This is a genomic window from Stappia sp. MMSF_3263 (genome assembly GCF_030733745.1).
In the GTDB taxonomy this organism is placed as follows: domain Bacteria; phylum Pseudomonadota; class Alphaproteobacteria; order Rhizobiales; family Stappiaceae; genus Stappia.
In genome coordinates this window covers 1-57,671 of sequence record NZ_JASHIK010000008.1, presented here as the reverse complement: position 1 = coordinate 57,671, position 57,671 = coordinate 1, and the positions used below count along the sequence as shown (strand labels likewise).

42 protein-coding genes, 1 tRNA gene and 4 pseudogenes (1 of these 47 running past the window's edge) are annotated in these 57,671 nt (G+C 60.5%); 29 read left to right on the top strand and 18 right to left on the bottom strand.

The genetic code is table 11. The features are described from left to right. The 3 genes in view from RBB46_RS10755 to RBB46_RS10745 are tightly spaced (at most 56 nt apart) and all read left to right on the top strand, a layout consistent with a single transcriptional unit that may run on beyond the window. A protein-coding gene (locus RBB46_RS10755) for a TRAP transporter large permease (protein ID WP_306028981.1) crosses the window boundary here: on the top strand, positions 1-172 show its final stretch. The gene continues 1,109 nt to the left of window position 1, outside the view; the window shows 172 of its 1,281 coding nt (coding positions 1,110-1,281); the start codon falls outside the window, past its left edge; its stop codon occupies positions 170-172. Positions 173-215: 43 nt separating this feature from the next. Beyond that, the gene (locus RBB46_RS10750) at positions 216-893 is read left to right on the top strand and encodes a DUF2848 domain-containing protein (RefSeq protein WP_306028980.1); all 678 of its coding nucleotides are present in this window, start codon (positions 216-218) and stop codon (positions 891-893) included. 56 nt (positions 894-949) lie between these two features. Next, the gene (locus RBB46_RS10745) at positions 950-2,236 is read left to right on the top strand and encodes an amidase family protein (RefSeq protein ID WP_306028979.1); all 1,287 of its coding nucleotides are present in this window, start codon (positions 950-952) and stop codon (positions 2,234-2,236) included. Here RBB46_RS10745 and RBB46_RS10740 read toward each other — a convergent pair. The 3 genes from RBB46_RS10740 to RBB46_RS10730 all read right to left on the bottom strand — a co-directional run bounded on the left by RBB46_RS10740 (position 2,233) and on the right by RBB46_RS10730 (position 5,737). After that, positions 2,233-3,456 carry a mandelate racemase/muconate lactonizing enzyme family protein gene (locus RBB46_RS10740; protein ID WP_306028978.1) on the bottom strand — a complete coding sequence of 408 codons (1,224 nt, stop codon included), beginning with the start codon at positions 3,454-3,456 and terminating at the stop codon, positions 2,233-2,235. The two genes, RBB46_RS10745 and RBB46_RS10740, sit on opposite strands and share 4 nt — an antisense overlap. Before the next feature lie 129 nt (positions 3,457-3,585). Next, positions 3,586-4,872, bottom strand: coding sequence for a UDP-N-acetylglucosamine 1-carboxyvinyltransferase (locus RBB46_RS10735; RefSeq protein WP_306028977.1), 1,287 nt, complete (start codon positions 4,870-4,872; stop codon positions 3,586-3,588). Positions 4,873-4,975: 103 nt separating this feature from the next. Then, entirely contained in the window at positions 4,976-5,737 is a 762-nt protein-coding gene (locus tag RBB46_RS10730; protein ID WP_306028976.1) for a DeoR/GlpR family DNA-binding transcription regulator, read from the bottom strand. 225 nt (positions 5,738-5,962) lie between these two features. On the opposite strand from RBB46_RS10730, the gene RBB46_RS10725 reads away from it, so the two are divergent. The 5 genes from RBB46_RS10725 to RBB46_RS10705 all read left to right on the top strand — a co-directional run bounded on the left by RBB46_RS10725 (position 5,963) and on the right by RBB46_RS10705 (position 13,546). After that, positions 5,963-6,922, top strand: coding sequence for an ABC transporter substrate-binding protein (locus RBB46_RS10725; RefSeq protein ID WP_306028975.1), 960 nt, complete (start codon positions 5,963-5,965; stop codon positions 6,920-6,922). Between the two features lie 141 nt (positions 6,923-7,063). After that, on the top strand, positions 7,064-8,125 hold the full coding sequence (locus RBB46_RS10720; RefSeq protein WP_306028974.1) for a glycine betaine/L-proline ABC transporter ATP-binding protein: 1,062 nt from the start codon (positions 7,064-7,066) through the stop codon (positions 8,123-8,125). Positions 8,126-8,128: 3 nt separating this feature from the next. Continuing rightward, complete coding sequence (locus RBB46_RS10715) at positions 8,129-10,198, top strand: proline/glycine betaine ABC transporter permease (RefSeq protein ID WP_306028973.1); 2,070 nt, start codon at positions 8,129-8,131, stop codon at positions 10,196-10,198. Further along, the gene (locus RBB46_RS10710) at positions 10,195-11,097 is read left to right on the top strand and encodes a choline/ethanolamine kinase family protein (protein ID WP_306028972.1); all 903 of its coding nucleotides are present in this window, start codon (positions 10,195-10,197) and stop codon (positions 11,095-11,097) included. The genes RBB46_RS10715 and RBB46_RS10710 overlap by 4 nt, the downstream gene beginning before the upstream one ends. Before the next feature lie 4 nt (positions 11,098-11,101). Beyond that, on the top strand, positions 11,102-13,546 hold the full coding sequence (locus RBB46_RS10705; RefSeq protein ID WP_306028971.1) for an FAD-dependent oxidoreductase: 2,445 nt from the start codon (positions 11,102-11,104) through the stop codon (positions 13,544-13,546). 46 nt (positions 13,547-13,592) lie between these two features. On the opposite strand, the gene RBB46_RS10700 is transcribed toward RBB46_RS10705, so the two are convergent. Continuing rightward, entirely contained in the window at positions 13,593-15,302 is a 1,710-nt protein-coding gene (locus tag RBB46_RS10700; RefSeq protein WP_306028970.1) for a cyclic peptide export ABC transporter, read from the bottom strand. Between the two features lie 287 nt (positions 15,303-15,589). On the opposite strand from RBB46_RS10700, the gene RBB46_RS10695 reads away from it, so the two are divergent. Further along, positions 15,590-15,666: transfer RNA gene (locus tag RBB46_RS10695), tRNA-Met, on the top strand. On the opposite strand, the gene RBB46_RS10690 is transcribed toward RBB46_RS10695, so the two are convergent. From RBB46_RS10690 to RBB46_RS10680, 3 genes are all read right to left on the bottom strand, one after another. Then, the gene (locus RBB46_RS10690) at positions 15,623-17,248 is read right to left on the bottom strand and encodes a recombinase family protein (RefSeq protein ID WP_306029104.1); all 1,626 of its coding nucleotides are present in this window, start codon (positions 17,246-17,248) and stop codon (positions 15,623-15,625) included. The genes RBB46_RS10695 and RBB46_RS10690 overlap by 44 nt on opposite strands. Positions 17,249-17,270: 22 nt before the next feature. Next, positions 17,271-17,570, bottom strand: a complete 300-nt coding sequence (locus RBB46_RS10685; protein WP_306028969.1) for a hypothetical protein — start codon at positions 17,568-17,570, stop codon at positions 17,271-17,273. Positions 17,571-18,465: 895 nt separating this feature from the next. Next, complete coding sequence (locus RBB46_RS10680; RefSeq protein WP_306028968.1) at positions 18,466-19,191, bottom strand: hypothetical protein; 726 nt, start codon at positions 19,189-19,191, stop codon at positions 18,466-18,468. A gap of 90 nt (positions 19,192-19,281) precedes the next feature. On the opposite strand from RBB46_RS10680, the gene RBB46_RS10675 reads away from it, so the two are divergent. Continuing rightward, positions 19,282-19,569 (top strand): helix-turn-helix transcriptional regulator, encoded by a 288-nt coding sequence (locus tag RBB46_RS10675; protein ID WP_336623157.1) that lies wholly within the window; start codon positions 19,282-19,284, stop codon positions 19,567-19,569. Positions 19,570-19,975: 406 nt separating this feature from the next. On the opposite strand, the gene RBB46_RS10670 is transcribed toward RBB46_RS10675, so the two are convergent. Beyond that, positions 19,976-20,731 (bottom strand): trypsin-like peptidase domain-containing protein, encoded by a 756-nt coding sequence (locus tag RBB46_RS10670; protein WP_306028966.1) that lies wholly within the window; start codon positions 20,729-20,731, stop codon positions 19,976-19,978. Between the two features lie 468 nt (positions 20,732-21,199). Here RBB46_RS10670 and RBB46_RS10665 point away from each other — a divergent pair, with 468 nt between their 5' ends. After that, entirely contained in the window at positions 21,200-22,846 is a 1,647-nt protein-coding gene (locus tag RBB46_RS10665) for an ATP-dependent endonuclease (protein ID WP_306028965.1), read from the top strand. A 333-nt stretch (positions 22,847-23,179) separates the two neighbouring features. Here the strand turns inward: RBB46_RS10665 and RBB46_RS10660 are convergent, their stop codons facing one another. After that, positions 23,180-25,216, bottom strand: coding sequence for a DUF3363 domain-containing protein (locus RBB46_RS10660; RefSeq protein ID WP_306028964.1), 2,037 nt, complete (start codon positions 25,214-25,216; stop codon positions 23,180-23,182). 446 nt (positions 25,217-25,662) lie between these two features. Further along, positions 25,663-26,102 (bottom strand): annotated as a pseudogene (locus tag RBB46_RS10655) (lytic transglycosylase domain-containing protein); the annotation flags it as partial. A 98-nt stretch (positions 26,103-26,200) separates the two neighbouring features. Here RBB46_RS10655 and RBB46_RS10650 point away from each other — a divergent pair. Continuing rightward, positions 26,201-26,542, top strand: a pseudogene (locus RBB46_RS10650) (transposase); the annotation flags it as partial. Between the two features lie 34 nt (positions 26,543-26,576). On the opposite strand, the gene RBB46_RS10645 reads toward RBB46_RS10650, so the two are convergent. After that, positions 26,577-27,104 (bottom strand): antirestriction protein ArdA, encoded by a 528-nt coding sequence (locus RBB46_RS10645; protein ID WP_306028963.1) that lies wholly within the window; start codon positions 27,102-27,104, stop codon positions 26,577-26,579. A 410-nt stretch (positions 27,105-27,514) separates the two neighbouring features. Between RBB46_RS10645 and RBB46_RS10640 the strand changes: the two genes are divergently transcribed. From RBB46_RS10640 to fusA, 7 genes and pseudogenes are all read left to right on the top strand, one after another. Beyond that, positions 27,515-27,706, top strand: a complete 192-nt coding sequence (locus tag RBB46_RS10640; RefSeq protein WP_306028962.1) for a hypothetical protein — start codon at positions 27,515-27,517, stop codon at positions 27,704-27,706. A 2-nt stretch (positions 27,707-27,708) separates the two neighbouring features. Then, positions 27,709-28,887, top strand: a complete 1,179-nt coding sequence (locus RBB46_RS10635; RefSeq protein WP_306028961.1) for a DNA cytosine methyltransferase — start codon at positions 27,709-27,711, stop codon at positions 28,885-28,887. Positions 28,888-28,894: 7 nt separating this feature from the next. Beyond that, positions 28,895-29,944: a DNA cytosine methyltransferase gene (locus RBB46_RS10630; RefSeq protein WP_306028960.1), complete on the top strand. Its 1,050-nt coding sequence runs from the start codon at positions 28,895-28,897 to the stop codon at positions 29,942-29,944. Next, entirely contained in the window at positions 29,941-31,338 is a 1,398-nt protein-coding gene (locus RBB46_RS10625) for a restriction endonuclease (protein WP_306028959.1), read from the top strand. Before RBB46_RS10630 ends, RBB46_RS10625 begins: the two co-directional genes overlap by 4 nt. A 185-nt stretch (positions 31,339-31,523) precedes the next feature. Continuing rightward, positions 31,524-32,536: pseudogene (locus tag RBB46_RS10620) on the top strand (IS3 family transposase); the annotation flags it as partial. A gap of 602 nt (positions 32,537-33,138) precedes the next feature. Next, the gene (locus tag RBB46_RS10615; protein WP_306028958.1) at positions 33,139-34,191 is read left to right on the top strand and encodes a hypothetical protein; all 1,053 of its coding nucleotides are present in this window, start codon (positions 33,139-33,141) and stop codon (positions 34,189-34,191) included. Between the two features lie 194 nt (positions 34,192-34,385). Beyond that, positions 34,386-36,449, top strand: a complete 2,064-nt coding sequence (gene fusA / locus RBB46_RS10610) for an elongation factor G (RefSeq protein ID WP_306028957.1) — start codon at positions 34,386-34,388, stop codon at positions 36,447-36,449. A 445-nt stretch (positions 36,450-36,894) separates the two neighbouring features. Here fusA and RBB46_RS10605 read toward each other — a convergent pair. After that, positions 36,895-37,134 (bottom strand): annotated as a pseudogene (locus RBB46_RS10605) (transposase); the annotation flags it as partial. Positions 37,135-37,355: 221 nt separating this feature from the next. On the opposite strand from RBB46_RS10605, the gene RBB46_RS10600 reads away from it, so the two are divergent. From RBB46_RS10600 to RBB46_RS10590, 3 genes are all read left to right on the top strand, one after another. Further along, positions 37,356-38,159: an SH3 domain-containing protein gene (locus RBB46_RS10600; protein ID WP_306028956.1), complete on the top strand. Its 804-nt coding sequence runs from the start codon at positions 37,356-37,358 to the stop codon at positions 38,157-38,159. A gap of 84 nt (positions 38,160-38,243) precedes the next feature. Further along, the gene (locus RBB46_RS10595) at positions 38,244-41,459 is read left to right on the top strand and encodes a S41 family peptidase (protein WP_306028955.1); all 3,216 of its coding nucleotides are present in this window, start codon (positions 38,244-38,246) and stop codon (positions 41,457-41,459) included. A gap of 55 nt (positions 41,460-41,514) precedes the next feature. After that, positions 41,515-42,300 (top strand): CPBP family intramembrane glutamic endopeptidase, encoded by a 786-nt coding sequence (locus RBB46_RS10590; RefSeq protein ID WP_306028953.1) that lies wholly within the window; start codon positions 41,515-41,517, stop codon positions 42,298-42,300. Between the two features lie 645 nt (positions 42,301-42,945). Here the strand turns inward: RBB46_RS10590 and RBB46_RS10585 are convergent. From RBB46_RS10585 to serB, 3 genes are read right to left on the bottom strand one after another with little or no spacing between them, the layout of a single operon-like run. After that, complete coding sequence (locus tag RBB46_RS10585; RefSeq protein WP_306028952.1) at positions 42,946-45,096, bottom strand: hybrid sensor histidine kinase/response regulator; 2,151 nt, start codon at positions 45,094-45,096, stop codon at positions 42,946-42,948. Between the two features lie 9 nt (positions 45,097-45,105). Next, positions 45,106-46,116 (bottom strand): transporter substrate-binding domain-containing protein, encoded by a 1,011-nt coding sequence (locus RBB46_RS10580; RefSeq protein WP_306028951.1) that lies wholly within the window; start codon positions 46,114-46,116, stop codon positions 45,106-45,108. An 11-nt stretch (positions 46,117-46,127) separates the two neighbouring features. Next, complete coding sequence (gene serB, locus RBB46_RS10575) at positions 46,128-47,006, bottom strand: phosphoserine phosphatase SerB (RefSeq protein ID WP_306028950.1); 879 nt, start codon at positions 47,004-47,006, stop codon at positions 46,128-46,130. 454 nt (positions 47,007-47,460) lie between these two features. On the opposite strand from serB, the gene RBB46_RS10570 reads away from it, so the two are divergent. The 7 genes from RBB46_RS10570 to RBB46_RS10540 all read left to right on the top strand — a co-directional run bounded on the left by RBB46_RS10570 (position 47,461) and on the right by RBB46_RS10540 (position 55,349). Beyond that, positions 47,461-48,456: an amino acid ABC transporter substrate-binding protein gene (locus RBB46_RS10570; protein WP_306028949.1), complete on the top strand. Its 996-nt coding sequence runs from the start codon at positions 47,461-47,463 to the stop codon at positions 48,454-48,456. A gap of 79 nt (positions 48,457-48,535) precedes the next feature. Further along, complete coding sequence (locus RBB46_RS10565) at positions 48,536-49,708, top strand: amino acid ABC transporter permease (protein WP_306028948.1); 1,173 nt, start codon at positions 48,536-48,538, stop codon at positions 49,706-49,708. Positions 49,709-49,723: 15 nt separating this feature from the next. Continuing rightward, positions 49,724-50,827, top strand: coding sequence for an amino acid ABC transporter permease (locus RBB46_RS10560; protein WP_306028947.1), 1,104 nt, complete (start codon positions 49,724-49,726; stop codon positions 50,825-50,827). Positions 50,828-50,849: 22 nt separating this feature from the next. Next, entirely contained in the window at positions 50,850-51,620 is a 771-nt protein-coding gene (locus tag RBB46_RS10555; RefSeq protein ID WP_306028946.1) for an amino acid ABC transporter ATP-binding protein, read from the top strand. A 52-nt stretch (positions 51,621-51,672) separates the two neighbouring features. Further along, positions 51,673-53,304: a Na/Pi cotransporter family protein gene (locus RBB46_RS10550; protein ID WP_306028945.1), complete on the top strand. Its 1,632-nt coding sequence runs from the start codon at positions 51,673-51,675 to the stop codon at positions 53,302-53,304. Then, positions 53,301-54,674: an L-serine ammonia-lyase gene (locus RBB46_RS10545; RefSeq protein ID WP_306028944.1), complete on the top strand. Its 1,374-nt coding sequence runs from the start codon at positions 53,301-53,303 to the stop codon at positions 54,672-54,674. Before RBB46_RS10550 ends, RBB46_RS10545 begins: the two co-directional genes overlap by 4 nt. A gap of 30 nt (positions 54,675-54,704) precedes the next feature. Next, positions 54,705-55,349, top strand: a complete 645-nt coding sequence (locus RBB46_RS10540; protein ID WP_306028943.1) for a response regulator transcription factor — start codon at positions 54,705-54,707, stop codon at positions 55,347-55,349. 308 nt (positions 55,350-55,657) lie between these two features. Here RBB46_RS10540 and RBB46_RS10535 read toward each other — a convergent pair whose 3' ends face one another. The 3 genes from RBB46_RS10535 to RBB46_RS10525 all read right to left on the bottom strand — a co-directional run bounded on the left by RBB46_RS10535 (position 55,658) and on the right by RBB46_RS10525 (position 57,507). Beyond that, entirely contained in the window at positions 55,658-56,197 is a 540-nt protein-coding gene (locus RBB46_RS10535) for a TetR/AcrR family transcriptional regulator (protein WP_306028942.1), read from the bottom strand. An 89-nt stretch (positions 56,198-56,286) separates the two neighbouring features. After that, positions 56,287-56,601 (bottom strand): multidrug efflux SMR transporter, encoded by a 315-nt coding sequence (locus tag RBB46_RS10530; protein WP_306028941.1) that lies wholly within the window; start codon positions 56,599-56,601, stop codon positions 56,287-56,289. Positions 56,602-56,769: 168 nt separating this feature from the next. Continuing rightward, the gene (locus RBB46_RS10525; protein ID WP_306028940.1) at positions 56,770-57,507 is read right to left on the bottom strand and encodes an SDR family NAD(P)-dependent oxidoreductase; all 738 of its coding nucleotides are present in this window, start codon (positions 57,505-57,507) and stop codon (positions 56,770-56,772) included. Between the last annotated feature and the right edge of the window lie 164 nt (positions 57,508-57,671).

Sequence of the window (57,671 nt, the reverse complement as noted above, 5' to 3'; positions counted from 1 at the left end):
GATCACGCCGCCGGTCGGCCTCAATCTCTATGTCGTGCAGGGCGCGCGAAAGTCCGGGACGCTCGGCGAAGTCATGCTTGGCACCATACCCTACGTGCTGGTGATGCTTGCCATGGTCGCAGCCCTCGTCCTGCTGCCGGATATCGCCCTGTTCCTGCCTGACAGCTTCTGACGCCAGATATCTCCCAACTCCCCCTTCCCGAAAGAGGCTCGAAATGGATTTCATTCTGGATGACGCGCCGTTCAGCGCGCAGATTGCGGACCTGACGGTTGCCGGCTGGACGGGCCGGGATCCGGATGCGATCCGGCATCACATCGACGAACTGGCGGCCATCGGGGTCGCGCCGCCATCCGCCGTGCCGCTCTACTATCGGGTCTCTGCGGACCTGTTGACCCAGGCGAGCCAGGTCCAGGTCGTGGGAGACGGAACCTCGGGAGAGGTCGAGCCTTTCCTGCTGGCGAAAGATGGCGAGCTGTTCATCGGACTTGCCTCCGATCACACGGACCGCGATCTGGAAGCCCATTCCGTGGCTCTGTCCAAGCAGGCCTGCGCCAAGCCGGTTGCCTCGGTCCTGTGGCGATTTTCCGAAGTCGCGGACCGGCTCGACGCGCTTGAACTGCGCTCCTGGATCAAGGAGGATGCGGCGTCCGACTGGCTCATCTATCAGGAAGGTACGCTTGCTGCGATCCGCCCCTTGCAGGATCTTGTCGAGGGATCGGGGCTGGATGCCGCCCGGTCGGCCGGGATGACCTCTGCGATGCTTTGCGGAACACTCGGTGCGAAAGGGGGCGTGCGGCCGGCAGCCGCCTTCCGAATGGAGCTTCGGGATCCGGCGCGCGACCGCGCGATCGGACACAGCTACGAAATAATGACGTTGCCGATCATAGCCTGAGGCGTGGGCGGCGAAACGGCGACCTCTGTCGGCGTTTGCAAAGGTGGGGAAAGCGCATGGGTGAGATTGTCGAAAAGGCACGGGCCGCGATCGGCCGGGTCGAGGCGTTGGGCGATGCGGCCGACGTGCTTTTTACCGAGTTCACGCCCGAACGCATTCTCGCAGCCGCCGAAGAGGCGCAAGCGCGTGTCGAGACCGCTGCTCGCCCGCTGCCGCTTGCCGGCCTGCTTGTCTCGGTGAAGGACCTTTATGACGAGGCCGGCCAGCGCACGAGCGCCGCCTCGCGGATACTGCTCGATCGCGAACCGGCGAGCGCCGACTGTCCCGTCGTCGCCCGGATCAAGGCGGCCGGTGGCGTGCCTTTTGGTCGCACCACGATGAGCGAGCTTGCCTATTCCGGGGTTGGCCTCAATCCGCATTACGGTACGCCGTCGAATGCCTTCGAGGAAGGCGGCATCCCCGGGGGCTCGACGTCGGGCGGAGCCGTCACCGTGGCGCTCGGGCTCTGCGATCTGGCGCTGGGTACCGATACCGGCGGGTCGGTCCGCATTCCGGCGGCGATCAACGGCCTTTATGGTCACAAGCCCAGCCAGGACAAAGTACCGCTCGACGGCGTGCACCCGCTGGCGATGTCCTTCGATTCCTGCGGGCCGCTGGCGCGTGACTTCGCCACCATGCTCGCCGCCTACCAGGTGATGAGCGACGGCGATGCGCTGTCTGTCGAGGTGCCGGCCGGTCCGTTGCGCCTGGCCGTTCCGCAGGGTGCCTTCACCAACGATCTTGACGACTGGTCGCGGGGGCACTTTCTGGCGGCATGCGCGGATCTTGAAGCGAGCGGCCATGAGCTTGTTCCGCTGGACCTCGCATTCCTTCATGCGGCCCTCGGGCTGAACCGGATCCTTGTCTCGGCGGAAGCGCATGCGCTTTATCACGAGGAGCTCGATCGTCTCGCGACGATGGGTGATCCGCGTGTTCTGGCGCGTATCCGGTTCCGGGAGACGCTGAGCGACGAGGAGGTCGCCGAAGCAAGGGCCGCGCGGATCGAGCTGATCGCCCGGGTTGCCGAGGCGCTCTCGGGCTTCGATGCCCTGATCGCCCCGACCCTGCAGATCCGCCCGCCGAAGATTGCCGAAGCGGAGGCCGACTTCGACCGGATCAACGCGGCGATGCTGCGCAACACGTCGCTGCTCAACCTTGCCGATGCCTGCGCCATGACCATGCCGACCCGCGGTGCGGGAGACGACCGTCCGGGGGCGTTGATGATCGGTGGCGCCAAGGGCATGGATGCCCGGGTCTTGTCTGTCGGTGCGCGGATCGACCGCGATTTGAACGGCGCGGCCTAACCGGCCGGGGGAAAACGCGCGTCTCGCACCGGGTCGACGGGTGACTGGGTCATTTCCAGGTGCAAGGCGCTGTCTGTCCACGGATGCGCACGGGCCACGTCCTCGTCGAGCTCCACACCGAGGCCAGGCGTCCCGGGCACGACGACGTATCCGTTTTCCCAGCGCAACGGGGTCTTCAGGAGGTCGGCGTGGAAACCGTCGAAGCGACGGATCGACTCCAGGATCAGGAAATTCGGCGAGCAGGCCGACAGCTGGATGTTGGCGGCCGCCACGATCGGCCCGCAATAAAGATGCGGGGCGATTTGCGCGTGATAGGCCTCGGCCATGCCGGCGATCTTCTTCGCCTCCAGGATGCCGCCGACGCGGCCGAGGTTCATCTGCAGGATCGAGGCGGCGCCGGACCGCAGGACACGTGCGAATTCCCACTTGGTGCAAAGCCGCTCGCCGGTGGCGACGGGGATCGACGTCGCCGCCGCGACCCCGGCCATGTGCTCGGGCATGTCGGGTGGCACGGGTTCCTCGAACCAGAGCGGGGCGTAAGGCTCCAGGCGCTTCGCCAGACGGCGCGCGCCTGACGGCGTGAACTGGCCGTGAGTGCCGAACAGCAGGTCGGCGCGGTTGCCGACCGCCTCGCGGATCCGCGCACAGAAGCGCACGGAGCGGTCAATGTCATCCAGCGTCGGCTGGTGTCCGCCAAAGACCGAATAGGGCCCGGCCGGGTCGAACTTCACCGCGGTAAAGCCTTCCTCGACATAGGCGGCGGCACGCTCTGCCGACAGGTCCGGGTCGGCGTAGAAGGCGGCATGGTCTTCGTCGCCGTCCGGATAGAGATAGGTGTAGCTGCGCAGTCGCTCGTGAACCTTGCCGCCCAGCAGGGCGTGGACGGGCTTTTCCAGTGCCTTGCCGACAATGTCCCACATCGCCATCTCGAGGCCGCTCGTGACGCCCATCACCGAAGGGTCGGGGCGCTGCGAGAAACCCGAGCCATGCGCCCTGCGGAAGAAGGTCTCGATGGCGAAGGGGTCGCTTCCCTCAAGATAGCGGGCGAAGAAATCCTCCGCCATCCGGGTGACGGCCGCGGGGCCGAAACTGGCGTTGTAGATCTCGCCGTAGCCGGCGATGCCGCATCGGGTGACCAGTTTCACGAAGATGAAATAGCGCCCTCCGAAACCCGGCGGCGGGTTCCCGACAACGAAGGTCTCCAGGCTGGCGAGTTTCATCTCCGCGTTTCCCTTCGGCTCTGTCGACGGTGCGCTGCTCTGTCCGTGCCCGCGAGCCTAGCCGAGCCGACTGCCCCGGTCAGCCGCCGTCATGCGACCTGGGCTGTCGCGGTACCGGCGTGGCCGGGATCAGGTCCAGTGAACGCGGGCGCCGAGTTCCGTGAGTTTTTCCACGAAACGCGGATGGGCGCGGCGGATCGGATCGGCGTTCTTGATCAGAGATTGTCCCTCGACCTGGATCGCCGCAAGGAAAAGACCAAGCACGACGCGGATGATATAGGGAGCCTCGACGATCGCCGGGCGAAGCTGGTTTCCGCCGAAGACGATCAACCGGTGGGGATCCGACAACTGCACGCGGGCGCCGAATTTCGCCAGTTCGGAGCTCCAGCCGAGCGCACCCTCGTAGATCTTGTTCCAGAACATGATCTCGCTGTTGCAGCCAACGGCAACGCCAATGGCTTGCGGCAGCAGGTCGGCGGGAAAATAGGGCCAGGGAGCAGCCTCGATCTTCGGCAGCATCTCGCGTGTATAAGGCTTGGAAATCTCGCGGGTCCAGCCGACCACGGTGATTGCGTCCTCGGCGACTTCGAACTGAAGGCCGAGCTTGGCGAACTGGCGCAGGATCAGCGTCATGTGAGGGGTCACATCGGTCTTCACCGTCAAGCGGCCGCCGGTGACGCCGCCGATGGCAAGGAAGGTTGCCACCTCGTGATGGTCGTCGGGCACCCGCACGCGCGTTCCGCCAAGCTTCTCCACGCCGGTGATCGACAGTCGCGACGTGCCGAGGCCGTCGATCCTGGCGCCCATCGCACGCAGCATTTCACAAAGCGCCTGGACATGCGGCTCGGAGGCGGCATTCATCAGCACCGAGGTGCCTTCCGCCGTGGCCGCCATCATCGCGAAGGTCTCGGTCGCCGTGACCGAGGCATAGTCGGCCCAGATCTCCTGGCCTGCGAGCTTGGTTTCACGACGGATGTCGTAAGGATGGGTGGCGACGATGCGGGCTCCGAACTGCTCGAGGATCTCAAGATGCGGATCGATCTCGCGCAGGCCGAGGGCGCAGCCCTTGGCGTCGGTGTCGAGTGTCAGCGTGCCGGTGCGTACTATGACGGGCGCAAGCAGCAGGACGACCGAGCGGATGCCGAGCGGCAGGTCGGCGCTCGCCGTGCGGAAGGCGTCGAAATCGTGCCGGATCGTCAGTGTCGCGCCATCGTCGGCGCGGGCGACGGTGGAGCCCATGCTTTCGAAATAGGCGATGATCTTGGCGACATCGCTGATCTCGGGAACGTTTTCCAGCGTCACCGGCTCGTCGGTGAGCAGGGTCGCGCAGAGCATCGGCAAGACGGCATTCTTGTTGCCCGACGGAATGACGGTGCCCGAGATCGGGTGTCCGCCATCGACGAAGAGGTCGGCCATGGGGAAATTGCCTCCGGATGGAAGGGGCGGGATCTTGGTCCGTTACCTACTGGAGAATCCGGTCGACGGCAAACGGCAGTTGCAAGGCGCCGGTGTGGCCGGATCAGGACGCGATCTCGAGCCGGGTGCCCGCCGCCTGCAGGCGTTCGGCGATCTCGGGGGGCGGCGCACGGTCGGTGACGAGCCGGTCGACCTCCGAAAAACCGGCAACGCGCACAAGGGCGCGCCGGTTGAACTTGCTGTGGTCGGTGATCACTGTCCGGGTCTCGCCGCACCCCAGAACCGTTCGGGCGAAGTCTGCCTCGGCAAGATGATAGTCCATCAGTCCGCCGACCGGATCGACCGCCGAGATCGAGATCACGACATGGCGGACGCGGAACGCCTGGACGAATTCGATGGCGGATCGCCCGAAGGCCGCGCCGTTGTCGCCATGCAACTCGCCGCCGGCCATGTAGACGCGGTTGCCGTTCACGGTCGCAAGCGTGCGGGCCACGTCCGAGGAATTGGTGACGATGGTCAGTCCCGACTTGCCGCGCAACTCGCGCGCCAGGACGCTGGTGGTGGTGCCGGTGTCCATCATCACACTGTCGCCGTCGTCGATGCCTGAGGCGACATGCCGGGCGATGCGAAGCTTCGCGTCAAAGTTTTCGCGCATGCGCCGTTCGAAGGGCGCTTCCATGTCCTGGCGGGCGAGACCGACCAGCCCGTGCGACTTGACGATTTCCCCTGCCTCCGCAAGCGGGCGGATATCCCGGCGGATCGTTTCCAGCGAGACGTCGAGCTCCGTGGCAAGGTCCGATATCCGAACGCTGCCGGATTGTCGGGCGCGCTCGAGTATCAGGGTCTGACGTTTGTTGAATGCCATGACGTGTCGCTGCTTGGGGTCTCAAGGATTTGGTATTGTGTGAGGCATTTGTGGTAAAATCCAGCATGAAACATCATAATGCCACACATAATGGATGTTTTGCCAATTTTTAGCCTCGTCTGGATTGACAGTGTGAGGAAGCGGGTGCGACGATCCCTCGACGGCGCTTCAAGATCCGGCAAGGACATGCGCTGCCTCCAGAGCGCAATACAGAGGGAACCAGCCATGACACATGCCCGCCCGGCGGCAGCTATCCTGTCCGCCCTGTTGGTCGCCACCACGCTTTCCGTCGCGCCCGCGCGGTCGGCGGAAAACGACGACCCGATCCGCCTGACGCTGCACGACTGGACCGGCCAGCTCATCACAACGCGCATCATGGGCGAGGTGCTGCAGAAGGCCGGCTACAACATCGAATATGTCCAGGCCGACTACATCGCGCAGTTTGCTGGACTGAAGACCGGCGATCTGCATGTGGCGATGGAGATCTGGGAGACCACCGGACGCGATGCGCTGGACGAGGCGACGGCAACCGGAAAGGTCGAGAATCTCGGCGACAGCGGCATGCTGGCGGTCGAGGAGTGGTGGTATCCGAGCTACATGAAAGAGCTGTGCCCGGGGCTGCCGAACTGGGAGGCTCTGAAGAGCGATGCCTGTGCCGAGGCCTTCGCCACTGCCGAGACGTCGCCCAAGGGGCGCTATCTTGGCGCGCCGGTGACCTGGGGCGGCTACGACGACGAGCGCGTCGAGGCTCTCGAGCTGCCGTTCGAGGTGGTGCATGCGGGCACCGATGCTGCGCTCTTCGCCGAGCTTGAATCCGCCTACCAGCGCAAGGCACCTGTGCTTCTGTGGGTTTATGCCCCGCACTGGGCGCCGCGGAAGTACCAGGGCGAGTGGGTCGAATTCCCGAAATACGAGAAGGCCTGCTACGAGGATCCCGCCTGGGGCTCCAACCCGGACATGGCCTATGATTGCGGCAAGCCGCGCGGACCGATCTGGAAGGTCGCGTGGTCGGGCGTGAAGGACAAGTGGCCGGGTGCGCACAAGGCGATTTCTGCCTTCTCCGTCGACAATGACGAGATGGGCGGGATGATCACAGAGGTCGATCTTGACGGAAAGAGCGTCGAGGACGTTGTCGCCGGCTGGATGGAGCGCAACACCGACCGTTGGTCCGGCTGGATCAAATAACCGCGTTTGCCCGACTGGCTGCCGCCGTTTTTCGTCCCCCTTGGCGGCGGCAGCCGTTTTTCCCGGCAATCCTTCATCTGCCTGCCCGTGCCGGCGGCCTTCTTTCCGCGCCACCGGCAAGCCCTCAGCGATCAGTGCCCGATGACCCAGCCTTCTTCCACGACCGCGACACAAGACCCTTCCGCGGGAGACGGGCCGCCCAAGCTTGAATGCCGTTCGGTCTGGAAGCTCTTCGGAGCCGGAGGGGAAACCTATCGCGTCGATGCGCTCGACGCGGCGGACAATGCGGCGCTTGCCCGTGCCGGTCTTGTGGGCGCAGTGCGCAACGTCAATCTCGGTGTCCGGGAGGGCGAGATCTTCGTCATCATGGGATTGTCCGGGTCCGGCAAGTCCACGCTGGTGCGATGCCTGTCGCGGCTCGTGGAGCCGACCAGCGGAGAGATCCTGTTCAACGGCGAAAACCTGCTTGATGCCAGCGCGAAGCGGATGATCGAGATCCGCCGGCATCACATGGGAATGGTCTTCCAGCATTTCGCGCTTCTCCCCCACATGAGCGTGCTCGGTAATGTCGCCTTTCCGCTGGAGGTGCAGGGTGTGCCGCGCGCGGAAAGGGAGGCAAGGGCGCGCAAGATGATCGAGCTTGTCGGGCTCGACGGCCGCGAGGCGTTCTACCCGCGCGAACTTTCAGGCGGACAGCAGCAGCGTGTCGGCATTGCCCGCTCGCTCGCCGTCGAGCCCGAACTCTGGTTTCTGGACGAGCCGTTTTCGGCACTTGATCCGCTCATTCGCCGCGAGATGCAGGACGAATTCATCCGCCTGCAGTCGGTGCTGAGAAAGACCATCGTCTTCATCACCCATGATTTTGACGAGGCGATCCGTCTTGCAGATCGCATTGCCATCATGAAGGACGGCGCCGTGGTGCAGACCGGCACGCCGGAAGATCTCGTGCTGCGGCCGGCCGACGCCTATGTGGCGGAATTCACCCGCGGTGTCAGCCGTTCCAAGGTTGTGCGGGTTGCCAGTGTGATGCAGCCGGGAGAGCCATCGTCAGCGGCGCCGTCGGTGATGGAGAACGTGCCTGTGGCGGAGGCCGCGCCGCTCTTTGCCGACGGTGTCCAGGAACTGTGCGTGACCGGCCGGGATCAACGGCCGGTGGGCCGATTGTCGCGCCAAGCCGTGGCAGATGTCATGATGCTGGGCTGACCCATGAGCGATGTCGCGTCTCAAGCCGGGCGAGTGATCGACGCAGGCGCGATCCGTGCCGGCACGTCCAACGCACCCGGAAAAACGGCCTGGCGCATTGCCTGGGGCGTGGCTCTCGTCGTGTTCGTCATGCTCTGGCTGTTCGGTAAACCTGTCGCGGGATGGGCGTTCGACGTGCCGCGGGCCTGGCGCATCCCCGTCCAGCGCTGGATCAGCGATGCGATGAAATGGCTGGTGGACGATGCCAGTTTCGGCCTCTTCTCGTTCACCGACCTGACGCGCTTTCTGGCCACTCTCGTCGAGGTGCCCTACCGGCTCGTTCTTGGGCTTTTGTCGACCGGGATCATGGACGGCCGGGGCAGTTCCGCTCAGGAAATCCTTCCGCCGCTCTCGTGGCTTGCCGTCATCGGTGTGGTCGCCCTGATGGGGTATTTTGCCGGCGGTCGCCGGCTGGCTTTTATCGTTGGCGGGTGTTTCGTCTTTCTGGCGGTGTTCGGCCAGTGGGACAGCGCGATGGTGACGCTTGCCTCGATCCTGATCGCGGTGCCGATCGGCGTCGTCGGCGGGCTCCTGCTCGGCCTTGCCGCCTTCCGCTGGCGCGCCGTGGACATTGCGCTTCGTCCGCTGCTCGACCTGATGCAGACGGTGCCGGTCTTCGCCTACCTGGTGCCAATCCTGTTCCTGTTCGGCTTCGGTCCGACATCCGCGATCGTCGCCACCATCGTCTATGCCTTGCCGCCGATGACGCGGATCAGCCTGCTGGCGCTGAAGGGCGTGCCGGACGAGGTTCACGAACTCGGGCGCATGACCGGTTGCTCACGGCGGCAGATGACCTGGCGCATCCTGGTGCCAAGCGCAATGCCCGGGCTGATGATCGGCGTCAATCAGGTGATCATGCTGTCCCTCAACATGGTCATCATCGCATCCATGATCGGTGCCGGCGGTCTCGGCTTCGATGTGCTCGCGGCGTTGCGCCGGCTCGACATCGGCGCGGGCTTCGAGGCGGGGCTCGCCATTGTGGCGCTTGCCATTGCGCTCGACCGATTGAGCCAGGCCTTCGCCGCGCGGCGCCCGGAGCATGTCGCGGCGGGGGCGGGAGAAAAGAACCTTCTTGCCCGCCATCCCTACACGGTTGCCGGTCTCGCGCTCATTGTCGCGGGCGGCCTTGCCGGTCTTGTAGCGGCGCCGTTGCAAAGCTATCCCGAGGCGCTTCAGATCTCGACCGGGACGCTTGGCAGCGATCTGGTTTCCTGGATCAACATCAATTTCTTCGACCAGCTCGAGGCGGTGAAGAACGCGCTGCTGCTCAATGTCCTGATCCCCGTGAAGCGCTTTTTGACCAGCCTGCCGTGGGTCGGTGTGACCGGCCTGCTCGCGCTTGCCGGATTGCGCCTCGGCGGCTGGCGGCTCGCGCTACTGGTGAGTGTCCTGTCCTGCCTGATTGCCTTCACCGGCCAGTGGGAGAAGGCGATGATCACCGTTTATCTCTGCGGTATCTCGGTGGTGATCGCCAGTCTCGTCGGCATTCCGATCGGCGTCCTTGCCGCCGGTCGCGAGCGGCTCTGGAAATTCGTGGAGCTGGTTGTCGACACGCTGCAGACACTGCCCTCCTTTGTCTACCTGATGCCGGCAGTGATGCTGTTCCGGGTTGGCGACTTCACCGCGATGATTGCCGTCGTCGCCTATGCGGTCGCCCCGGCGATCCGCTACACCGCCTACGGTTTGCGCCGGGTCGATCCGCAACTGGTCGAGGCCGGCGTCGTTGCCGGCGCCACCCCCTGGCAGCTGCTCACCAAGATCCGGCTGAAGCTGGCCCTGCCGGAGATCCTTCTGGGGGTGAACCAGACGGTCATGCTCGCCTTGTCGATGCTCGTCATCACAGCGCTGGTCGGTACGCGGGACCTTGGTCAGGAAGTCTATATCGCGCTGACAAAGGCGGACACCGGGCGCGGTCTGGTCGCCGGACTTTCCGTCGCCTTCATCGCGATCATCGCGGACCGGCTGATTTCCGCCGGCGCCAACAGGATCCGGGCGCGGCTCGGCTTGCCTGAGGGAGAAGGGGGGCATCGATGAGCCGAACAACGGAAAGCGCGAGGCAGGAGGCCCAGGTCGCCGGGCTGCCGGTCTGGTCCGGCAAGCCGACGATCGAGCCGCTGCATGGCGGGTTGTCGAATGCCAGCTTCCTTGTCCGTGACGGGAGCGGTGCCTATGTCGCCCGCCTTGGCCGCGATTTTCCCTTCCATCATGTCGACAGGGCGCGCGAGGCGATGGTGACGCAGGTTGCCGTCGATCTCGGTTTCGCACCCGAACTCGTCTATAGCGCGCCCGGGGTGATGGTCTCGCGCTTCATCGAGGGGCACACGTTCACGGCGCAGGACGTGCGCCTTCGCCGGGACGACGTCGCCAGCCTGATCCGCCGCTTCCACAACGAGATGGGGCGCCATGTCCATGGAGCCGGCTTCATCTTCTGGGTCTTCCATGTGATCCGCGACTATGCCCGGACGCTGGAGGCGGGCGGTTCGCGGCTTGCCGGGCGGCTGCCGGAGTTCCTGGCAATCGCCGAGGAAATGGAGACCGAGCAGGTGCCGATGCCGATTGTCTTCGGCCATCACGACCTGCTGCCGGCCAATTTCATCGACGACGGCAAGCGGCTCTGGCTGATCGATTTCGAGTATGCGGGGTTCGGCACCGCGATGTTCGACCTTGCCGGCATCGCATCCAATGCCGGCTTCGGAGCGGAGGAAGCGGAAGCGCTCCTTCTTGCCTATCGCGGTGCGCCGCTCTCGGCCGAACTGATGCGCGCCCATGCCGCCATGCAGGTTGCATCGCTGCTGCGCGAGACGTTGTGGAGCCTCGTCTCCGAACTGTATCTCGACGCCCCGGGCGTCGACTATGTCGCCTATACGACCGAAACGCTCGCCGCCCTGGAGGCGGCGCTCGCCAGCTATCGCCTCAGCTTCGGAAAGGGTTGATCCCATGACGCTCCCCAAGCATGCCCAGATCGTCGTCATCGGCGGCGGCATCATAGGCTGCTCGACCGCCTATCATCTTGCCCGCGACCACAAGGCCGACGTGCTGCTGTTGGAGCAAGGCAAGCTGACCAGCGGGTCCACCTGGCATGCGGCCGGACTGGTCGGGCAACTGCGGTCCTCCGCCTCGATCACCCAGGTGCTGAAGTATTCGGTCGACCTCTACAAGCGGCTCGATGCGGAGACGGGGCTGGAAACCGGTTGGCGGATGACCGGCTGTCTGCGCCTTGCCTGCAACGAGGATCGCTGGACGGAATACCGGCGCCTCGCCACCACGGCGAAGAGCTTCGGCATGGAGATGCATCTGTTGTCGCCGGCCGAAGTGAAGGCTATGTGGCCCCTGATGCGGGTGGACGATCTCGTCGGCGCCAGCTTCCTGCCGACCGACGGTCAGGCGAGCCCCTCCGACATCACCCAGTCGCTGGCCAAGGGCGCCCGCATGCATGGCACGCGGATCGTCGAGGGGGTGCGGGTGACGGGCTTTGTCATGGATGGCGGGCGCATCACCCATGTGGAGACCGATGCCGGGCGGATCGCCTGCGACATGGTTGTCAATTGCGCGGGCCAGTGGGCGCGGCAGGTGGGGGCGATGGCGGGCGTCAACGTGCCGCTGCAGCCGGTGAAGCACCAGTATGTCATCACCGAGGCGATCGAGGGGATCGAGTCCTCGACGCCGACCGTGCGCGATCCGGACAGCCGTACCTATTTCAAGGAGGAGGTCGGGGGGCTTGCGATGGGCGGCTACGAACCGGACCCCATCGCCTGGACGACCGGAGATGTACCGGGCGACTTCCAGTTCCAGCTCTTCGACGACGACTGGGATCATTTCGAGCAGCATCTGGTCAAGGCCGTGCACCGGGTCCCGGCGCTGGAGACGACCGGCGTCAAGCAGATGATCAACGGGCCGGAAAGCTTCACCCCGGACGGCAACTTCATCCTGGGCGCCGCGCCTGAATGCGCCAACATGTATGTGGGTGCGGGGTTCAATGCCTTCGGCATCGCGTCTGGTGGCGGCGCCGGCTGGGTTCTGGCCGAATGGGTGATGAAGGGCGAGGCGCCGCTCGATCTGTGGAGCGTCGATATCCGTCGCTTTTCCGACTTGCACCGCGACCGCGACTGGGTCTGCGAGCGCACGCTGGAGGCCTATGGCAAGCACTACACGATCGGCTTCCCTCACGAGGAATACGAAAGCGGCCGCCCGCGCATCGTTTCGCCGCTCTACGATCGGCTCAAGGCTCGCGGCGCCGTTTTCGGCTCCAAGCTCGGCTGGGAGCGACCCAACTGGTTTGCCCGGAAGGAGGACGAGCCGCGCGACATCTATTCGATGGGCCGGCAGAACTGGTTCGATGCGGTTGGCGAGGAACACCGCGCCGTGCGCGAGGCCGTCGGTTTGTTCGACCAGTCATCCTTCGCCAAGTTCGAGTTGCGGGGTCGCGACGCGGCAGAGGCGCTCGAACACATCTGTGCCAATCGCGTCGGCAAGGCGCCGGGGCGTCTGACCTACACCCAGATGCTGAACTCCCGCGGCGGCATCGAATGCGACCTGACGGTGGCGCGCCTGGCCGATGATCTCTTCTACATCGTCACCGGCACGGGTTTTCGCACCCATGACGGCCAGTGGATCCGCGAGCATATCGGCGCCGGCATGGCGGCCGAACTCACCGACGTCACGGAGGCCTTTGGCACCCTGTCGCTGATGGGGCCGCGGGCGCGTGACGTGCTGTCGGCGGTTGCGCCTGCCGATGATGTCTCCAACGCCGCTTTTCCCTTCGGCCATGTGCGGATCGTCACCATCGCCGGCCATGCCGTCCGGGCGCTGCGCGTCACGTATGTCGGCGAACTGGGTTGGGAGCTGCACATCCCGATCGGCGCGACCGGCGAGGTCTTCGACGCATTGATGGCTGCCGGCGCGCCGTACGGCATCCGGCCGGCCGGCTACCGGGCAATAGAATCCCTGCGGCTGGAAAAAGGCTATCGCGCGTGGGGCTCGGACATCACTCCCAATGACAGTCCCCTCGAAGCGGGCCTCGGCTGGGCGGTGAAGCTGAAGTCGGGCCTGCCCTTCATCGGGCGGGAGGCGGCAGAGCGTGCCGCCAACTCGGTCCCGAAGAAGAAGCTCGCGGCCTTTGTCGTCGAGGATCGCAATATCGTCCTGCTCGGCCGCGAGACAATCTTGCGAGACGGAAAGTTCGCCGGCTATCTTTCGAGCGGCGGCTATGGCTACACGCTCGACAGGCCGGTCGGGTACGGCTATGTGCGCAACCCCGAGGGCGTTACCGGGGATTATCTCGAGCAAGGGCGCTACGAGCTTGTCGTCGCCAATGAGAGGATACCGGCGACCCTGCACACGGGGCCGCTCTATGATGCGGAAAACGCCCGGGTAAAGATGTAGGGGGAACGCCGGGCCTCCTGCGCGCCCGCCCGACCGGCGGTTCGCCTCACTTTGCGACCGGGCTGGCAGCGCGATGCTGCCGCGTGTCCGAGACGATCCGTCCGGCCTCCATGCGGATCAGCCGGTCGCATTTGTCGAAGCAGTGTTCATCGTGGGTGACGGCGATGACGAGGTGGCCGTCGCGGGCCATCTGCGGAACCAGCACGTCGTAGTAAAGGGCCCGGTGTGCTGGATCCTGATCTGCGGCGAACTCGTCGAGCACGACGACCGGGCGGCGCTCCGCCAGCGCGACGGAGAGCGCCAGGCGGCGCTTCTGGCCGCTGGAGAGCGCCAGCGTGGAAAAGGCATTGTCCCTGACCTCGACGCGATGGGAGAGGTCGAGCTGATCGAGGCTCGCCGGAATGCGGTCGCGCTCCTGGTCAGTCAGGCCGTAGAGCCGCGAGAACAGGTGGAACTCGCTGAAGACAGCGCTGAACAGGCCGCGATAGGTGTCGAGCCTGCCCGGGGTCACGGGTTCGTCGTCAAGGCATATCTCCCCTGCATCCGGCTGACGCAGCCCGGTGAGCAGCGAGATCAGCGTCGATTTGCCGGCACCGTTGCCGCCGCAGATGAAAACCACCTCTCCCGGCACCAGCGTCAGGTCGAGCGGGCCGACGACGAAGCGGTCATCGCCGCCGCCAGGACTTGTCAGTGTCGTTGTGACGCCCTTCAGGCGAATGGAGCGGAAGCCCGACCGCAGCGGGGCGGGGACCGTTTCGACATGGGCGGCGTCGCCCTCCAGTTCCTTTTCCAACCCCTGTATCAGCCGATGCGACACGGCTGCGCGCGAGAAGGACGAGAGATTGCCCATCACCGTCTCGACCGGGCCATAGGTGAGGAGAACGACCGTGAGCACCTGCAGCACTGTTGCCGGCTCGGTGCCGGCCATCAGCGGCAGCCCGACGACGACCAGGCAGAGCAGTCCCATCATGACGCCCTGGGCCGTGACATGGCCGAGGCTGAACAGCCGCTCGGAGCGAATCTTGAGTTCTCTTTCGCGGGCGGCCAGATCGATGATGTCGTCCTGCAGGTCGTCCTTGCGCGCCGTGCGCAAGCGCAACTCCTTGAATCCTCGCAAGACGTCGTTGATCCGGTCGAAGAACTGCCATTCGACCCGCGAGGCGGCTTCCGCGTTCTCCTGGGCAGGGGCTTGGGCCAGCACATAGCCCACGCAGCCGAGCAGCACAGCAGCGAGCGTTGCCAGTCCGCTTGGCCACGACAGATAGAAGAGATAGGGAATGCAGAAGGCGATCAGCAGCATCGCCTCGAGCGACTCGATGAGGTTCACCGATGCGGAGGAAATCTGGTTCACCTCGTGCGTGACGATGGAATAGATCTTGCCTTGGTCGTTGCGGGCGAAGAAGCCGGAATCGGTATCGAGCAACTGCCGGCTCAGGCGGGTGCGCAGGCGGCGCTTGGTCGTCAGCACCAGCCGGAAGCTGTTGACGCGCGCGAGATGGGAGAAGGTCAGCGTGGCGGCGATCGAACCGAAGAGCAGGGCGACGTCGCCGGCGGCGATCGCGGCGCTTGCGGCCAGCGCATTGATCGAGAATATCATCCCGGACCGGGTCAGACTGGCGAGCACCGCATAGGCCAGAACCGGCGAGTGAAGCAGGTTGCCGTCGCGCAGCAGGAAGCGCAGCAGCGCGCCCAGCCCGGTGCGGGCATGTTTCGTGGTGCGCTCAGCCTCTGCTTGCCCGTTTGCCTCGTTGCTCACGCAATTGCCCCGTTTGCCGTGGTGGAACGCACCGTGCCCCGGGCCTTGCCTTAGCCGAAAACCACGTGTGAGGAAACCGCGATGCCGGCGACGAGGTGACACGGCCGAGCGGACGGCGAGCAACGAAGCGCGGGGCAGGTGAGGGCGTGCGCCGGGGCGTGATGAACGCGGGGCAGGCGGGGCTGGGGAGAATGCGCCAGGCGGCCGCGCTGGTCACTTGACACACGGCTTCGGCGCCGACTATATCCGGCACACATTCGCGCGGGCGACACGCCTGCAGCCGGATCGGCGGAGTAGCTCAGTTGGTTAGAGCAGCGGAATCATAATCCGCGTGTCGGGGGTTCGAGTCCCTCCTCCGCTACCACCAGTGCAGTCCTAGGAGGTTCACCTAGGTTGCGTTGTGGAAGATTGAGTAGCTCCGCTAGTGCGCCGTGTACCTTTATCTGCAGCTGCCCGCGCCCCTCCTTCGGTGTGATCTCGATCCCGGTTACCAGAGAACGGATAATATTCGCAGCTTCAAGACATTCGCATTCATCTCTACCCAGCGCACTCTGAAGTTCTGCAACTTTCTGTCGGTATGCTTCGACCATTGCTGGGTGGAACTCAACGATGTTCTCCGCTGACGCCAGCGTCTCGAGTTCTTCCGACAGGTTCTCTTTTTCTCGCTCCAGTTCCAGCAGCCTCGATTTCATACTGACCGTCGCAACGCCTTCGGCGATTGCATCGATGATGTTGCTGATTTGCCGGTCGATGCCGCCAAGCCGTTTTTCTGCTTCCCTGCGGTGCTGACGATTGATGGCGTTCAGACGTTTCTGCTCGCAATGATATTCGGCGAGAAAACCAGCTATGGCATCGGGTGCCAAAAGGCGCTTCTTAATACCCTCAAGGACACGTTGCTCCAGCGTGCCAACTCGAATGGTTCTGCCGTTGTCACACGTTCCCTTTTCACGGTGAGCCGAACAAGAAAGCTGATCCTTGCTTTTCACGGTATAGGAAGCGCCGCAGCAAGCGCACCGAACCAACCCCGAAAACATATGCTTTGGCCGTCGGCGATGATGGAGCCGTGTCCCCCCATAGAGCTTCTTGCGCGCTTGTACGGCGTCCCACAGTTCATCATCGATAATGCGCAGATGCGGTGCGTCCACGATCTGCCACTTCTCGGGTGGATTCGGTCGCGATATGCGCTTGCCAGTTTCAGGATCCTTGACCATTTGAACGCGGTTAAAAACGAGCAAGCCAATGTAAGCCTCGTTGTAGAGAAACCCGCTTCTTCGCTTGAGATTACCGTTGATGGTCGAGGCGGCCCATTCGCTGCCTGAGGGGGAGGGGATGCCCTCCCGGTTCAGGCATCCAGCAATCGCACGTGCCGACTGACCGGATGCAAACCTGCGGAAGATCCTTCGCACCACATCGGCTTGCTCTTCGTCAATCTCACGAAGTCCACGGATAGGTTCGCCGCGTTCATCGACCTTCTTGACCACACGATAACCATAGGACAGGCCGCCTGCGGAAAAGCCGTTGACGACACGCCCGCTTTGACCACGTCTGATCTTGGCGGCGAGGTCACGCAGGAACAATGCGTTCATAGTGCCTTTCAAACCGACGTGAAGTTCGTCCACGTCGCCCTCGGACAAGGTCACGATCTTGACGCCTGAAAAACGTAGCCGCTTGAAAAGGCCCGCGATGTCTTCTTGATCCCGCGACAGACGGTCAAGCGCCTCCGCCAGCACAATATCGAACTGGCCACTCTGTGCGTCTGCCAAAAGCTTCTTAATTTCTGGTCGCAGGATCACGCTGGAGCCGGAAATCGCCGCATCTGAATAGCGCTCGACGATCCGCCAACTCTCGCGCACTGCATATTCCTCGCATAGCCGGAACTGATCCGCGATTGAGGCTTCTCGCTGGTTGTCCGACGAATAGCGTGCATAGAGGGCAACGCGTGCCATCCTGATCTCCTTTCTCCGGTGCCTATTCCTCGTTTTCTTTCTTGTCCTGTCCTTCTATTCCCGCTGTCGCAGGCAGGTTGTCGTTTGTCGCCACCGATTGCAAAGCCTTGAAGTGCTCGCGTGCGATCCGCCGCCCGATCAGCTGGGCCAGGGACAACGCCGCCCTGTCGACATGTTGCCACTGCGCAAAGTCGGATGCGTCGTCGCTCTTTTGCCCTGACTGGTGTTCCTGCGTCGCTGCCAAGTTCTGGTCCTGTGCTTGTGGGCGGTTGTCGTTTGCGGAGGAGATGTTCTGCCGTTTCGAGGCATCTCGATCTTCCATATCCTGACTCCATTTCTTCTCAGACAGAAGAATGATCGATCAGGTCAGTTTAAATTGAAATAGGGTTCATATCAGCATCGTTCCTCTGCGTAGAAAGTTAATAACTTTACAGCGACATCGTATTTCATCGTATTTTTAGTATTGGTAAAATTTTGGGCTAGGCCCTTCCGCAATTGGTGTTGTCCGGCGCATTTGCACCAAGAAGGTTGACGACATGTAGACCTTCGATTTTGCGTTTCGTCCTGTTCACAGCGATCTCCAACATCATCTCATCGCTAGTTGCGTTCAGCAAAGGCCGGGTGCGAAAGGAGATGCTCTCCTGGCAATGGTGGTGAGTGCTCACACCCCGTGCGACATCTGTTAGTGTGTACTGGAGCGCGCCGGTGTCTCCGCTCGGATTATGCCGTATAAGCTTCCTGCTATGTTCCCGGTTTGTGTCGGTTTATCCAGACTAATCTTGGCTTACCGCGAAGCGGTTCGAGATCGCGACCGACCGGTTTAAGGTTCTGCAAAGCGGGGAAGTACCCAAGGCGCCTTCCAAGCTCGGGCTTGTGGCGTAGAGGCTTTCGGTCGCTCGTCCTGTCCAGGTACTTCGGGGCGGCTGACACTGTAGGTCAGATGCACAAATCCGCTCTCGGGCACCTGCGATGAGCGAAAAGCGTGCACCGTGGAATTGGCTCGACTAGGTCGTTGCCGAGCAGATCACGCGTCGTTTTGGCTCTGCGTTCTGATGCTGCGAAGCCAAACCCCGCCTTTGGCGCTGATGGCGCAGCCATCGTGGCCACGGTGTTGAAACAACCAGCTTTGGCAGCTAGATCCCTGGCCGTGTTCTCGCTAGTGGAGTGGTATTTGTGTGGATGGGCTTTGCATCAATTCAAATCCTCGCACCCGTACGCTATGACGGCACGTGGAGACCTTCCCGGCACCGACGCGGATATGGCCCCTTGCACTCGGCTTCCGGCATGAAAACACACGGCTGTAGCGCTTGACCAATTCGCACGAGGTCGTGTTTTACGGAGCGGAGTTCCGGCCAGGGAAACTCTGTGCAGTCTTCGGAGGTTTGACCTTCGTGCAGCACGGCATCGAGCTTGGCCGCAATTCCGGCCAACGTCGTGGCGGGGGTCGCCAATAAAGCCTCGATCAGCTCCTGCTCCCGGCATGCGGCGGCCCGTTCCGCTCGTTTGGCAGCCGAGTATCCGATCCGCTTATCCTCTGCGTCCCAACGTTCCTTGTGAGCAGCCAGATCGGTTTCGATCTGGCTGCGGAATTCAGCATAGGCGGGGTGGTCGCCGAAATACTTCTGGATATCGCCGCGCGAAGAGATGGAGATGGTGAAGCCCTCGCCCGGCAGAGAGACCCCTACTTGTGGAAAGCCGATGGTACTTACCAGTTGGGTCTCAAGACCTTGCTGCTTGCGGCACAGGGTAGCGGTGTGATGATAGGCGGCCTTCCATTCATGCCAGAGCGACAGTGCGGGATCGAAGGCTCCGCTACCTGCCAACGCTGCGGTGGCCATGGCGCCGTGCTGTAGCGGCATCATCGCGGTCGCCACCGCCGTGCCTGTCAGCAATTCCCTGCGGGTGACGAAAGGCACAGTCGTGCTAATCTCAGAATCAGCCATGATCCGAGCTCCCAACGGCTTGGGTTGTGGTCAGGCCGTACGGGGTGTTGTGAGCACGTAGTGCGACCGTTGCGTGTTTAAGCGTATATTATGTCACTTTTTGTGACATTATCAAGTGGAAATGGCATGAAAAAGGACATTTATCCCGAGCAGTTGCGAGCTGCCAGAGCGTTGATTGGCTGGACGCGGGAGGATTTGGCTAGTGCATCCGGGGTGACCGTTCGGACTCTCGCTAGAATTGAAGGTGCCCAAACTATCCCACGCCAGACAACGCTTGAGGCGCTTTCTAGCGCTCTGGAAGCCGCTGGGATCGAATTTATCTCAGAGAATGGCGGCGGGCCCGGAGTAAGGCTTACCAGTTCGCCAGTTCGTTCGTGAACAGGCCCAGTTATTAAGTGAATGGCCAAGCAATGCCCATGTTAGAATGACGGATTTAGACAAACATCAGCACTCAATCTGGGCACGACGTTCATGTTACTATCGGGGGTGGCCAGCGCCGTCGTTCTGAGGCGTTCGGTTTCGGGTTAGTATTGACGCGCTTCGTCTCGTTGAGACCGCAGCCAGTGAACACGATGGAGGGACCGCTTGAGCCTGGTTCCAGTCGTTCTCATTCACGCCACACCACAGTAACGACCGCTATGCGCCTTCATTTCGGCCGTTCATGGTGCTTTAGAAATTCCCTGAAAGCAGACGTTCGCTGCGCACCGCGTTAAGGTTCGGACAGAGCGGGAAGCGGAGGTCGCTGCGCTGTGCACTAAGGTCAGGAAAGCGTGGAAGAAGACGCCTAAATGCTATTTACTAATTCAAGAATTGCTTTTGTTTTCCAAACGATCCCAAGATCCGATTCGGCATTAATGCGTCCGCTGTATATGCCAACTAATTTGGAAACTGGGCCGCCGTAAGCGGCAGAGCTTCCGTCTGCCATCGCAACCATGCCACCAGAACGGTATGCGAGTACAGGCGATCCTGATTGGCCCTGGCGGGAACGGCAATCAATCAACTGGATTGGCAGATTTTCGAAATCCACCATCGGCTCGGATGCGATAAATCCAGTAGCCCACACCGGGAAAAGCCCTCCAGCGGTAATCCCGAATGGGAATCCGATAACACTAATCACCTCAGAAGGGCCAATCGCCATGTCCGGCCCCGAGTTCGCAAGATCATACGGATAAAGTTCGACGTTATCGATTTGTGTTAGTGGTAGAGCTACGAAATCTGCTTTTGCGCCCAGAGCGGGATGTTCGACCCAACAGAATTTTTCATTGTCTGGGTCAGAATACAGTGGTTCAATTCTCGTGTCCCAAGATCCAAGCTGTCCTTTGAGATTGTGAAAGATCACAACTTCATTTGGAACGCCTCCGGTTGGGGACATCGGCTTGTCGTTGTCTTGGCGCCGTCCGGTGACGTTGTGCCTGTTTGTAATCAATAAGGGACCTTTTGCAGAAAGCGATACAAATCCTGTTCCAGTGGAGAGCGGTTGTCCATTGAATCGCATTTGCAGAAGCAAAGATTGGACTGAAGGTTTGGCGATTTGGTTCAACTCGTATCTCCTAATGAACTGACGATCACGAATGGGCTGGCGATGCGGCCGCTTCCGCGTTCCCAAATCAATCCGGTGTGCTCAGTAAATCAATATTAGACCGGCGGGGGAAGTGGTCGAGAGCATCTGGGTCTATGACGGCTCTTCGCTTTAACCGATGCGAATGGTCGGTATGGGCCGAAAGCGCCGGCACGTTCGGAGTGCACCAATGTCTGCTTTGTCGGATGGACATTGGAAAACCTGCCGGTCCGCTTCCGGCCGCGGCTCTGCCGTCCGTGGGGAGCCGAACGATGGCAAATTTCGGGCGGCGACGGAAGCACCCCGAACGGCAATAATTGGTCGGCCGCGGCAAATCAGCGTCCGCCGACATCAGCAATGGGCTAGGGAGGGGACTGTCTGCTATTGACGACTATGAGGGGATCGTTGCTGTGCTATACAAACACTAGATGATTCAGAATTGGGGGGGGCATGCGGCTTCATTCAGTCACGGTCAAGAAATTCAAGCGCATCGACACAATCGAATTGCCTCTCGCGGATCTAAATATACTCGTGGGATCGAATGGGAGCGGAAAATCTTCGATACTACAGGCGCTGCATTTGGCGTCCTGTCTAATGCGTCAAGCAGACCGTATACGGGCGGGTTCGACGGCGATGGTTCGAGTAAGCGACCTCGACTATTTGCCATCTGATGAATATTGGCGATTGGGACACGGTGCGGACTGGGGCAACCGCTCGAACAGCCCCTCATCGAAGGTCTTTTTCAAGTTTCAGAACAACGATGGGGCGGAGGTGACAGCGGAGTTGGAGATGCGCTCGGCACGAAATGCTGGGATATCGGTGCAGGGGGAACTCCCTGAGCCGGTAAGAACGCAGTTTCGCGGCCCTGAGACGTTTTTTAGTGGCTTCATCCCCGGAATATCCGGGATTCCAAACGTTGAGCAAAAGAACTCGAAGCGGGTCGTGCTAAAGGCCTGCTCCTTCGGTGACTCCAACGTATATCTGCGTAACGCCCTTGATCTTCTCTCGCCAGATAACTTAGCTCAGATCGAGACTTGGCTTAATCCCCTCCTAGGGCCGGTCCGGCTGAAGGTGAAGTTTGATGAGAGGACAGATTTCGACATCAACGCTGAGGCTGAGATCGATGGGCGGTTAATGCCACTTGAACTACTCGGCACCGGATACCTCCAGCTTATACAGATATTTTGCTACATTTTGCTGTTCAAGCCAAAGATCCTGCTGATCGACGAGCCCGACATTCATTTGCATCCAAGTGTCCAGGAAAAGCTGGCACAGAGTCTGCTGCAAATTGCAGGCGCGCAAGGCATCAAGATCATCATGACTACGCACTCCCCGTTCATTGTGCGTGGTGCACCGGCGGGTACCAACGTGGTCTGGTTGGCGGATGGCGAAATGAAAACTGAAGACCGGACGATAGTCGAGCTGGCTCTGGGCTGGGGAGCTTTCGGGAAAAAAGTCATTGTGGTTAGTGAGGACGCGACAAACGATCTGCTCAAGAAGCTGATCCGCCAATGGCCGGAACTTGAGCGAGCAGTGACGGTGCTTCCGGGCAGAGGCTACAAACATCTACTAACAAAGGAGGAAGCACAGGAACTCAGATCGTCCCTCGGTGACAAGTTCAAGGTTCTTGTGCACCGAGATCGAGACTCGCTTACCGACGACGAGGTCCTAGAACTGAAAAACTCCTATGCCAATGAAGGCATTCGGCTCTGGATTACCGATCAATCCGACCTTGAAGCCGAATTCTGCGATCCGGAGTTCCTGTCGGCGCTGACCGGTCAGCCAGTACACACTTGCGAGAACTGGCTGACAGAAATTTCAATTCAGCATCAAGTGCCAATAAATGAACAGTTCGCTAGGCAACGCGCAGCTCACAATAACGAACTGCATAGTGCCGGGGGCAGTCCCACGAACGATGAGGTGTGGGCTGCGTTGCAACATCGCCCGCTAAAGGGCGCCAAGGGGAAATTCATCTTCAAGCAATTGAAAAATAAAGTTCCGGGAAATGCGTTCTCAGAGGCAACGATTGAGTCTCTTGTTGCCTATCCCGAGCGTGCAGCGAGCCTGAAGGCGAACCTTGAAGATTTGCTCGCCTAGCATTCCCCCTAAACGCCATCTACCTACACAACAATTGCTGCTGCAGATCAGTCTGAGAGGACGGCTGAAAAAACTCCAACGTCAGCCATTTGGCCTCGTTCAAGACAGATGTCCGGGCCCGGAGGCGAGCAGTATCCCGCTGGACGACCATAGTGGGGTCGGCTGCAGAACGGCAGCCATCTGCATGACTGCTGCCAAGACCTGACAGTCCAGTTTACAGCACCAAACACAACTTTTCGAGATCGGCTTTAGCGAGGACGGCTGCTGGCGCGCAATTGACGCGTCCAAAGAGCAGGATCGCCAGCAGCTATCCAGCAACGGATGCCATGCCGCTCACATCCCGATACCAATCCCGCGCTGCCGGCCAAAGCTCCACTCGATGCCGCCGGTGGTTCGGATATGGGTGCTGATGGTCTGGCCGATCCGCTTTTCCAGCATCGGCTCCCAAGGCACGAGATGGAACCGGAACCCGTCGTCGAGCATGGCGTAGCGGCCGCTGGCGAGATTGACGGCGCCGACGAGCTTGCCGCGTGCTTCGTCGCCGATTTCCACCGTCGTGAACACTCGCTCTCTGGCCTTGGCTATCTCGCGCCCAACGCGGGCGACCTCCTGTCGCTCCAGCGTGCGGCACATGCCACGCGGGACGGTGATGACGCCGCTTGTCGCATCGCGCGTGGCAATGTCCATCTCGATCAGTTTGAAGGCGCGTCTGTCGAGCGCTTGGGTAACCTCCCGGCCGAAGCCGCTGGGCGCAAGCCTGGTCTTGTCGTGTGAGGCAAGCTCGCGGTCGAGCCAGGTGGCGCCGTCGCTGCCGATCTGCGCTTCGAGATCGAAAGCCGAAAGCATGCGTACGGTGAAGTCCTTGCCCCTATTGCGGGTGTCATGGGCGAGGCCACGTTCCGGCAGGTCAGGCGGAACCTTCCAATGGTTCTCGTCGATGCGCTCGACGTGCCCTGCCCGGCGCAGCGCTTCGAGGCGACGAACATGGGACCGGATGAAGGCATCAGGATCACCGCCGATGCGTTTGATCTTGTCGCGCGCCAGCTCCAGGTGGTGGCCTGGCCGGTAGATGCCGTTCTCGTCCGTAGCATCGCGGATGTTGATATCAGCGGATCGTGGCTCGGTCTTCGCCTGGACCGGCTCCAAGGCAACGATGTGGCCGTTGCCGATGTCGTTGAGCTTTGCCGCGTCCGCCGTCTCCAGGTGGTGAACGCGACCATCGACGCCATCGACAATGACATACAGTCGGTCGCTCATCTCGTCACCGGCCAGCCCCTTGGCCAGCACCCGGCCGATGATCGGTTCCCGGATGCTTGCCCCATGCATTTCGTAGCTGCCAGGGGACCGCTCCTCCGCCAGGTCATGGACCGTCAGCGCCCGGTGCATGGTCTTGATGATGTCGTTGCGGATACCGAGGTCTCTCAAAGTCTTCTCGGCCTTGGCGGACAGCGACCATTGTCCGGTGTCGATTTCTCCCGCCAGCCCCATGCGCTCTAGCTTGCGCACCCGGTCGATCAGCAGATAGCGGTTGGCACGGATGGTGTAGCTGTCGCTGGCATTCGGATTGAGATCGATCAGGCCGTGGTCCTGTTGCTCGGAGATCAGCATCCGGTCGAGCCGTGTCAGCCGGTCGGCGTCGAGTTCCCTGGCGAGCTTTTTGACAACCTCCCGCTCGCTCTGCGGCCCGAGCTCCAGCGTCAGCCGTTCCGATGCCCGGTGACGGATGCCATGGGCGATGTAGTCGCCGGCGATGTTGAGGATCTTGCCGTCATCGGTGACGCCGCGCACCAGGATGTGGGTGTGCGGATGGCCGGTGTTGTGGTGATCGATCGCCACCCAGTCGAGCCGCGTGTCGAGGTCATCCTCCATTTGCCGCATCAGGTCCCGGGTGAAGCCACGCAGATCATTGAGCTCGGCAGCATCCTCCGGCGCGACGATGAAGCGGAACTGATGGCGGTCCTCGCGGCCGCGCTCGATGAAGGCCTTGCCGTCGGCCTCGTCCTCAAAGGCGGAATAGACGCGGCCCTTCCCGCCGTCCCTGGTCACGCCGTCGCGTTCGAGATAGCGCAGGTGTGCATCGACCGCCTTGGCGCTGGTGACGAAGCTGCGGCCACCGCGGACGCTGCGCCCTGCATTCAGCTTCACGACACGGGCCTTCACGACGGCACGACGCGAGCGAAAGCGTATCCCGCCTTCATTGCGCTTCCAGCCGCTGCCTTCTTTGGGCAATGCTGCCGCCAGCTTGGAGCCGCGGCCGCGGGCGTTGAACCGGCCGCTCCCCCTTCCGGCCATCCGTCCGATGCGGCGCAGGTCGCCACCCGCCTTGCGCACCGCCACTTCCACCTGGCGGCGGAACGAACTTCCGCCCAATTTGCCGCCGCCACACCGGCTGTGCGGCGATCCCGGCCGGACCCGGAAGATGTCATCGAAATCGTTTGCCATGTGAGCTGACCTGGGCCGACGGTTCCGAGCGTTCAAGGGCGAAAGCCGCGTGGTCGCAAGTGGGCGGACATAAAGGCAAGAAGGGCGCAGCTGCCTGGATTCCGTCTTTCAATGGCACCATATCAAGCCATTGAAACCACAAGGAAATCCGTCTCTCAGGCACCAATCGACCTCCTGACGGCGCCAGAATGATGCAGGCAAGAAGCTCAAAAAGAATGTGCAGACAGTGACTTAACGACCAGCAGGAGTGCGAATGCGAGTTCGCTTTATCTTGCACTCCGCCCTTTCTGCCCCTCCTGCCGGGAATCCAGCCGGGCAAAAACCTGCCTGACTGGACACCGGAATGAGCGCCGCCGAGCGCGGGAACGCCGCTCTCATGGCGTTCCCGAACCGCTCGCGTCGGCGACGAAAATGCTGTCGCCCTGCGACTCCGCATCGACGGGATCGCGCGCCGAAACGGTCGCGCGGCCGTCGCCGGATCGTGCGTCGGACGGCGGCACGGCGACAGCCCGCGCGTCGCCCGGACGCATGACGAACAGCGGTGCCTCTCGCCAATCGGGCGGCGGTGGCGGTGCCGATGACGGCGCTTCGGTTGCAGTCGCGCCGCCGAGATCGGCGCAAGCGCGGCGATATACGCCCGCGTTTCTGCCGGCAGCGTGCGGCCGGTCGCAAGGTATTCGTCATAGCGGCCGGGACCGGCATTGTAGGCCGCCAGTATCGCCGCGACATTACCATAGCGATCGAACATTTCGTCGCGCAGGTAGGCCGTGCCTGCGAGTATGTTGTCGCGTGGCCTGTAGGGATCGAGGCCGATATCCGCGGCATGGCACCCGGGCAGCGGCTCTCTGCCCGGCAGGCCCACACCGCGCCTCTGTCACCGCCTTTGGCGACTGGCTGCACGTGCAACGCCTCCGGGTCTCCGCCAAGTCCCGTCTCGGCGAGAAGCTTGCCTACATCCATCGTCACTGGGACGGTTTGCAAACCTTCCTCGACGACGGCCGTGTCGAGATCGATAGCAACAGTGTCGAGAATTTGATTCGGCCAATTGCCTTGAACAGGAAGAACGCATTGTTCGCCGGGCATGACGAGGGCGGCTGCACCTGGGGCCGCATCGCATCCCTCATCGAGACCGCGAAGATCAACAACGTCGAGCCCTTCGCCTATCTCAAGGCCACCCTCGAGGCCATCGCCGGCCTCCACCAGCAGAGTCGGATCAGTGAACTGCTTCCATGGAACTTCGCTGCAAAGGTGTGACCGGCACACCGCTTACGAGCAGGCGACTCTGTTTTCATTTGTTGGAAAACACATGCACCTCACCGTGTGCGGTCTCGATGGTGAACAGGTCGTCTCCCATCTTGGCGTCACGCGCCATCGCGTCCCAATCGACGTAGTAGCGCAGGGCCTCGGGGATCGTGACGCTTTCGGTGGTCAGCTCCTCCATGTAGTCAGCAAGGCTGGCGAACTGACCATGATAGCAATTCTCCAAGATGGATTCGACTTGCTCCATGTCGGCGTCGAACTGCTCCAGTAAGCCCGCGCCTAACGCGCCATGCTCTGCGATGAAAGCGCCCATACGCGCCACCATGTCGATGCCGGCATATTCGCTGAGCGTGACGCCCTCGAAGCCTTCATAGTCGTGGATGGTATATTCCTTCGCGTGCTCGATAGGAGACCGTGCGAGCATGGCCGTGATCTCGTCCCTGATTTCGCCCACATCCTGATCGGCGTCGATCCAAGCCCCATGCAGATATCCGCTATTGTAGGCGGCAAGGCAGGCGACATAGATGCGGGGGGGGCTGTCGGATAGGTTGACCATGTCTCTGATCCTTGGCTCTGAAGGTCAGCGAAGCGGAACGCCGCGCCTGACCTTCTGGCCGTCGCCGAGACTGGGGTAGCAATGTGCAAGGGCGGCCGGGGTGGAGGGGGATCACCCGGCCTGCACAAGCGAAGTGCGGAAGGCTAGGGATACCGCCCCAGACGGTTCCACTTACCTTGCTGGCGCGAGGGCAAAGCCCTTAGCAACTTCCTTCATATTGGTTAGCTAGGTGCGGAGGGCTGTCGAGACCTTGATGATCCCGCTGAGGATCAAGCCGTCGCCCAAGCAGGGCGAAGCCGAAGCTCGACGCTACCCATCAATGCATTTTTTTGATCACTTTCTGTTCCACTATTGCGTCATAACGACTCTTCGTGCAGAAATTTGCTGCAAGTTGCAGCGGAGGTGGGACAATGGCAGTAATAGCAGAAGATGGCGTGGTTCGCGTTACCGCGTCGCTGAGCCGGGGCCAGGAGGCCGCGCTGAAGGAACTCGCTTCGCGGCATAAGGTGAGCGTCGCTTGGCTGGTGCGCTATGCGGTCGACCAGCTGGTTGAGCAGGGTCGCGAAGCGCAGCTGCCTCTCGATTTTGGTCGACGCAACTGATCATGGCATTGCTTGATCCCCCCGCCACGCCCCTTGACGTCACCGCGGATAGCCCGACGACGTCGCTTACCCGCTCGGCACGGGCCAAGATGCCCGTCATTGATCTGTTCGCTGGCGCTGGTGGCCTCAGCATCGGTGCGACTGATGCTGGCTGCAAGGTCCATGCGTGTGTCGAACTCGATGCCATCGCCTGCAAGACTCTGCGCGCCAACGCCTCCTATCATGACGCCGTACTGGAAGCCGATGTCGCGGCGATTACCGGGCTCGACCTGCGCCATGCTGCTGGGCTTGCGCCGGGCGATCCGCTGATCGTCGTTGGTGGTGCGCCGTGCCAGCCCTTTTCCAAAGCGGCCTATTGGGTCGAGAATGGTGAGGAATCGCGCTATCGCCGCGCCCGTGCCGCCGGCATCGCGATGGAGAGGCCTTCAGCGCCGACTGAGGCGCGCGCCGATTCTCGCCGGACCCTGGTCGAAGAATTTTGGCGGCTGATCTTTGAGTCCAATGCCGACGGATTCGTGTTCGAGAATGTCCCGAGCATCAAGCATCCGCGCAACAAGCCGGTGCTGGACGGCTTCCGCCACGCAGCCGAAGCAGCAGGCTATAATGTAACGCAAGTCACCGCCAATGCGGCGGAATATGGTGTTGCGCAAACCCGTGAGCGCGTGTTCCTGCTCGGCGCAAAGCGCGGCACGCCAGTTGCGCCCGAGGCAAGCCACACACTCAAAAACGAAATGGGCCGCAAGGCAGCGATAACCGCGGGTGAGGCACTGGCAGGGTTTGATCACCCGCAGTATTTCGAGCCGGAGGAGTTGATCGCGGGGCGTTGGGCCGAGCATCTGCGAACCGTTCCACCGGGCTCAAACTACAAGGCGCACACCGCCTGGGCCGGCCATCCCAATCCGACATTTGAAGCCGAAACCCGCTTCTGGAACTTCCTGCTCAAGCTCTCTCCGGATCGCCCGTCTTGGACGATCGCCGCGTCGCCTGGTCCTTGGACCGGGCCGTTCCACTGGGCGAATCGCCGGCTTCGTACGGTCGAGATGGCCGCGCTGCAGGGCTTCCCGGAAGGTTATAATCTGGTTGGCAGCCGACGTGAACGGGTGCGCCAGATGGGCAATGCGGTTCCGCCGCCACTTGCGCGCCGAATGGTTGAAGCGGTGCTTGAAACGGTCGAGAGGTAAAACATTCATGCGTAGTATCAGCTTGTTTAGCGGCTGCGGCGGTCTGGACCTCGGCTTGCACGAGGCTGGGTTCAACACGGTCCTGGCCTCGGATTCAGAAAAGCTCTGCGCCGACACCTGGCGGCGGGCGATGCCGTCGACGCCGTTCCTGGTCGGCCGGATCGGCGCGATCACCCGCGCCGACATTATCGCCACGCTTGGCGGCAAGATTGGCGAGATCGACCTGATTGCAGGCGGTCCACCGTGCCCGCCTTTCTCTAAGAGCCGTTTCTATCGCAAAGACAAGCCGCGCGCGCTTGAGGACCCCAATGGCTGGGAGACGGTCAACGGATATCTGAGCATGCTCGACTGGGTGCGCCCGCGCGCCTTCATTCTCGAGAATGTTAAGGGGCTCGCATACAAGGTCCATGCCGATGCGCTCGAGACGATCATCGAGCGGGCAGAGAAGCTTGGCTATAAGGTCAGCACGGATGTGCTCAACGCCGCCGATTTTGGAGTGCCGCAGATCCGCGAGCGTTGCTTCGTCGTCGGATCGCTCGATGACAAGGTCATGCTGCCCCACCCGACCCATAGCCGCGAACCAACGTCAGGGCTTCTACCCTGGGTGAACACTGGCGAGGTGCTGCACGATCTCGATACCGAGGAAAATGCCTGCGACGAGGGCCATTTCGCCGGTGGTCAGCATCATGATCTGCTGCGTCAGGTGCCGCCGGGCGACAATTACCTCTATTTCACCGAAAAGCGCGGCCATCCCTCACCCCGCTTCAAATGGCGCGGGCGCTACTGGTCGTTCCTGCTCAAGCTAAGCCCGGACATGCCGTCCTGGACGATTCAGGCACGCCGCTCGAACAATATGGGGCCGTTCCATTGGCGCAACCGCATCTTGCGGATCAGCGAGATCAAACGGCTGCAGACTTTTCCGGACGCGTTCGAGTTGGCCGGCACGATCGAGCAGCAATGGCGCCAGATCGGCAATGCAGTGCCACCGATGCTGGCGGCGGCGGTCGGCCGCAGCGTTGCCGAGGCGATCGGCGCAAAGTTGCGTGACGCCGCATGAGGCGCCTGCCTTCGTTCAATGATTTCTCGCCGGGCATCATCGGCGATGTGCGCGAGCCGCTACGCATCCTTGATACGCTGGCGCCGAATTTCCCAGCGATCGTCGCCGAATGGGACCGCGTCTTTTTCAAAAGCGCCGGTAACAAACGCGCCAGCACTAATATCCCGGCGACCTTGACCAGCCTCGGGCTGATGACCCGGACGCCGCCGGGTCTCACCGAGGCGGGCAAGGTGATCCTTGCTGCACCCGACGCGGTCACGGCCGCCCAACTCATGACTCGGCATATCGTCGATACGAGCAACGGCATGGCGATCATCGACGCGGTGCGCTCGCTCAACACGCGCGGAGAGAGGTTGAGCAAGGACAGCCTGAAGCGCGAGCTTGAGATCATCGGGATCGAAGGACTGTCGAACGCGACCACCGACCACACGACGTTGCTCAACTGGATAATCGAGGCCGGACTGTTTGAGCGCAGCGGCAATGCCAATCCGCAGCCCAATGAAGCTGTTATGAAAGCCGTGCTTGGCATTTCGGCGTCGGAACGCTCGAGCTTTGCCGACCTTCCGCTCAACCAGCAGATTTTCCTGCAGGTGCTGCGGCGTGTTGCCGAAAGCAACGGTGGCGGCGAGATTGGGGCCAAGCAGATCATCGATGAGTGTCTTCGCGATCATCGCGCCCGGTTCGACGAGGATCAAATCCGCGCTAAGGTCATCAAACCCTTGGCTGAAGCTGGCTGGCTCGAACTGCCCGCGACGACGAGCAGGGGGCGCGGTGGCAAAAGCGGCCCGATCGCGCCCTCGGCCAAATTGCTTGGCATCCCGATCGAAGCCGTGATGCCCGATTTTGACCAGGTGATCCCGTCAGACCTGCGCGCCAAGATTGATTTGCCCGCCGCCGAGGTCAAACGATTGCTGGCCAGCGATCAGACTTATGAGCGCGGGCTTGGCCTTGAACTGCTCGCGCTCAAGATGATCCTCGACATCGGGCTTGAGCCGCGTGCGTTCCGCCTGCGCAGCCGCGACACGGCCTATGCCGAGGTGGACCTGACCGCCGAAGGCAAGAGCCTGCTCTTTTCGCGCTGGAACTTTCAGTGCAAATGCGTCCGTGGGCGGGTCAGCCTTGGCGATGTTGCCAAGGAAGTCGGCCTCGCCATCTATTCCAAGGCGCATGTCGTGGCGGTGGTGACGACCAGCGACTTCTCTAGTGAGGCGGTCGCCTATGCCCGCGAGATCACGCAGGCGACCCATCTCCAGTTCCTGTTGTTGAATGGTGCGATCGTGCGCAACTATCTCGATAAAGGTGCTGGTGTGCTGCTCGATTATGTCGCCAAAAATTCCGCCAGCGTGATGGCGCAGAAACGCAGCCAACCGATCGCGCCCGATGCGGAAGCTTGAAGGCAGCGGCTCATCGTGTTGTCCCGGCCACTTGATGGTTCTCAGGCCAACTCCATCTCTATTGGCAACGTGCCGCCCGATCTGGCATCTATCCTCATGGGGTGGTGCTCTGATCCCCGTAAACTGGATCGTTCGAAAGTGGGGCTTTCCGCGGTAACATCTCCTGGCTGGGAGGAGCGGAAGCGATGAAGGCATCGAAGTTTTCGGACGCGCAGAAGGCATTCATTCTGAAACATGGGGCGGATGGAATCCCCGTTGCGGAGATCTCTCGTCGGGCTGGGATCAGCTAGGCGACTTACTTCAACTGGAAGAAGAAATACGACGGATTGCTGCGAACCGAGATGAAGCGACTGAAGCAGCTTGAGGACGAGAACGGCAAGCTCCGGAAGCTGGTGGCCGATCTCTCTCTGGACAAGGAGATGCTGCAGGACGTCATTCGCCGAAAACTGTGAGGCCTGGTCGCAAACGCGAACTGATGACGCAGATGTGTGATGAGTGGAACGTGTCGATCCGGCGGGCGTGCCGGGTTCTGGAATTCGACACCTCGACCTATCACTACAAGTCCCGTCGCCGCGATCAGGCCGGCATCGAAGCTCGGATCGAGGAGATCTGCGCGACACGCGTGCGCTACGGCTACCGGTGTGTCCACGTCCTTCTGAAGCGCGAGGGCTGGGACATCAACGTGAAGCGAACCTAACGCATTTACAGGGACTTGGGCTTGCAGCTCAGGAACAAGACGCCGAAGCGGCGCGTGAAGGCGAAGCTCCGTGACGACCGCAAGGAAGCAGTGGGCCCGAACGACGTCTGGGCCATGGACTTCGTCCACGATCAGCTCGCGACGGGCAAGAAGATACGTGTACTGACGGTCGTCGACACATTCTCCCGCTATGTGCCTGTGCTCGATCCCCGGTTCAGCTATCGGGCGGAGGACGTGGTCAGGTCGCTGGAACAGGTCTGTCCGATGATCGGCTATCCGAAGACGATCCGCCGTCGACCAAGGCTCAGAGTTCGTCTCCCGCGACCTCGACGACCTATGGGCCTATGCGAAAGGCGTTATGCTCGACTTCAGCAGGCCGGGAAAGCCGACCGACAACGCATACATCGAAGCCTTCAATGGTCGCTTCAGGGCGGAATGCCTGAACGCCCACTGGTTCGTGACCCTTGCCGACACGCCGCTGAAAAGTCGGAGGATTGGCGCTCGAGCCGCTGTTTGATGGGCCACGAGAGCGAGCATTTATTCAAATGTCTGAACAGGGCTTTGGCTACGGCCAGTTGGTTTTTTGACTCAGCGGGGAGCATCGTCGCATTGATCTCTGCCCAATATCTGCCCGGCAAAACAAGGGAATGGAAAAATTGTTTTTGGCCGTACCTCTATTTAGGGCAGAAACGCGATGAAGCGGACGTGGACGAGCCGAAGGAGTTCTGCAGGATCGCAAGTCGCTGCGGCCGCAACGTGAGAAACTTCTTCACTTCCGTCTGCATCGCGTTGCAACCTTCTGCTGCTGAGCATCAGCCTGAAACCCAGCTGAAATCACAACGTTTTGCGAGTGTCCAGATATCAACGTGGGGGGGGCATGGTGTCTGCTATTCTACATCTTGACTTGCCCTGTGAAAGTTGTTCGAATATCTACGCTGACCTCGATCAACGGTGGAGGTTTGGCTTTCCCTGGCAGATGGTGAGCATTTCTCTGAGAAGTAAAATTTATGGCAATAGATAGAAGTCCGTCTAGTATTTTCTCCGCATGCTTGGATTTTTATGAGAGCAATAGGAATTTCTCTGGAGATTTCAGGGGTGATTCTATGTATTTGGCGCTCAGAAAAAGCTTAGAAAGCTTCCTTTCGGGCTTTTCTATTTTGCATGAGGGGGCATATCAGGGCTGGATTGCTGACGAGAAGCATCCGGGCTATCTAATTCGCGTCGATCCTCCTGCAGTTGTTCGAGCTCCCTATCATATTGTTCCCGCATTTCCGAGTGAGCGAGAGCTGGATGCTATTTGGCTTCTTTCGCGCAAAGTCAGAACGCTCCGCGATTCAATTGTTTGCTTATCTGGTAGTGCTGCAGTAATAAAGTCCAGCGTCACAAATGGTGATTTTGATTTTTGTGAGTATGTTTCTTCTGATCATGCAGATATTTTTAATTCTTTAACCAATAAATTTCGAAATGAAGATGATCTGTACTTTGAGAAGTTGTATTTTGACGGGCGGATTTGGGGGGCGGAAGATGATTTTTCTGATATTGAATGTGCACTAAACGGTATAGATCCGTCGATTTCAAATACCTCCTTTGGAAAAATAGATTTTTTTGGAAAAGTCAAGGGATTTCGTCCGTGTGATGTGTCCAACGTCATGATATTTTGCGACGATGATTGGCGAAGCGCTGCGATGGACAAGACATTCGCGGCGCAAGAAGTCCATATGGTGCCGACGTTGGCGGTTCCGAATGAGCTGGCCGATCCATACGAAATCGGGCGCTACATACACTGGCTCCTAGGGCAGGCTAGAATCTATTTTGAAGATCAGAATTATGTGAAGGCATTGAAGCGCTGCCTGTCTCTTTCGAGGGTGTGTTTTCTCGGTGATTTGTCAGATAAAATCACTAACTTTATTATTAATTCTTGTGATTTTAAGATGCGTGAGATTGAGGAAATTAAAATCATTGTTGAAAGAATCTCTTCCAGTAAATTTGAGAAATCACATCTTTGGAGGGAGGAGTTATTTGACGCGAATAGAGAGTTAAATTTCCATATTTCGAGACTCTCCTCAAGATTAGATGATGTATCAATTTCCATTTTTTCCCAAGGGGTGATCGACGAACTTGTGCGCCACGTCTCCGGCAGAGAGGTGGCTGCGTGACCAAATTTCAAGAAGATTCTGAGTATTTGCATGATTTTCTAAGTTCGCTTTCCATCGAAGACGAGCATCGGCATAGGTTGCAAATCGGTCTCGAGACGCTTGCTCCCGAGAGGGTGGCGTTGGCTCGACGATTTTTAGAAGAGGGTAAAGCGCAAGAAAAAACAAAGAGTGCGCCCCGATTGCGTACTAACGCAATGCCAATCGAAAATTACCGCAATTTCGGAATTATCGCCCACATCGATGCGGGCAAGACCACGACGACCGAGCGGATTCTCTTCTACACCGGCAAGAGCCACAAGATCGGCGAAGTCCATGACGGCGCCGCCACGATGGACTGGATGGAGCAGGAGCAGGAGCGTGGCATCACGATCACGTCCGCTGCCACCACTGCGTTCTGGAACAACAAGCGCCTGAACATCATCGACACGCCGGGTCACGTCGACTTCACCATCGAGGTGGAGCGCTCCCTGCGCGTGCTCGACGGTGCGGTCGCCCTGCTCGATGCCAATGCCGGTGTCGAGCCGCAGACCGAGACCGTCTGGCGTCAGGCCGACAAGTATCATGTCCCGCGCATGATCTTCGTCAACAAGATGGACAAGCTCGGTGCGGACTTCTACCGCTGCGTCGAGATGATCAAGACGCGCCTCGGTGCGAAGCCGCTCGTCATGCAGCTCCCGGTGGGTGCTGAGAGCGAGTTCGCCGGCGTCGTCGACCTGATCAAGATGAAGGCCCTGATCTGGCGCGACGAGTCGCTCGGCGCTGCCTGGGACGAGGTCGACATCCCGGCTGACCTGGCCGACAAGGCCCAGGAATACCGCGATCTGATGATCGAGACCGCCGTCGAGGCCGAAGAGGCCGCGATGGAAGCCTATCTCGAGGGCGTGGAGCCGACGGACGAGGGCCTGAAGGCGCTCATCCGCAAGGGCACCATCAACAGCGAGTTCGTTCCGGTGTTCTGCGGTTCGGCGTTCAAGAACAAGGGCGTGCAGCCCCTGCTCGACGGCGTCGTCGATTACCTGCCGAGCCCGATCGAGGTTCCGGCGATCAAGGGCATCGATCCCAAGACCGAGGCCGAGACGGTCCGCAAGTCGGGCGACGAAGAGCCGCTCTCCATGCTGGCCTTCAAGATCGCCAACGATCCGTTCGTCGGTTCGCTGACCTTCTGCCGCATCTACTCCGGCGTCCTGAACAAGGGCGTGTCTCTCCAGAACACGGTGAAGGAGAAGAAGGAGCGCGTCGGCCGCATGATGCAGATGCACGCGAATTCGCGTGAGGACATCGAAGTGGCTTACGCTGGCGACATCGTTGCCATCGCCGGCCTGAAGGACACCACCACTGGCGATACGCTGTGCGACCCGCTGAAGCCGGTCATCCTGGAGCGCATGGAGTTCCCGGATCCGGTCATCGAGATCGCCGTCGAGCCGAAGACCAAGGGCGACCAGGAGAAGATGGGCCTCGCGCTCAACCGTCTGGCTGCCGAGGATCCGTCCTTCCGCGTCAAGACCGACGAGGAAAGCGGCCAGACCATCATCGCCGGCATGGGCGAGCTTCATCTCGACATCATCGTCGACCGCATGAAGCGCGAGTTCAAGGTCGAGGCGAACATTGGTGCGCCGCAGGTTGCCTACCGCGAGACGATCACCCGTCAGGCGGAAGTCGACTACACTCACAAGAAGCAGACCGGCGGTACGGGCCAGTTCGCCCGCATCAAGCTGGTGATCGAGCCGAACGAGACCGGTGCCGGCTACTCGTTCCAGAGCACGATCGTGGGTGGTTCGGTCCCGAAGGAGTACATCCCGGGCGTCACCAAGGGTATCGAGAGCGTCATGTCCTCGGGCCCGCTGGCAGGCTTCCCGATGGTCGACATCAAGGCCACCCTCATCGACGGTGCTTACCACGACGTCGACTCCTCGGTGCTGGCGTTCGAGATCGCGGCCCGTGCCGGTTTCCGTGAGGCCATTCAGAAGGCCGCTCCGAAGCTGCTCGAGCCGATCATGAAGGTCGAGGTGGTGACGCCGGAAGACTACATGGGCGACGTCATCGGCGATCTGAACTCCCGTCGTGGCCAGATCACCGGCACCGAGAATCGCGGTGTCGTCACTGCGGTGAACGCCATGGTGCCGCTGGCCAACATGTTCGGTTATGTCAACGGCCTGCGCTCGATGTCGCAGGGTCGCGCACAGTACTCGATGGTGTTCGACCACTACGAGGAGGTTCCGCAGGCTGTCGCTGCGAACGTTCACGCTAGTTATGCTTGAAACTCAATACTTTTAGTCAGCGCCTAGCTCGCCTTGCCAGCTGAAAGGTGGGGAGAATGAGTCGTTTGGACTGTTTAGCTGAACATTCAGGTTCCTTTTGGGCTAGGCCATTCGAATGAGTGCTGGAGTTGGGCGTGATTCCGAGCGCGCGCTACACCTCAACAAGTGAATTCGGTGGCAGGACTGTATCGGCGGCTGCGCTCCTCCGCTACCAAATTTTCATAAAATTTCAGATGCTTAAATCTCGCGCGCTATGAGTACGTCTGCGCGTGGAACGCCCGGGGTTGCATTCTGGTTTTGAAGTGTGTGCGGTTGAGCTCGACGGGATGGGGCAAAATGCTTCAGTTCTCGGCCAAATCAACTGCAATGACTTCAACAACCTTGTTCTGTTCGAGGGGCGCTGTGACCTCCGAAGCCTTTGACCTGCTTCCCGTTCTGTCCGCGTCTATAAGTTAGCCCTGTTCACCTTGTGGTCCATTGCGGGCCGGGCTGCAAATTCGTTCGGGGTGAGCCCGTCAAGGCTCGTGTGCGGTCGGTTCAAATTGTAGTCGATCCTCCATTTCTAGATGATCTCGCGAGCAGGGCGATAGCTGGTGAAGAGATGTCCGTTACGGCACTCGTCCCTCAGGCGCCCGTTGAAGCTCTCGACATAACCGTTCTGCATCGGCTTGCCCGGCGCGATGTAGCGCCGTTCGGCATCCGATAAGCCCTTTCTGTGTCTCGGCTATCCATCCATCCTAATTTTCGTTTGTGGTTGAGTATGCGTGTGGCTGCAATCATGATGTGTCATGCCACCGAGGGCGTGAGACCAAGGAGGGGACAATGCAGTACAGAGTATCTGCCGGTGATTGGTCTTCCGGGAGCGAAACACGTCGGTCTTGGCGATGTGGCGCCGTCGGGTGGATCATGTCGGTCCTGCTTCTTTTTCCGGCAAGCAATGCCTATGCCCAGACGGGACCGGACTATTGGCAGGTCACCGGTGTGGCGGCCAACGATCATCTGAATGTGCGCAATGGTCCGAGCGCCCAGCACCCGATCGTCACCACGGCGCCGAATGGTTTTCGCTTCCGCAATCTCGGTTGCCGGGGAAGCGGGAACAGCAGATGGTGCCATGTGGAAACCCCAAACGGGCAGATATCCGGCTGGGTTGCGGGGCGTTACTTGCGGGAGCCCGGTGCGCCCGTCGCTGCGCAAGAACAGAGGCAGGATGTTCCGGAACTGCATATGCGCAACAGCGGTGAGATCGAGGTTCGGTTCAGGAGCGGTTGCACGACACTCTACAATCCGGCCGGTCGGCGAGTTGCGGCTGGATCATCCTGCTCACGCCAGCAACTCGGCCACGCGCACGACGCTGTCGAAAGCTACATGCGGGAGAACTCTCCGTCGCTCACGCACGGAGCTGACCGGATATCTGCCAATGTGAACCTCTCGGGACAAGGCACTTTTTACGGCGGCGACACCGTCAAGGGCTCGATTGTTGGGCACAGGGAAGGTGCCTACGCGCTCATCGTTCAAGCTGGCGGCGGCTCACCTTTGTGCACGGGTCTCATCAAACATGTCCCTGGAAGTGTGGCAAGCGAGGCAGTCTCTGTTCATTGCACGGACGGTGCTCACGGAACCGCCGTTCTCGCACGAAACCGATCCGGCCACGGTTTGACCATGGCCTTTACGCTCAGTGATCGGTCAGGAGGATATGTTCTTTTCCAATGACGAACTCTGACGTTGCGGGCGCTGCGGGAGATCATACGCGCTTGCAAGTAAATGCGTGGCATAAGCCATAGAGAGGGGAACGGAATGCTGAAACGAAAGACGGCGCAATTGGCGATCGCCGCCTTGTTGTCTGTTTGCGGCTCTGTGGCCCGCGCTGAAGAGCACCCTGAAGCCTTGTGGCTGCGCTACCCGGCGATATCCCCTGATGGCGGCCGCATCGCCTTTTCCTATGCCGGCCAAATCTGGACCGTTGCCGCATTGGGCGGCAAAGCGTCCCCTTTAACCGGCAGTCCCTGGCATGCCACCCATCCCGTGTGGTCGCCCGATGGCCAGTCCATTGCTTTTGCCGCCGATCGCCATGGACAGGATGATGTCTTCATCGCGCCCGCGGGGGGCGGTGCGATCGCGCGCCTGACCTACCATTCGGCGAATGATCGGCCGATGAGCTTTACGCCTGACGGCAAGGAGGTGGTGTTTTCCTCGGCACGCCTCGGAGATCCGAAGGCCGATGCAACAAACGCCGTTTATGGACTGTCGGGTCTCTACCAGCGGCCCTATGCGGTTTCGGCTATGGGCGGGCGCCCCAGGCAACTCCTGCCGACAACCGCCCTCAATCTCACCTATGGTCCGGATGGCAGGATCCTCTACGAGGACGATCCCTCGATCGTGGAGAATACCTGGCGCAAGCACCATGTCTCCGATGCGAGCCATGATATCTGGCTCTATGATCCCAACACCAACCACCATGAGGAAATCACCGGCTACCGTGGGGAGGATCGTGATCCCATTTGGAGTGCCGACGGCAGCCAAGTCTATTGGCTGAGCGAACGGGGCGGCAACTTCAATGTCTGGCGCAAGGGTCTCGACCAGAGCGAACCGGAACAGGTGACCTTCCACGAGCGATGGCCCGTACGCTTCCTCTCTTCGGCATCGGACGGGACACTCGCCTATGCCTGGAACGGCGCCCTATGGCGGCTTGATCCCGACGCGGCGGAGCCTGTCCGCATCACGGTCACGATCAGCCAGGGTTCTCTCTATGACACGACCTCTATTCGTGATGTGACAGGAGAAGTGACGCAAATGGCGATTGCGCCCGGCGGCAGGGAGATCGCGTTTGTGGCACGCGGCGAGATCTTCGCCACTGGATGGGACAGCAAGGTCACGCGGCGCATTACAGACACGGTTGCCCAGGAACGCGATCCGGCGTTCTCCGCCGATGGTCGCCGGCTTGTCTATGCAAGCGAGGGAAGTGGTAGCTGGGACATTTACGAAACATCGATGAACGATGGCGACGAGGTCGATAGGTTCTCCGCACCGGTGGCGTTGAATGAGCGCGCGCTGGTCAAGGATGATGCGGATCTCTTTGCCCCGGCTTACGACCCGGAGGGCAAGCGCATCGCCTATCTGCGTAACCGGACCGAGTTGCGGGTTCAGGATCTTCAGACCGGTACATCTCTGATCGCTCAAGCGGGCGACCGGACGTACTCCTACAACGATGGCGATCTTGCGCTAGAGTGGAGCCCGGACGGGCAGTGGCTGCTGTCGCGCAGCGGATATTTCAGCACGGCAGAAATAGCGCTCATCGCAGCGGACGGATCTTCAAGCCATAACCTGAGCCAGAACGGCTATGTCGATCTCAAGCCGCACTTCAGCGATGACGGATCGGCTGTGCTTTGGGTCTCTGACCGCTATGGCCTGCGCTCCACGGAAGGCAAGCCGGAGGAGATGGACGTCATGGGGGCGTTTCTCACCCGCGATGGCTGGGAAAGCTTCCACAAGACGGCGGCCGAGCGGAGCCGGGTCGCGAGTGGCGATGAGGTCACCGACAAGGCCACGATCAGGCCGGAGCTGGAGGGTGTCCGCCAGCGCACAACACGGTTGACGCCGCGCTCCGGCGATTATCTGAGTTACCGTCTGTTGAGTGACAACAAATCCCTTGTGACAATCTCCCCGACACCAAGTGGAACCGCCGAAGCACGCGTTCGTGATCTGTCCAGCGGCGCGGATCGAAAGGTATTCGAGATCCCGGCAGCCAATGTTCTTGCGGCAGAAATCGATCCCGAAGGCACGGCTGTCTTCGTGCTGACTCCCGGCACAATTACCCGCTACGACCTTGCCAGCGGCGCGTCCAGTGCAGTCGGTTATCATGCTGAAATCGACCGCAGCATACGCGCGGAAGTCGAGTATATCATCCGATCCAACTGGCGCGCGACCGACCAGACGTTCTATCGGGCTGACATGCAGGGAACCGACTGGAAGGGGGTGCGCGATCACTATCTCGCTTTTGCACCGCATATCTTCCATTGGGAGGATTTGGCGGAATTGCTGGGCGAAATGGACGGTGAACTGAACGCATCCCATCAAAACCCCAGCTATAGCGGCCCGGATCCGCTCGCGGATGCAACCGGAGTTCTCGGGCTTTACTATGACCCCGACCACGATGGCGAGGGCATGAAAATTCTCGAGGTCATGCCAGGCGGCCCCGCGGACCGGAGGGCGAGCCCCTTGCGCGCTGGAGCAACAATACTGGCTGTCGATGGTGCACCGATTGCGGCGGATATCGGTATGGAGAGGCTGCTCAATCGCAAGGCGGGCAAGGAAGTCCGGCTGTCCGTCTTGGCTGCGGAGGGTGGCGAAACGGTCGAGACCATCGTGACGCCGATCACCACTGCACAGGAGTTCTCGCTGGCCTATCAGCGATGGGTCAGCAAGCGCCGGGCGATGGTCAGCGACCTATCCGGGGGACGGCTCGGTTATATTCACCTACGCTCCATGATGACCGATCCCTACCGCACCGCATTCGGTGACCTGTTTGGCCTCCACTCCGATGCCGAGGCCGCAGTCGTCGACATCAGGGCGAACGGCGGCGGCAACCTGCATGACGAGCTGATCATCATGCTGACCGGCTCTTCCGATGCCGTGAACAGGGCCCGGGACGGCCATGTTGTTACGCGCTATCCACTCGCACGATGGACGAAGCCGAGCATCCTGTTGCAGAACGCCGGCAGCTATTCGGATGGATCGGTCTTCCCCATGCTCTACAAGAAGAAGGGTGTCGGCAAGATTGTCGGCGACCGCACGCCCGGGACAGGAACGGCCGTCAGTGATGTACCGCAACTGCAGGCAGGGCTTCGCTACCGCGTGCCCGAACTCGGCTTTCAGCTCAATGACGGTACCTGGTTCGAGAACAGCGAAATAGAGCCGGATATCCTGATCCACAACGACCCCAATCTCGTCGCGGAAGGGCGCGACCCGCAGCTTGAGGCCGCAGTCAAGGCCATGCTGGAGCAGTTGAAATAGGCGCTGTCGCCACATGGAGAGATCTGGAGCGCTGCGAGATATGACGTCATCGGCCATGAGCAATCGCATCGTCATTGCCCTGCTTACGCTGGTTGCCTGGATCGCGGTGACATATCTCGGGGCCCAGTTGCTCTATCCGCCTGAGATATCTCTGGATGACCTGATCTCAAGAAACATTGCCTGGCATATCCTGCTTGCCTGCTTTTTGCTTGTGCTGGTGATCCTGTGGCGCGGGTGGCATGATCTGTGTTTCAGCCTGCCGAAAGCCGGAACACTCAGACTGCTCTGGCTGCCTGCAATCCTGATTGTCCTCCTGCTCTCTGGCGCCCTGTTGCTGGGCTCGCCACCTGCTGGCGTTATTGTGCTATTGCTGGCAAATACCCTTCTCGTCGGGTTTTCCGAGGAGGTGATGTTTCGGGGTGTCCTCTATCGTGCCTTGCGCGCACGGTTTTCCGTCTGGCCCAGCATCCTTGCCACGACAGCCGCGTTCGGTGCGGTTCATATTCTGAACGGTTTCATCACGGGCAATTTCGGAGCATCAGTGATCCAGGCGCTCGCAGCCGCGAGCACCGGCATGCTCCTGATCGCAATCCTGATCAGAACCGGCTCGCTCTGGGCTTCGATCATCGTGCATGCACTTTGGGACTGGGCAACATTTCTTCTTCTGCTCTCAGTCAAGTCCAAGACGCCGGCCGAAGACATCCAGCAGGCGAGCGAAGCAGCCAGCCAATCCTCCGTTCTCGGACAGGTCTTCATTCCACTCGCGGTGGTTTTGCCGGGATTTCTGTATGGGTTATGGCTTTTGCGAAGAGTTGAAGATACCGGACATAGGGCGGGTTGATGGAATAGTCCGAACCGGCGCGGGCGCGATCAGAATAAACAAGGCCGATATCCGGTCGACGTCAAGATAGATGTCTTTAGTGCTCATTGTCGGCCTTGGGCTCCCGGTAGCTACACCTCGCAGTTCTCCGCAAATTGTACAGAATGTCGGCTTGCGCGATTTCATCGGCCAACAATGGACTGTCCGGATACGGCCCTGAGCGACAATCTCCTACGACGTTTCTCTCTCGGCCAATCAGGGCCGAGGAGAACTCACATGGGCCATTTTATATTCGATGATGCCAGCCGCGATCGCGCAGCTTGGAATGCCGGAAAGAAGGCCGGCACCAAGCGTCCTTCACCCAGAAGCAAATTCAGGGCAGTTCACTTCTTCCTTGATCGTGAGAGACGCATCCGGAACCGAGCCCTGTTTGATCTGGCGATCGACAGCAAGCTTCGCGGTTGTGACCTGGTCAAGATCCGGATTCGCGATGTGACCACCGGACCGGAGATCGGAACTCGCGCGATTGTCGTTCAGCAAAAGACGGGGCGACCTGTTCAGTTCGAAATCGCCAGCGATGTCAGAACCAGGCCTTCTGGCTCGGGTTCTGTTTCTGCAAGAAGTGGGGACCAAGGTCATGCCGCAAGCGCGCCGGCGGTGCGGAGGTTACTGATCGGCCTGTTTTGCGAGAAAGCGCAACAGGCTCGCAAGCCGGTTTATCGTGAAAGGTTTTTCCAGAAGTTGGATGCCCGGTGCGTTGTGCCATGCCCTGGGAAGGCGTCCGGGGCTTGCCGTGGTCACGATGATACCTCGCAGGAGCCCCGAATTCTTCATGGTTTCGGAGACGAGCACCTCGGTCGTGTTCCCCCGGCCCAAGTCGAAATCCGTAATGAAGAAAAACGGTTCGCTCTGCCGCGCCAGCACTTGCCTGGCCTCGCGCACGGAACGGCAGGCCGTTACCGAGCTTCCAAGTCGCTCAAGCAGGTCTTTGGTTGCTGAGTGAACATCGGCGTTGTCCTCGAGCAGGATCAGGTTGCGCCATTTCAGGCCGTTGTCCTGTCTTGTACTGGGCGAAGGGAGCGTCTGGGCCTGTGCATCTGCCTTTGGCAGCTGAAAGCGAAACTCCGTGCCACCTTCTTGCAACTCCCGGTGCATCATCTCCGTATTCATGGCTTTCGTCAAAGCGAAGCAGATCGAAAGCCCCAACCCGTAGTGCTGGACCGTGTGTTCAACGGCGCTTGCCGTTTTTCCCGAAGGGGTCACGGACAATCCGGGCCCCTGGTCCGCAACGAGGAAGACGACTGCGTCGTCCTTGACGTCACATCGCACCAGGGTGGAGCCGTCCCGGCCATAGTCCAGCGCATTGACAAGCAAGTTGCTGAGTACCCGATAGATCGCCTCGGCGTCCCCAAGGACAAACGTGTGGGGCGGGGGGAAACAGATCTGTAATCGTGCCTTGGCCGAGGTGGCACGGGGTGCGAACTCCAGCTCCATTCGTTGAAACAACTCGTTGACATCAACAGGAACACTGATTGCGGTGAAGGTTCCCGCCTCCAGTTTGGAAAGGTCGAGAATGGAGTTGAACATCTGGCTTGTCTCGCGGGTCAGCGCAGCCAGTTGATCGATTGTCTGGCGTGAGTTCCCATCGATCGACGTCCGATCGATGCCCCCGAGCAACAAGCCCATGGCGTGGATTGGCTGGCGCAGATCGTGACTTGCCGCCGCCAGCAGTTCGGACTTTGAGCGGTTGGCCTCCTCGGCATCCGCACGCGCTTCCGTTGCAGCCACATTCAACGCCACAAGTCGCGCTTCGCGTTCATTTATCGTGTTGCGAAGGGTATTGAAGGACATCTCAATCATGGAGATTTCATTCAATCGCTCTTCAGGCTTGGCTGCGTTGCCTTCTCCAACATACTTGTTGATCTGGCGCGTCAGGTGCTGAATGCGGGCAACCACGTTTCGGTCAAGGTAGAAGAAGATCGAGATCGCAATGGATGCGAAGACCAGGAAGCCGACGAGGATCAGGTAGGCGCTGACGCGCATTTTTTCCAGGATAAGCGCGCTTCGCGCGTTTGCGCTCTCGTTGAGCGTTGCGGAGCTCAACCGGGTCGCATCGGTGAGCAGGGAAGACAGTTGCGCATGCCGGCTTAGCCTGCCCTGGATCGCTTTCTCGACCTGTGCTCTCTCGCGGCCCCTCGCAATGAGGTTCGTGATGAGCGACCGGGGTGCCGGCGGCAATCCCAGGCTGGCCATGTGCTCCAGATCGGCGTCAAGCCGCGAGAAATCGACGGGCAGGTTTGCTTCATTCAAATCTCTGAGAAACAAAAGGTATTTCTTTTGCAGGGCGATTGGAACGCTGGATTGGCTTGCCTGTGCCGCCAGGCCGGCACGCGTCCTTTCCACTTCGATGCGCCGGGCAATCAGATCCGTAAGAACAATAAGATTGTCCGTGAGGTCGGTGAGCCAGTCGTCGATCCGCGAAAACTCTGTTTCGTTCAGGCCGAGGTTGCGGACCGGCCGCCTCAGGCGGTCGATTGCCTGGATCTGGTCTTCGATCTGAATGCGAACCGTGCCGAAGGCGCTTTCCGAATGAGCGAGCGCCAGTTCCACGGCCTGGCTGCTCAACCCGGAAACCGCACCGTTCATCTTGATAGAAACATCCGCGCGAGGCAGGTCGATCGTGACGAGCCGATCGAACTCCTTGCTATAGGAACGGATACCGAAGACGGCGATGAAGCCGATCGCAAGCGTTCCAAGCGACATGCACAGCAAGGACAGAAAGACGATCGTGCCAATGCCAATCTGCGATTGCTGCATAAGAATGACTTATTGGTTCTTCATCGGGAGGGGATACATCAGTCCGCCATCGCGCCAGAGTTTGTTCAGCCCCCGCTCCAGTCCAAGCTTGCTATCGGACCCCAGGTTGCGGGCAAAAATCTCGCCGTAGTTGCCCACCTGCGAGATCGTTCTGTGGGCCCAGCCTTCAGCCAGTCCGAGTTGTCGGTAAGCCGGAACCTCCAGCCTTTCAAGCACGTCAGGTGCGCTTGCCTGATAGATGCCCTCGGCTTCCGCCAGAACAAGGAGATTAACAACCCAGCGAATGATCTGTTCCCATTGTTGATCGCCATCGCGCACAACCGCGCTCAAGGGTTCATTGGCCAGAACGTCATCCAATACTATAAGCGACTTCTCATCCAGGCCGTGCATGGCCACCATGATAAGGAGATCGCTGCTGTCGCTGGTGACAGCAGTGCATTCCTGCCCGAAAAAGGCGCGCCAGCGTCCTGCTTGCGAGGAGATCTCGAGGATCTCGGCCTTGATCTGCTGGGCATCGATCGCCTTCCTGATGTTCCGAATGCTCGTCGTGCCGGCGTTTGCGCAAATGGTGTGGCCGGCAAGGTCGGCGAGCCTCCTGGCCTTTGTGCTTGCGTGGGCGAGAATGCGCTGCTCGTCAAAATAGGTGACCGCAGGAAATTCAAAGCCAAGTGCGACGTCGCGCTCCATGGTGAAGGTCGTCGTGCGAAACAGAACGTCGATATCGCCGCTTCCAAGGATGCTCAGGCGATTCAGGCTGTCCAGCGGAACAAACTCGACGGCTTCCGCATCGGCCAGGGTTGCCGTTGCAACCGCACGGCAGAAGTCGACGTCAAATCCCGCCCAGCTGCCGTCCACCTGCTGTGTCGCAAAGCCGATGTCGCCGACGCCGACCCCGCAGATCAGATAGCCGCGATCTACGACGGCCCTGAGGGTCGAGCCGGGTTCCGCGGACAGGCATTGCGGCGCGGCGACCAGAAGAAATGCAACGGATCGAAGGAACGTTCGCAACGCAGAGATCATAACCTCGAACCTCAAGCTTGGGCGGAAATTTCGCTGTCGCGGTAGCCTTGCGCGAAAAGCACTGCAGTCAAGTCACTGTGCACGAAATTGAAATCGACCAGATCGTGGAGCACGGGCTTGCCGTGATAACTCGCTGAAAGACCGGCGATCTTGAGCATGTCGATGTCGTTGGCGCCATCCCCGATTGCACAGGCATGGTCAGGCGAAACGCCGAGAGCGCCGCAGGCCCTTTCCAGCACCTCGCGTTTCGTGCTGGCTGAGCACACAGGGGGAACAAGGTGACCCGTCAGAACCCCGTCCTGAACGACAGGCTTGTTGGCGATGACCTCGTCAAACCCGCAGACTTGCTTGACCCTCTGAGCAAAGATGTCGTAACCGCCGGTAACGAGAATGGTCCTCGCTCCGGACTTCTTCATACTCGAAACAAGACGCTGCGCCCCCGGCGTAAAGCGGATCTTCTCGCAAAGCCCGCGCAACCGGCTTTCAGGCGTTCCGGCAAAGAGCGCGGTTCGGGCGGCAAGAGAGCGAGTGAAATCAATCCGGCCATTCATGGCAAGGCTGGTGATATTGGCGACGGCCTCGCCAAGGCCGAGATCCTCGGCCAAGAGGTCCAGCATCTCATCCAGGATGATTGTCGCTTCCATGTCGGCAACCAGCAGCTTTTTCTTTTCAAGCGGTTTGTGCGTGATGAAAAGGTCGATTTCAAGCGATGCCGCATGCTCTTTGAGGGCACGAACCGACGCGTTGTCGAGACTGCGGTCCAGTTGAAACAAGGCGGCCTGTCCGACCGAGAGCCATTGGAAGTCCTGCAATCCGATGGCCGTTCCCAGGGCGTTGAACGGCGAAACGCCGCGTGACGGGCATCCAACAGCAACCAGATTTGACTTCATGCTTGATCCTCTGGGTCAAGGGCGCCTTCGGCCTGCGACTACAAACCCGGCCCTTGAAGTTATTGCAGACCGTCAGAACTCATCTGGGAGAGCTGGCGGGATCATCTGCAGCTTGTCTCAATGTCGCTCAGCGTTCCATTCGGCATGAAGACCTAGGCGGGATGCAGTTCCTTAGCATCTCGACCGATCATAACTATCTGATTTTTAACAAATAAATAGAATCTCATCCGAAAGTACCAATCCTCTCGGCGGAGCCTGTGGCCCGATCGCGTATCGGCATGGGCGCAAGCTCGTCCTCACGGCGGATACTCGACGCGGGGCCTTCATCGCTATGGTTTCAATTCAGGAGGGGGCGTTGAAAGGCTGTTTATACAGGCCTTGGAACAAAAATATCGAGGATTTACTTAATTTTACAAACTACATGTGGAGGAGAGAGATGATGAAGACAAGGATCATGGTGCTGGCCGCACTCGCTGCGACCGTATCGGCAGGGGCGGCGCATGCCGGGACCCTGGAGAAAGTGCGCGAAGCGGGCGTGTTGGCATGCGGCGTCAGTGAAGGCGTTCCCGGTTTCTCAAACCCGAATTCCGAGGGGCGCTGGGAAGGGCTGGACGCGGATGTCTGCCGTGCCGTTGCGGCCGCCGTTCTAGGGGATGCAGATGCGGTGCGCTTTGTTCCGCTCTCCTCCAAGCAGAAGATCCTGGCCGTCTCGAGTGGACAAGTCGAGATGACCTCTCGCACCACGACCTGGACGATGAAGCGCGATGGCGCCGAGGGCGTCGACTTCACCCAGGTCATTTTCTTCGATGGCCAGGGTTTCATGGTTCGTGCCGAGTCCGGCATCACGACGGCGAAGGGGCTGGACGGCGGTACGGTCTGCGTGACCACCGGTACGACCACAGAGCTGAATCTCGCCGATTTCGCGCGGGCGCAGAATATCCAGATCGAGGCCGTCGTGTTCGAAGGCAAGCGCGAAGCGGTTGAAGCCTATCTGACGGACCGGTGCGATGCCCTCACAACCGACGCCAGCCAGTTGGCCTCGTTCCGCATGAGCTTTCCCGATCCGGGAGCCCATACCATCCTGCCGAACCTGATCTCGAAAGAGCCCTTGGCTCCGCTCGTGGCGCATGGCGACAACAACTGGAAGGACATCGTGTCCTGGACGGTCTACGGCCTGCTGGCTGCCGAAGAGCTTGGAATCAACTCCGCGAATGTCGACGAGATGGCGGCCAGTTCCTCGAACCCTGACGTCCAGCGCCTGCTCGGCAGTTCGGTCGACACAGGCAACTTCGTCGGGCTGGGCCCAAGCTGGATGAAGGACGCGATTTCGGCGGTCGGCAACTACGGCGAGATCTTCGACCGCAACCTGACGATACCGCTCGGCCTCGAACGCGGCGTGAATGCCCAGTGGAAAGACGGCGGCCTGATGTACGCCATGCCGATCCGCTAGGCGCACGAGGATTGATCAAGGGCAAGGCACGTCGACGGCGTGCTTTGCCCGGCCTCGCCATTGTTCAATGGAAAAAATGATGCCGTTCAAAACGAAGTCGAGATCAGCCGCCTTGAGCGGGCAGAGCATGGCGAGCATCCTGGTTCAGGTTGCCGTTCTCGCCCTTGTCCTCAGTGGTGTGTACTTTCTTTTCCAGAATACCCAGGCCAACCTGACCGCTCGCGGTATCGAAAGTGGCTTTGCGTTTCTCGGACACGAGGCAGGCTTGCCGATTGGCGACAGCCTCATCGAATACAATCCCACGAAGAGCTATGGCTATGCCTTCCTGATAGGCATTCTGAACACCCTCCTGGTGTCCGCGATTGCCATCGTTCTCAGCACGGTACTTGGAATTTTCGTGGGTGTGGCGCGCGTCTCGCCCAACTGGCTCCTGGCAAAAGTGGCCGCGATCTATGTGGAAACGCTGCGCAACATCCCGTTGTTGCTGACGCTGATCTTTGTCTACACGGTGGTCATCGGATCCTTGCCCCATCCAAGGGACCCGATTTCGCCCGTCGAGGGCGTGTATCTGACCAAGCGCGGCGTCTTCGTGCCTCGTCCTGTGGTGGAAGACGGGTTCATCCTGTTCATGCTGGCGGTGATGATCGCCGGAGCTATTTCGATAAGCTTCTGGATCTGGGCAAGAAACCACAAGAAGACAACCGGCAGGTCCGTTCCCGGGGTTCTTGGCGGCCTGGGGGTTTTCATCGTGATCTCGACCCTCGCCTTTCTGGCGACAGGGGGGCCGGTCGGGGCCGAACTTCCTGCCTATAGCGGACTCAACTTCGCCGGCGGACTGACACTCAAACCCGAGTTTGTTTCACTCCTGGTCGGGCTGGTTCTGTATACCGCCGCCTATATTGGCGAGAACGTCCGCAGCGGCATCACCTCGGTGCATGCAGGGCAGATTGAAGCTGCCAATGCCCTGGGCGTTTCCCGAGGGATCGTAACGCGCCTGATCATGCTGCCGCAGGCCCTCAGGGTCACCATTCCTGCAACCACCAATGACTATGCGAGCCTGGTGAAGAACAGCTCGCTGGCTGTGGCCATCGGCTTTCCCGACATGGTGTCGATCGGCGGAACCATCATTGGGCAGAATGGGCAAGCGATTGAGATCATTGGCATGTGGATGGCGGTCTATCTGACAATCAACCTCCTGATCTCGCTTGCAATGAACTTCCTGAACTCGCGCGTCCAGATCGTCGAGAGGTAAAGTATGTATCCTGCAATGCGTTCGACATCCGCAGACGTCTTTCGACCGACCGACGCGCGCCCGGCGCCCGGTGGCAATATCGGAATGCTTAGATGGCTACAGGAAAATCTGTTTAGCGGCTGGCTGAACAGCTACACGTCTCTCGTGCTGATCGGCTTTGTGCTTTGGGTTTTCCCGGCGGTGCTCAACTGGCTCGTGCTCGATGCGACGTTTGCGGGCGACGCGGACACATGCCGCCAGAACACGGGTGCCTGTTGGCCGTTCATCGTCGACAAGTTCCCCGTCCTCATGGTTGGCGTCTATCCGCAGGAATTGCTCTGGCGTCCCGGCGTGGCCTGTCTTGCGCTTCTCGTGCTGGCGGCAGTCACCTATACGGACCGCCTCAAGGGCGCCGTGCTGGTCGTCGCCTGGTTGCTGCTTCCGGTTTTCGCACTGATCATGATCGGCGGTGCCTTTGGCATGGTCGAGGTCGAGCAGTCCCTCTGGGGCGGGCTGATGCTGAGTGTTCTGCTGGCGCTGGTGGGCGTTATCGTCTCCATCCCTCTGGGCGTTCTTCTGGCGCTGGGGCGGTACTACGGGTCCCCGTTGATCAAGGCGTTGTGTGTCGGCTTCATCGAACTCGTCCGTGGCGTTCCGCTGATCACCATCCTCTTCATGGCTTCGGTGATGATGCCGATGTTTCTGCCGCCCGAAATGGTCATCAACAACCTGATGCGCATTCAGATCGGCATGATCTTCTTCTCGGCGGCCTACATGGCGGAGGTGGTTCGCGGCGGTCTGCAGGCAATTCCGAAGGGACAGACCGAAGCTTCCCTGGCGCTGGGTGTGTCACCCTGGAAAACCATTGCTTTCGTCGTTGTCCCGCAGGCATTGCGCCATGTTCTCCCGCCTCTGATCGGCCGTTGCATCGCCCTGTTCAAGGACACATCGCTGGTGATCATCGTTGGGCTTCTCGATTTTCTTGGGATGATCAAGAACTCGGCCTTCGATCCTGAGTGGCTCGGGTTTCAGAAGGAGGCCTACTTCTTTGCCGCCTTTGTGTACTGGCTGATTTGCTACGGCCTTAGCCTGTATGGACGTGCGCTTGAAAACCGCGGAGCCAGTGGCGCTCGCCGCTAAGCAACATCTTGAGGAGTCTCCCATGACCACCAGAATCGAAAGCCAGATCGCCGAAGACGAATCCGTTATCGAGATGCGGCAGGTCAACAAGTGGTACGGCAATTTTCACGTTCTCAAGGATGTCTCGCTCTCCGTAAAGAAAGGCGAGCGGATTGTGATCTGCGGTCCCTCCGGGTCCGGAAAGTCCACCTTGATCCGGTGCATCAATCATCTGGAGGAGCATCAGGAGGGCACGATCACCGTCAACGGCACGATCTTGAACGACAAGCTCAAGAACATCACCAATATCCGGCGCGAAGTCGGCATGGTCTTCCAGCAGTTCAACCTGTTTCCCCATATGACCATCCTCGACAATCTTTGCTTTGCCCCGGTCTGGGCGCGCAACATGCCGCGCAAGGAGGCCGAGGCGACTGCCTGCATGTATCTGGAACGGGTCGGCATTGCCGAGCAGAAGGACAAGTATCCGGGGCAGCTCTCGGGTGGCCAGCAGCAGCGCGTCGCCATTGCCCGGTCGCTCTGCATGAGCCCCTCGGTGATGCTGTTCGACGAACCCACCTCGGCACTTGATCCCGAGATGATCAAGGAGGTTCTGGACGTGATGATCGAACTGGCGGAGTCCGGGATGACCATGATCTGCGTCACCCATGAAATGTCCTTCGCCCGACTGGTGGCGGATCGCGTCATTTTCATGGATGGCGGCGAGATCGTGGAAGAAAATACGCCCGATCTTTTCTTTGATGCTCCGAAGATCGACCGAACGCAGAAGTTCCTGAGCCAGATCCTGTCCCACTAATCCTTGATTCCTCCCGACGCGACGCGCCGCTTTTGCGGCGACGTCGCCATGGGTGGTCCAGGTTCTACCGGAGGGCATTGCGATTTCCAGCACGGCAATTCTAGTTCAGATCCTCGGCTCCGTCGCCCTCATGCTTTGGGGCATCCGGCTGATCCGGACCGGTATAATGCGGGCTTTCGGGGGATCCTTGCGGCATGCCCTGGGGGCGGCGACCAACGGCAGGTTCATGTCCTTCGGCGTTGGTGTGCTCGTGACGATCTTTATTCAGAGCAGCACCGCCACGGCCATGATCATTGCTTCTCTGGCGGCCAAGGGAATGGTTTCGGCGCCCGCCGCCCTGGCGGTCATGCTCGGTGCGGATGTCGGGACGTCGATTGCCGCCCAGATACTTTCCTTCGACCTCTCGGTGGCGTCCTACGTCCTTGTCTTCATCGGGTTCTTTGCCCATTCGCAATGCACCGATCACGTCAGACGGCAAGTGGGCCGCTGCGTGCTCGGCCTGGGCCTTGTGCTCCTGGCGCTGTCGCTGGTGCGCTCATCGTCCGCGCCCTTGCGAGAGTCCGCCTTGCTTGTCGAAATACTGACGACGCTGGAGAACGAAACACTCCTGACGTTGTTCATCGTGGCCGCGATTACATGGCTGGTTCATTCGAGCCTCGCCATGGTGTTGCTGACGACATCGCTGTTCGTGGCGGGGGTCATTCCCCTCAAAATGGGGATGCTGATGGTGCTCGGAGCGAATATCGGAGGGACGGTTCCGGCGATTATCGCGACCATGAACACGAGTGTTGCGGGCAAGCGGGTGGCGATCGGGAACGCCCTGTTCAAGCTGACCGTCTGCCTGCTGTCGATCCCGTTCCTGCATCTGGTCGTGGAAGGGCTGGCGCCCTACCTGCAGACGCCCGGGGCCCTGGTCAACTTTCATACAGGCCTGAACTTTCTGATCGCTGCCCTGTTCCTGCCCTGGGTTGGCGTGTTTGCACGGCTGTTCGAGCGAATGATACCGGATACGTCCCAACAGGAGGCGGCGCCACTTGCCCGCTATCTCGACCGGAACTTGCTGGATTCCCCGACACTGGCCCTTGCCAGCGCGTCGCGCGAACTGAACCGGATTCCCGATCAGATTGACGACTCCCTCCTGGCGCTCGCCGCGACCATCAGGGCCGACGATCTGGCCGGCGTGGAGGTTGCCAAGCGGAACCACGCGACGATCTCGTCGACATTGGACTTGCTGAAGTTCTATGTCAGCGACGTCACGCGCGGCGATATATCCGAAGAGGAAAGCAGTCGCGCGATGAACATCATGCTTCTGTCATCCAACCTGAGGCACGTTTCCGATCTTGTCCTCAACGCGGTCGTCCTGTGCGAGGCGCGTATCAAGGACCAGGCGCGCTTTTCCAACGAGGGAAAGCAGGAACTGCTCTCTTTGGTGAATATCATTCAGCAAAGCCTTCGGTTGACACTGGTCGCGGCCTTGCAGGGCGATGCCCAGATCAGGAAAAACATAAACCGGCAGCGAAAAGAGCTCGATCGACTTGTAGAGGTCAGCTGGCAGGAACATTTCCGCCGCCTCAGCGACAACAATCCGTCTGCGGTCACGACCTCGGCAATACATGGCGAGCTGCTCCGCGATTTCGCGCGCATCTTCTACCATATTCACGCGGCATCGAAGGTGATCGTATGACGTATACGTCGGTGTTTGACATCTTCAAGATCGGCATTGGCCCCTCGTCGTCCCATACAATGGGGCCGATGATTGCCGCCAATCGTTTCGCCGCGGAACTGGCTGAAAAGGGAGCGCGCAATCCGAAGCTCAGAATAACCCTTCTCGGATCCCTGGCCTATACGGGACGGGGTCATGCCTCCGACAAGGCTGCCGTGTGGGGTCTTTGCGGCCTGTCGCCGGAGAGCTTCGATCACTTGACGGCGGAAGGGATCTGGCGGGATATCTCGGAGAGCGGGCGAGGGGCCCATCCAGGCATCGGACCTTTCGAAATCGATCTGGGGAGCGGTGTTGTCCTCGACACGATCGCCAAACCCCGATGGCATCCCAATACGCTGACATTCGAGGCGTTCGGAGAAGACGGCGCCCTGACGCTTTCGCGGTCCTATGTATCGATCGGCGGCGGCAGTGTCGTTGCCGAGGAAGAGGGTCCGGATTTCCGCGATGACCGTGCTCCGGGCGAGCGCGATGACGTTCCGTTTGCCTTCGAGAACAGCAAACAGCTCCTTGATATCTGCGCGGCTTCCGGCATTTCGATATCGGACGTGATGCTCGAGAATGAAACAAGCCTGCGCCGGAACGGCAATATCGCCGAGGGACTGGATCGCATTTGCGAGGAGATGCTGTCCTGCATATCGCGCGGGGCGTCAAAGACGGGCGTGCTGCCCGGTGGTCTGCAGGTCCGGAGCAGGGCGCAAGCGCTGTTCAGGGCACTGGAGCTCAACCCGTCCGCGCCTTTCAACGCCCAGGATCGCCTGCTCGCCTATGCCCTTGCGGTGAACGAGGAGAACGCCAGAGGCGCACGGGTCGTGACGGCGCCGACCAACGGCGCCGCCGGGGTTGTGCCTGCTGTTCTGCGATACTGGCTGGACGAGGCTCCGACGGACCAGCATCCTCTCAGGCGAAGCTTTCTGCTGACTGCCGCAGCGATCGGGGCGATCATCAAACGAAACGCGTCCGTCAGCGGTGCAGACCTGGGTTGTCAGGCCGAGGTCGGAAGCGCGGCCGCCATGGCCGCCGCCGGATATGCGGCTGTTTGTGGAGGTACCCCGAAGCAGGTTGAAAACGCTGCTGAAATCGCGCTCGAGCATCATCTGGGTCTTGCCTGCGATCCGGTCATGGGACTTGTGCAGGTTCCTTGCATCGAGCGCAACGGCCTCGGGGCGATCAAGGCGGTTGCTGCCGCGCGTTTGGCGCTCAGCGGCGACGGTGATCACATCGTGCCCCTGGACGCCTGCATCGAGGCGATGCGAAACATTGGTAACGATATGCATGAGCGCTATAAGGAAACTTCACAGGGTGGATTGGCCCTCTTCGTGACGGGATGTTGACGTTACCCGTGGCCGGGTCGATTGGATGCTATGGTAAAGATACTCATCGTAGACGATCATTCGGTCATTCGCTCGGGCATGAAGGCCCTTCTTGAACTCGAAATTGACGGTGCTTCGGTGTTCGCCGCCGCCTCCGTGGCGGAGGCGCTGCATGAACTGGAAATATCCAGTCCCTTCGACCTTGTACTTCTCGATCTCAAGCTGCCGGATGCAAACGGATTTCACGGGCTCGCCCGCCTGAAACAGGCGGATCCCGCGATGTCGGTGGCGCTGATTTCCGGTGAGGAGGACCGGGATACGGTTACCCGCGCGCGTGCCGAGGGGGCCGATGGATTCATCCCGAAAACCGCTGACCCGAGAGTGATCGTCAATGTGGTCGAGTTGCTGCTGACCGGCGAAGTTTTCTTCCCGCGTGTCCTGTTCGATGGTGAAGCCGCATCGCCCGGACCTCTCCCGGAGGCAAGGTCCGGCCCGGAGCGGCTTGATCTTACGAAGCGCCAGGCCGACGTCTACAGCTTGGTCGTCGCGGGACTTTCGAACAAGGAAATCGCCCGAGATCTCGATTTGACCGAAAGCACGGTCAAGACACATGTTGCCGCGATCCTGCAAAAAGCCGGCGCGACTTCGCGCGGAAAATTGATTGCGCGATCGAAGAATTCGACAGACCGGCATTGAGTTTGGCCTGCCACAGCCCGAGGGCGGTCGAGACAACTTGATCGCGGGGCCTGCATCTTGGGCCAGGTCCCCCTGCTGGAACAGCAAACCGGCTCCCCTCGACCAGAGTGAAGGACATGCAATCAAGCTGTCTGGCGCTCGACGGGATCCAGTGTGCTCGCCTGTCATTGCCGGCTTGCCGCGACCTAATTTTCGAATCTGGTCAGGCGTGCGTTTCGGCTCTCAAGGGTGCTTCCCGCTGCGACGGGTGTTGTATGAACGTCTCGTACCAGTTGGCCAGACAGGTACGGCTGCCCGGTGTGCATTGTTCAACCGGTCGGCCATGCCAGCATTGCGGCGTCGACGATCGTGTCGAGCTTTTGCGCGGATGCGCCGTCTCGGGCCTGGATCGACAATCCCTCGAGAACGGTGGTGTAGAAGGCGGCAAGCCGGTCGAGGTCGGCAGACGGTGTAAGGTCTCCTTCCGCGACGCCGCGCGCAAGGCGGTCCCTCAGAGCCGCTTCCCCGCTCAGCCGGTTGTCGGCAAGAAACGCGCGTACGTTCTTGTTTTCCGGCGCGCCAAGCAGGGAGGCCAGCACAATCATGCAGCCGCGCGGGCCTTCGTCGGCAACATAGGCGCGGGCATTGGACCGAAGCATGGTCTCGACAGCCTCGCGGGTCGTGGTGGCCGCGCCGAGGCTCTGCGACGTTGCCCGGCCTTCGAGGCGGTCGTAGAGTTCGACGGCCTCCCGGAAAATTTCCTCCTTGCATCCAAAGGTTGAATAGAGGCTTGGCTTGTTGACCCCCGTGGCGTCGACGAGGTCCTGGATCGATGTGCCTTCGTAGCCTCGTGCCCAGAAGGTTCGCATGGCCGCTAGCAGAGCCGTGTCTCTATCAAACCCTCTCGGGCGCCCGATTGTCTGGGCAGGGGCTGATTTCGATCGGCTGCCGGGTTTCATTATTCCATCATCCGAAGACCTGCCACGCCGATCACGATCAGCGCCAGAAACAGGAGCTTCGCTGCGGACATGTGTTCACCGAGAACGAATGTCCCGAAAACCGCCACGCCGAAGGCTCCGATACCCACCCAAATAGCATAAGCCGTGCTCACTGGAAGATGCTTAAGCGCCAGACCGAGCAGAACGAGGCTCAGCATGGCAATGCTGACGCCGATCAGGCTTGGCCAGGGCCTTGTGAACCCGTTTGCCTGTTTCAGCGCCAGGGCCCAGACGATTTCCAGTGCACCGGCCAGAACCAATAGTCCCCAAGCCATGCGTATCCTCATCTTTCCGGTGGCGAGAGAGCGATCAGGGCGTGGCGGCGCGGGGCGCTGCCGCAGGGTGAAAATCCCTTGCACTGCCGGCTTGTCCTGGCGGGTGTCGACAGCGACCGCAAAAGTGCCGGGGGCGATGAACGCCGCCCGGCATTGCCCGGTGCGCCGTTACGCGGTGACGCCTCCATCGACAGCGAGCGATGCCCCGGTGATGAACCGGCTATTGGGGCTTGCCAGAAAGCCGACGGCGGCCGCGATTTCCTCCGGCCGGGCGTAACGCCTGATCGCCATCAGATCCAGTTCCGCTTCCGCCGTCGGGCCGTCGGCGGGGTTCATGTCCGTGTCGGTCGATCCCGGATCGACGATGTTGACCGTGATGCCGCGTTCGCCAACCTCGCGTGCGAGCCCCTTGGTGAAGCCGATGAGCGCGGATTTGCTCATCGCATACAGCGTCACTCCCCCATACGGCACCCGCTGAGCGAAGCAGGAACCGATGGAGACGATGCTCCCGCCGGAACCCATGTAAGCAAGCGCGGCCTGAGAAGCGACAAAGACCGCCCTCGTATGGATCGCCAGCGTGTCGTCTATCTCTTCCCGCGTGACGTCCTCGATGGGGCCTGCGTAGAAGACGCCGGCGCTGTTGACGAGAATGTCCAGCCGGCCCAGTTCCCTGGCGGTTTGCTCCACGGCCTCTCGCAAGGCGGCCGGATCGCGGCTGTCCGCCTTGATCTTCAGCACTCTGGTTCCGGCTGAAGCAAGTTCCCTGACGAGGCTTTCGGCCGCCTCGTCGGACGCGGTGTAGGTAAAGGCGATATCCGCCCCTTCCCTTGCGAGCCGCCGAACGACGGCGGCCCCGATGCCACGTGATCCCCCGGTGACGAGCGCTGCCTTGCCTTTGAGTTCCATTGCGATATCCTTTTTTGTACCGATCATTTAAAAAACCTATGCGGTCATCTGCGGCCGGTCAATCAATTTCATACCGATCGGTTAAAAATAGTCGGACTCAAGGAGCGGGCATGGCTCACGGTCATGCGGGCGGGGTCGGTTGTATGGGGGCATGACCGGGGTGG

Coding starts and splice junctions, on each gene's coding strand:
- RBB46_RS10565 (WP_306028948.1), top strand. CDS start 48,536: ATGCCGTTCAAAACGAAGTCGAGATCAGCCGCCTTGAGCGGGCAGAGC.
- RBB46_RS10615 (WP_306028958.1), top strand. CDS start 33,139: ATGTATTTGGCGCTCAGAAAAAGCTTAGAAAGCTTCCTTTCGGGCTTT.
- RBB46_RS10600 (WP_306028956.1), top strand. CDS start 37,356: ATGTCGGTCCTGCTTCTTTTTCCGGCAAGCAATGCCTATGCCCAGACG.
- RBB46_RS10720 (WP_306028974.1), top strand. CDS start 7,064: ATGACCCAGCCTTCTTCCACGACCGCGACACAAGACCCTTCCGCGGGA.
- RBB46_RS10535 (WP_306028942.1), bottom strand. CDS start 56,197: ATGCGAACCTTCTGGGCACGAGGCTACGAAGGCACATCGATCCAGGAC.
- RBB46_RS10740 (WP_306028978.1), bottom strand. CDS start 3,456: ATGAAACTCGCCAGCCTGGAGACCTTCGTTGTCGGGAACCCGCCGCCG.
- RBB46_RS10690 (WP_306029104.1), bottom strand. CDS start 17,248: ATGGCACGCGTTGCCCTCTATGCACGCTATTCGTCGGACAACCAGCGA.
- RBB46_RS10630 (WP_306028960.1), top strand. CDS start 28,895: ATGCGTAGTATCAGCTTGTTTAGCGGCTGCGGCGGTCTGGACCTCGGC.
- RBB46_RS10635 (WP_306028961.1), top strand. CDS start 27,709: ATGGCATTGCTTGATCCCCCCGCCACGCCCCTTGACGTCACCGCGGAT.
- RBB46_RS10665 (WP_306028965.1), top strand. CDS start 21,200: ATGCGGCTTCATTCAGTCACGGTCAAGAAATTCAAGCGCATCGACACA.
- RBB46_RS10625 (WP_306028959.1), top strand. CDS start 29,941: ATGAGGCGCCTGCCTTCGTTCAATGATTTCTCGCCGGGCATCATCGGC.
- RBB46_RS10570 (WP_306028949.1), top strand. CDS start 47,461: ATGGTGCTGGCCGCACTCGCTGCGACCGTATCGGCAGGGGCGGCGCAT.
- serB (WP_306028950.1), bottom strand. CDS start 47,006: ATGAAGTCAAATCTGGTTGCTGTTGGATGCCCGTCACGCGGCGTTTCG.
- RBB46_RS10680 (WP_306028968.1), bottom strand. CDS start 19,191: ATGGCTGATTCTGAGATTAGCACGACTGTGCCTTTCGTCACCCGCAGG.
- RBB46_RS10525 (WP_306028940.1), bottom strand. CDS start 57,507: ATGGAACTCAAAGGCAAGGCAGCGCTCGTCACCGGGGGATCACGTGGC.
- RBB46_RS10545 (WP_306028944.1), top strand. CDS start 53,301: ATGACGTATACGTCGGTGTTTGACATCTTCAAGATCGGCATTGGCCCC.
- RBB46_RS10735 (WP_306028977.1), bottom strand. CDS start 4,872: ATGGCCGACCTCTTCGTCGATGGCGGACACCCGATCTCGGGCACCGTC.
- RBB46_RS10750 (WP_306028980.1), top strand. CDS start 216: ATGGATTTCATTCTGGATGACGCGCCGTTCAGCGCGCAGATTGCGGAC.
- RBB46_RS10580 (WP_306028951.1), bottom strand. CDS start 46,116: ATGATCTCTGCGTTGCGAACGTTCCTTCGATCCGTTGCATTTCTTCTG.
- RBB46_RS10725 (WP_306028975.1), top strand. CDS start 5,963: ATGACACATGCCCGCCCGGCGGCAGCTATCCTGTCCGCCCTGTTGGTC.
- RBB46_RS10540 (WP_306028943.1), top strand. CDS start 54,705: ATGGTAAAGATACTCATCGTAGACGATCATTCGGTCATTCGCTCGGGC.
- RBB46_RS10705 (WP_306028971.1), top strand. CDS start 11,102: ATGACGCTCCCCAAGCATGCCCAGATCGTCGTCATCGGCGGCGGCATC.
- RBB46_RS10590 (WP_306028953.1), top strand. CDS start 41,515: ATGAGCAATCGCATCGTCATTGCCCTGCTTACGCTGGTTGCCTGGATC.
- RBB46_RS10675 (WP_336623157.1), top strand. CDS start 19,282: ATGTCACTTTTTGTGACATTATCAAGTGGAAATGGCATGAAAAAGGAC.
- RBB46_RS10585 (WP_306028952.1), bottom strand. CDS start 45,096: ATGCAGCAATCGCAGATTGGCATTGGCACGATCGTCTTTCTGTCCTTG.
- RBB46_RS10645 (WP_306028963.1), bottom strand. CDS start 27,104: ATGGTCAACCTATCCGACAGCCCCCCCCGCATCTATGTCGCCTGCCTT.
- RBB46_RS10730 (WP_306028976.1), bottom strand. CDS start 5,737: ATGGCATTCAACAAACGTCAGACCCTGATACTCGAGCGCGCCCGACAA.
- RBB46_RS10555 (WP_306028946.1), top strand. CDS start 50,850: ATGACCACCAGAATCGAAAGCCAGATCGCCGAAGACGAATCCGTTATC.
- RBB46_RS10685 (WP_306028969.1), bottom strand. CDS start 17,570: ATGGAAGATCGAGATGCCTCGAAACGGCAGAACATCTCCTCCGCAAAC.
- RBB46_RS10715 (WP_306028973.1), top strand. CDS start 8,129: ATGAGCGATGTCGCGTCTCAAGCCGGGCGAGTGATCGACGCAGGCGCG.
- RBB46_RS10530 (WP_306028941.1), bottom strand. CDS start 56,601: ATGGCTTGGGGACTATTGGTTCTGGCCGGTGCACTGGAAATCGTCTGG.
- RBB46_RS10745 (WP_306028979.1), top strand. CDS start 950: ATGGGTGAGATTGTCGAAAAGGCACGGGCCGCGATCGGCCGGGTCGAG.
- fusA (WP_306028957.1), top strand. CDS start 34,386: ATGCCAATCGAAAATTACCGCAATTTCGGAATTATCGCCCACATCGAT.
- RBB46_RS10595 (WP_306028955.1), top strand. CDS start 38,244: ATGCTGAAACGAAAGACGGCGCAATTGGCGATCGCCGCCTTGTTGTCT.
- RBB46_RS10560 (WP_306028947.1), top strand. CDS start 49,724: ATGCGTTCGACATCCGCAGACGTCTTTCGACCGACCGACGCGCGCCCG.
- RBB46_RS10710 (WP_306028972.1), top strand. CDS start 10,195: ATGAGCCGAACAACGGAAAGCGCGAGGCAGGAGGCCCAGGTCGCCGGG.
- RBB46_RS10640 (WP_306028962.1), top strand. CDS start 27,515: ATGGCAGTAATAGCAGAAGATGGCGTGGTTCGCGTTACCGCGTCGCTG.